The sequence below is a fragment of the Streptomyces sp. NPDC013157 genome (genome assembly GCF_042899865.1).
Lineage (GTDB): Bacteria > Actinomycetota > Actinomycetes > Streptomycetales > Streptomycetaceae > Streptomyces.
The window spans coordinates 1-56,799 of record NZ_JBIBAK010000003.1; the positions used below are offsets into that span (position 1 = coordinate 1).

A 56,799-nucleotide genomic window follows, 5' to 3' on the forward strand; every position below is an offset into this window, starting at 1 on the left:
CCTGACCGAAGCCGGTCACACGGATCTCTCCGGGTACGGCGGGGGCCGGGAACCGGAACTCGACATCTTCGTGGATCCGCCGCAGGCGGGATGACCGTTCGCGTGTGAGGGCGGACCGGGGAACCGGACCACGCGCCCCGCAGGACGCCGACGGACGTCTGCTCCGATGTGTCCACCGCGGTACATGGACGAACTCGGCGTAGACGTGACTTGTTGTGCGCCGGAGCTGGGCGCTGGCGCAGATCGTCCCGGCAGGCCACGAGCGCTGACGGAAGCCGCCCGATGAGCACGGCGAATCAGCCATACCCGACGAGGGCGAGGGTTGAGACGCTCTCTTCGTGCTGTGTGGGAGCAGCCATGCGGCAGGTGGACAGCGGCGGCGTCCGGCGACAGGGGCTCAGGGCTCGTGTGTACTCGTGGAGAGAGGTGCTGTCGTCGGCGACGGACCGAATGCGTGACACTCCCCCAGTACCACGCTGTGCGTATCCACGCCGTGGGCGTTGAGCCGGCTCCATCCGTGAGCCAAGCCGATCGCCTCCGGGGGCGGCTGGCGTTCGCGGTGTTGCCGACAGGTCCGGGTGGCGAGCTGGGCGCTCTCGTCCTCCATGTCCTGGTCGCGGCATACAGCGCGGACCACGGCCGCGCGGGCGCTGGAAGCGCCCGCGCGGCCGCGGTCTTCGTTGCGTGCCGGGAATCGTGCGCGGGGCGGGCAGGAGGGATCCGCCCCGTCGTCGTTCAGCGGCCGGTGACCTCGATGTAGGTGTCGCCGGTGACCGGGCGGTGGCCGTAAGTGCCGGTGATGCCGGCGCTGCCCTCGAGGCGGCCCTGCACCAGTTCCTGGTTATTGGCGTAGACCTTGACGTTCAGGTTGGCGTGCTCGCCCGGGATGGTGACCTTCCAGCGGGTGGGGTACTTCTTGCCGGAGTCCGGACTGGTCCAGAGGGTGGACTCGTCAGGCGTGACGGTTGCCTCGGCGTAGGTCTCGGTGCCGTCGGGCTTCTGGACGGTCACCCAGGTGTTCTCCTTCTCGCCCTTCGTCTTCCACAGGCTGATCTTGTCGCCGTTGGACAGGTTGATGTTCATCCAGGTCCACGAGGCATTGACCGTGGTGAAGTTGGGAAGGGGGCCCCACTGGCGGTCAAACCAGGCCTCTCCGCGGACCTTCACGGTGCGCCCCTTGAGCGTCAGCGTGCCGGAGGTGTACGTGCTCGGGAAGGCGTACTCGTAGTTCGGGTACTGCGTGTCGCCGAACATGGGGAAGTAGCCCGTGCCCCCGTTGTAGAGGACGTTGCCCTGGGGGCGGAGGATGACGTCGATGGTCCCCTCGGGGACCTTGGCGTGCAGCTTCTGCTCCTTGGTGTCGCCGGTCCAGGTGATGTTGTCGGTGTGAATGTTCAGGCCCGGCTTGTCGCCCGACAGGCCCGACCAAGCAGGCAGAGCGACGTTCGACTTGGTGTACCAGCCGGTGTCCTCGTCGGTGATCGACACAGCTGAGATGGCGCGTCCCTGCTTGGCGTCGCCGACGTTCAGATAGTGGGCCAGGAGTCCGTAGCGGTGGCCGCCGGCGACCACGTGCGCGGTCACGTACCAGGACTCGTTCTGCCTGTCAGGGGTGGGGGCGAGGTCGGCGGCGGGGTCGACGGCGACCGGAAGATTGGTCTGCTTCAGCCCCTGCCCGGGGGTGGTGCTGTGCGTCGCGGCCGGGCCGGCGGCGGTTGTCGCGGTGGCCGTTCCTCCCGAAGCGAGGGCGAGTGAGGCGACGAGCGCGGCGGCGACGGCGGTCGCCCCGACGGTGGTCTTGCGCATGATGACTCCTTGTGAGGATGTTCTATATGGGATGTAGGCAGCACATAAATGAACGAAACTGTTTCGTACTATCGCTGGATGCGATGAGAACCCGAACCGTTCGATTGGAAGGGAGTTGGTCCTGCTGCTGAGACTGGGTCCCTTGGCACAATCCGGCTGCTGCGCGGAAAGGCCGTGGCTCGCCCGGCTCCCGACGGCCAATGCCGTGCGGTGCCTGGGGGTTATGTGGTGGCGTCGGCCGGTGGAGTGAACGCGGGGAGGTCGGCCTGCGGGGTCAGCTCCACCGGGTGGGCCCGCTCGACGCGGTCACGCCGGGTGTACATGTCCCAGTAGTGCTCGGCGAGTTCGTCCGGGTGCACGACGGGGAACTCCATACCGGTGTCCGGCAGCTCCATACCGCCCTGGGCGGCTGCCTCGGCCGCCTCGCTACCGATGATCATGGCGGCGATGGTGAGGGTACCGGCGTAGACGCCGGTACCGGCGAGTTCGCCGTTGAGCGAGTACAGGTAGTTGCGGGCGGCAGCGGTTACCGGGGCCGAGCCGCTGATGTAGGGCATCGGCTGCACGGCCGTGTAGCCGGTGGTCATCAGGAGGGCACCGTCGCCGCGTTCGGTCATCTCCGGCAGTACGGCGCGGAACGCCTCCACCGGGGTCAGGAGGAGGACCCGGCAGATCTTTTCCAGAGTGGCCGAGTCAAGTTGGGTGGCCGGGGTGACGGCCTGGTCGGCGCCGATCGGCCCGTACTCGACGACGTCGATCCGGCCGAAATGGCCACGGATGGCGTTCACCAGGGCGGGGACCCGCGCGGGATCGGACAGGTCGGCGGGGAAGGCGGCGGCCTCGACGCCCTCGTCGGTGAGTTGTGCGACGAGGGCGTCAAGCCGTTCCTTGCGGCGGGCCACCAGGGCGACGCGGAAGCCTTCCCGGCCGAAGCGGCGGGCGACGGACAGGCCCAGGCCGCGACCGGCGCCGAAGACGGCGACTACTTTGGACATGGGACTTCACTCCTCAGTGTGAGTTGTGCCTGGGGCCCTGCCGGGCTCCGTCACAAGAAACGCTAGGCGTCTGCGAACCGTGAATCTTGGTACCCAGGGGAGCAATGATGCGGACGGGGTGGTACCGCGGTACCACCTGAAGGCGCCATGCCGACCGTGCGCCACCCTTCGTCGGGCTGCGCGATCGTGATTGCCCTTCGCAGTCCGCCACCGCCGCCGTGTGCTGCGTCCGACACTGGTGGACACAAGTGTCGCGGCGCGGTCGGCCCATGTCCGAGCACCTCGCTGTGCCCACCAGGCCAAGTGCGTTGTTCGAAGTGACCGGGGACGGCCCGTCGATGCGTGGTCCGGAGCGGCGCGTCGGTTCCCGCGAGGACCACCAGGACCTGGTTCACACACCAATTCGCGGCGCGCGCCACCGGTGGGCGTCGAGGAGAAGGGCCTGCGCGTACGGCGGCGGACCACGCGGCGGTGGTCGGCGACGCCTTACGGTCGCGGGCTTGCAGTTTGGCCAAAACGGCGCCGACGTATGTCTTCACTGTTGACTCCGAAGGCGCCAGGCCTTTCGGCGATCTCGCGTTGGCTTCGACAACCGATGATGCCAGGCACCCGGCGTAGCGCAGGAGTACACATGCCTGTTGTCGAGACCTGTCCCGTAAAGGATGTGACAACGCAACGGCTGGTTGCGGTTGTTGAGGTGTCAGTTGTTGGACGAGGACGAGGGCGGCACACGCCGCCCGCCAGGACTGGGACAAGGCAGCCAGAGTCCTGAAGCCCGTTCGCATCCAGCGAGGCCCCGTCGGGCAAAGGCCGTGCGCCTCTCTGCGACTCGGTGCAGGAGGTGGCCGAGACAGTTCCCTCCGTCGGTGTCCCCGAAGCCGGAGCGGCCGGAGAAGACCAGGAAGTCGCGGGCACGGTGGCGGGAGAAGCCACAGGTCACCAGGCCCGGCCGCGCCACTCCGCGTTCGCGCAGGGGATCGCTCAGCAGCGGAGGCATTTTGAGATGTCAGAACTTGCATAACAACAGGACGATAGGACTAGTTGACATCGCAGAACGTTCATCTGATATTTTTAATGCACTCACGGCGTTTCAATGATGAGCGTTCGGAGGACCCCTTGAGCTCGTCCACTCCCGTACCCGCCGGTGCGGGCTCCTTCCGCAATGCCGGATGGACTCCGCGGCTTGTCCTTTCCCTGATCTCCCTGCTCTGTCTCGTCGAGTCGTCGGCGTTCGCCAACATTGCCACCACCACCGCGGTCCCGCGGATCATCGGACACTTCAACACCACCCAGGGCGGCTGGCTGGTGACGGTCACTTCGCTGGCCGGAGCCGCCTCCTCCCCACTGTTCGGCAAGCTGGCGGACGTGCACGGCAAGCGCCGGGTGATCCTGATTACGTTGGCCCTTGGCGGCCTGGGCGAACTCATCGCAGCTGCCGCTCCCTCGTTCGGGGTGATGATCGTCGGCCACGTTCTGATCGGCGCGCTCACCGCCCTGCTGTTCCTGTGCTACTCGCTGATCCGGGATGTCTATCCGAAGAAGCTCGTTCCCTTCGCTGCGAGCGTGTCGGTGACGGGCCTGGGGCTGCTGCTGATCGGTGCGCCGTTCCTGATCGGCGCGCTGATCGATCACTACGGGTTCCGATCGGTATACGTGTTCAACCTCGCGTGGCTCGTCGCGATGGGGGCGGTCCTCGTGCTCACCACACCGGAGACGAAGGTGCGGCGGCCCGCCCGCATGGATCTACTCGGTGTGCTGCTGCTGTCCGGCGGTGTCACTTTGATCCTTCTGCCTGTGAGCAAGGGCGCGGCGTGGGGGTGGGGCTCGGCCCGGGTCATCGGTCTGCTGATCGGTGGGGTGGTCGTGCTGGGGGCATATGTTTTTGCCGCGCTTCGGACCCGGGAACCAGTACTGGACCTGCGGGTTCTTTCCCGCCGGACCGTTCTGTTCGGGGTGCTGGGTGGGGGTATGGGCAACGGTCTCGCCCCAGTCATCTCGACCCTGCTGGCGTTGCTGGCGATGACGCCGCGGCAACTCGGCGGCACTTACGGCCTCGGCTACTCGGCCAGCAAGTACGCCTTTGTGACGGCGCCGTTCGCTTTCGCCAGTGTGGTGGCCGGCGTCGTGGTCGGCCTGGTGGTTCGGCGAGTCGGACCCCGGCTGCTGATGTATCTGGGCCTCGCTCTGTTCTCCGTCGGCGCGCTGGTGCTGATGTCCGCGCACGACACGGTCGGGAAGCTCCTCGCCGCGTGCGCGATCGCGGGTCTGGGGAGCGGGCTGGCGGTCGGCGCCATGCCGAACCTGGTGATGGCGGGCACATCGGTGTCGGAGCAAGGTTCGATGTCGTCGGCCGGCGGGCTCAGCGCGGGTCTCGTCGGCGCCATCATGTCCACCTCGGTGTTCGCCATCATGACACCCACCGCGAAATCTCCGGCGCCGGGTGTGCTGATCTACGGTGACTCCGGTATCACGACCGCCTTGCTGACCGTCGCCGCTGTCGCCTTCGCTTCCCTGCTCATCGGTGTGATCTTCCTTCGCCCCCGCGATGGAGGTGTGCCAGAGAAGCAGGTGGTGGCACCAGTCGAGGATGCCGCGCTACCCGCGTGAGGCAACTGGCTCGCTTTCCAGTCGGCCACTTGCCCGGACCGGGCTGGAGGGCCGACTCGGGCAGGCTGAGAGCGGATGAACTCGGCGGGCCGGTGGGCTGCCACCGCGATACGGACCAGCATCTGTGTGCCGGCTGCGTGCCTGGCAGTGAGTCAGCCGTGTACTGGGGTGATCTCGCTGGTGACGACGGACGGCCAGCGGGTCAGGATTCTCAGGACGCGCGCGTGCAGGTCGCCGATGCAGTCACGGGCACAGGCGGCGGCGGCATCGCCGTCGCGGTGTTCGACGCACGTGACCAGCTCCGCGTCGATCGAGAGACCGGGCATCCAGGTGGCCTCGGCGGTGATGAGTGCCAGGACCCGGGTGATGTCGTTCTGCAGCCGTTCGTGGATCCTGATCAGGTAGTCGTTGTCGGTCGCCGCGGCAAGGCAGGCGAAGCCCGAGGCAGCTGCTTCGACCCGCCACATGGGCTGCTCGTCGGCTTCGTCGCTGGCGCGTACCGCCGTGGAGAACGCGGCGACGATCTGCCGACGCTGTTCGGCAGTGGCGTCCTGCACGCCCAGCCGAACGGCCTCGGGCCCTACGATCCGCCAGAGCGTGAACAGATCGTCCACGGACTTCAAGGTGAGCGGCGTGACCTGGTAGCCCTTGCGGGCCAACGTCCGGACGAGGCCCTCGTGGCTGAGGCGGGTGAGCGCGTCGCGGATCGGGGAGACGCCGAAGCCGGTCGTCTCGGCGAGCGAGCGTTCGGTGAGGCGCTGGCCTGGGGCGAACCGGCAGGAGACGATGTCGGCCCGTAGCTGTCGGTAGGCGGCGTCGCCAAGGGACAGGGGTTCGGACGAGGGCACTGACACGTTGGCCGCTCCCGCGATCGAGGAACTCGGTGATATACCAGCAAGCCGATGATACCGCTCACCGGTCGAACACCGGGCGGGTCCTCTGCCGATGCGGCATCCGACGACGTGGTGGTGCGGAGCGGCATGGCGTTCGGCGCCACAGTGCAAGCACTACGCAGTCGCCGGTCTTTGTCCGGTCACTCAGCAAGCGCACCACCGACGCGCGGGTTACGCGGCGACATGGCGGGGCGGCCGCGGGCCCGAGCGCGTCGCGACCGTCGGGCACCGAGTCCCCTGACCCGCCTGCGGCGAGGAGGGCATCGACGCGCTCGGCCGAAATGACGATCCAGGTCAGGACACGCCACATCTCGGTGATCCGGTACACGTTCGCGTCGGGTATTCGGTGTATGGGGGCCATGCCGACGCAACACGATGCACCATGCCACAAAGGCCTTGTGAAGTGTCAGCTTAGTCACGGGGGTGTTGCCGTGAACCGGCGCAGTTCACGGCGCGCCAGGGACATCTTGTGGACCTCGTCCGGTCCGTCGGCGATACGCAGCATGCGGGCCTGGGCGTAGAGCTCGGCCAGGGGAAAGTCCTGGCTCACGCCACCGCCGCCATGAGCCTGGATCGCATGGTCGATGACCCAGGTCGCCATCCGCGGTGCGGCCACCTTGATACCCGCGATCTCGACGGCCGCACCGCGGTTGCCCACGGTGTCCATCAGCCATGCCGTCTTCAGCACCAGCAGGCGGGTGGTCTCGATGCGTATGCGTGCTTCCGCCACCCAGTCCTGCAGGACACTCTGCTCGGCGAGTGGCTTGCCGAAGGGGGTGCGCTTGTGGGCCCGGGTGCACATCAGGTCGAAGGCGCGTTCGGCCATGCCGATCAGGCGCATGGCGTGGTGGATCCGGCCGGGGCCGAGGCGGGCCTGAGCGATCGCGAAACCGCCGTGCAGTTCGCCGAGGAGGTTCTCCCTGGGTACCCAGACATTGTCGTAGACGATTTCGGCGTGACCGCCGTGACCGCTGTCTGAGTATCCGAACACACTGGTGGATCGCAGGACGTTCACGCCGGGGGTGTCGAGCGGGACCACGACCATGCTGTGGGTGCGGTGGCGTTCTCCGCCCGGGTTCGAGCGGCCCATCACGATCGCCACCTTGCATGCGCGGCTCATCGCGCCGCTGGACCACCACTTGCGGCCGTTGATCCGGAAGCCTCCTGCATCCTCCGTGATACGGGTGTCGATGTTGTTCGCGTCCGAGCTGGCGACCAGGGGCTCCGTCATCGAGTAGACGGAGCGGATCTCACCGGCGAGCAAGGGCTCGAGCCACCGCTCCTGAACCGCCGGCGAGGCGAAATGCGCGAGGATCTCCATGTTACCGGTGTCGGGCGCGGAGCAGTTCAACGCTTCGGGCATGATCCACGGACTTCGACCGGTGATCTCGGCGACATGCGCGTATTCGAGGTTATTCAGGCCGGCGCCCCCATCTCCGGGAAGGAAGAGGTTCCACAGGTCACTGTCGAGGGCGGCCTTCTTGAGCTCCGCCATGACCGGCGGGGTCTCCCACGGCCCGATCTCGGTCTTCTGCTGCGCATAGACCGGTTCCGCGGGGATGACGAACTCGTCCAGGAACCGGGTGGCTCGTCGCTTGAGGTCCCGGATCTTCTCGGTCTCCGTGAAATCCATCGCTGTTCCGTCGTGTCCTTCCGAGCGTGCTCGTATCGGATGAGCTCTTCGGGCGTCACCGCCGCACCGGGCTGTTGGGCGGTCTCGCCGCGGGAGGTGGCCGGGGACTCCCTCCCCCGCCACCTCCCGGATCACCGGGTGGGTGCGCAGCGGATCCTCGACCTCTGTCCGTCCGCCGCTGACGACGTGGTCGTGCCAGTGAGGTCCTCGCCGCCGGTGTGCCATCGTCACGTGGCAGGCGGCTGGGCGCCTGTCCCCCGCGCGGGGCCCACATCGGCCGGGCCGTACACCGTGAAATCCCCGCTCTGGACGGGTCCCTGGAGACGGTGCGGAGTCCCCGTCGCGCGTCGGACGACTTCGGCTCCGTAGTCGTTGCCGTTCGGTGTTCGGACGACCGTATGGGTGTGGAACTTCTCGGGCTCCGTGTTCGCCAGGAACACGCCCGCGTGGTGGTCGAACTCCACGAGGATGACCGGGCTCTGTACGCGGTAGTAGAACGCGTCCTCGTCACCGCGTCCGCCGATCCAACAGAAGTAGGTCTCGTCGAGATGGCGGCGGACGTCCGCCATCCGTGCCTTCCTGGGCCCGTCGGGCTGGTAGTCGAGGAAAAGAGCCACCAGATCGATGAGCGCCGCCCGCTGGGACGGATCGAGCGCCACGCCGGGGAGCCCTTCGTAGGGAATGACCCGGTTGTCCTGGAAGGCGCCGGCCAGGTGAAGCTCGTCGGCAGGGTGCAGGCGCCCGGCGGGCAGGTTCGGGTCCCGCTTCTGATGAAACAGCACCGCCCGCTCGGCCTGGCCGGGCGTCAGGTTCCTGGCGAAAGCGAGTCCCGCGCGTTCCTGCTCGTCGAAGAGTGACAGTCCGTCGTGCTCACCGCTGTCGACGAGGTTCGGCTCAGCACCGAAGAAGACCGGCGTGAGCACCTGCCGGCCGCCGGCCATCAGGCAGTTGACGGCCAGGTGGTGCCCCCAGAGGTTCCAGCCCCACGGCTCGGTCACGGACGGGGTGCCGAAGATGTTGATGTTGTAGCTGTGCTCGTTGAGGATCCGGGGCAGATCGACGAGTTCGCCCAGGAATCCGTTGATCCTCATGGTGTCCCGGACCTTCCGGTAACCCGCTGGGCTCAGACACGCGGCGAGAAGCCGGAACACCTGGTCGCGAACCTTCTCGTCGATCTCCTCCAGCCGGATGCCGAAGCGGTTGAGACAGAACTCGGGGTTCAGCCAGGCCCGCCACACCCGGCTGTCGAGGGGATGCCGGACGCGGGTTTGTTCATCGGTGCCGAGCAGGCCCAGAAGCGCGAGGGCGGCGTCGACCGCCGCTCCGTTGTCCGCGCCCTCGTCCCCTTCGGTCTCGAAGAGGTCGAGCACGGGTCGACCGTCCGTGGTGACGCCCTTGAATTCCGTGTTCTCGAACAGCGCCGTCCAGGCCGAGACGACCTCGTCGGCCAACGCGTTCTGCCGCACGGCGTCGACGTAGGCGTAGGGATCGCACGACCGGAACGTGCTCAGGCGCGGATGGTCGAGCGGGAAGAGGTGGTCGCGGAAGTCACTGGACATGTCGCCTCCGAAAGTGGGGTGCGAGACAGCACCGGCTCGCGGAATCAGGGGCACCCGGCTCGCCCTCTTGGCGGCCCCGGAATTCAGATGCCTAACCCTGCCACAGGTCCTGTCGGCGGTCCACTGGTCCACCCTGCAGACCGAGGAGCAAAGGGCGCACCGACAGCGACAAAGAAGGTCGCCCGGCCCAGCGCATGATCACCGGCAGCTACCGTGTGGGCGCGGGTGGGGCCTCGGCAGAGCAGCGCGTGCTCCCGTGCGGCTTCGGCGGAGCGTCCATCGAGAGCCCGATGAACCGTACCTGGGCGATGCGCAGCCGCCGCCACAGCGGCGCGGCCCGCCGGACCACCCCGCACCGGGGCTTTCCGTGATCGCGGCCAACACCGCGTCGTCGACGAGGTTCAGCGGCGGCCGGTCGAGCACGACACCGCGGGGCACCGTCGCTGCCGTACTCGATGCGGACCGGTGATGTCATGACAGTCCCCTCAGAACCAAGTGTCATCGGCGTCCAGCGTCGTCGTGTCCAGGCGCGCGAGGACGTCGAAGTGCGGTGAGGTACGGGGTAGTTCGTAGCGGTAGAAGTAACGGCAGGCCTGCCGCTTGCCTTGCCGGAGGGCATCGTCGGCGTCGCCGGTGGCGAGGAACTGCTCCAGCCAGATCCAGGCCACGACGACATGCCCGGCGGCCTCCAGATACAGCGACGCGTTGGCCAGGCGAACGCCGGTGGGGACGTGCGCGGTGTGGATCGTCCGGGTCACCTCGACGAGCCGGGCGAGGGCACGATCGAGAGCGGCCCCGAGATCACGTGCCTCTCCGCCAACCGCACAGGCCCGCTCGATCGTGGCCCGGACGAGCGCTTCGAGCGCGGCAAGGCCGGCCCCGTCGTCCATGACCACCTTGCGGCCCAGCAGGTCCAGGGCCTGTATTCCGTGGGTCCCCTCGTGGATGGGGTTGAGCCGGTTGTCCCGGTAGTGCTGCTCCACGTCGTACTCGCGGGTGTAGCCGTAGCCACCGTGGATCTGGATCGCCAGGTCGTTCGCGCTCAGGCACCACTGGGAAGGCCAGCTCTTCGCGATCGGCGTGAGGATCTCCAGCAGCAGGCGGGCACGCGCCCGCTCCGTGTCGTCGGCCGCGCTGCGCTCCTCGTCGAGCAGTCTGCCGCAATAGAGGACGAGTCCCAGCGCCCCTTCCACGTAGGCCTTCTGCGCCAGCAGCATCCGCCGGACGTCGGCGTGCTCGATCAGGGGCACGGGCGGTGCGGTGGGGTCCTTCGCCCCCGCCGAACGCCCCTGGGTGCGCGTGCGGGCGTAGGCGAGAGACTTCAGATAGCCGGTGTATCCCAGCGCCGTCGCCCCCGCTCCGACGCCGGTCCGCGCCTCGTTCATCATGTGGAACATGGCGACGAGCCCCTGGTGCGGTGCGCCGACCAGGTGGCCGACGGCGCCCGGCTCCCCGCCGGGCCGGTACCCGCCCTCGCCGAAGTTCAGCAGCGTGTTCGTCGTGCCGCGGTATCCCATCTTGTGGTTCAGCCCGGCGAGGGCCACGTCGTTGCGCTCGCCGAGCGTGCCGTCGGCTTTCACCAGGTACTTGGGTACGAGGAGGAGTGAGAGGCCCTTCACCCCGGGCGGCCCACCCGGAATCCTCGCCAGGACCAGGTGGACGATGTTCTCGCCCAACTCGTGGTCGCCTCCGGAGATCCACATCTTGTTGCCGAAGATCCGGAAAGTGCCGTCGTCGCGGGGTTCGGCACGGCAGGTGAGGTCGGCGAGCGAGGATCCCGCCTGCGGCTCGGACAGACACATGGTGCCGTGATAGCGGCCCTCGATCATGGGGCGGACGTAGGTGGCGACCTGCTCGTCGGTGCCGTGGGCGAGCAGCAGGTTGGCGCCTGCGACCGTCAGCATGGCGTACGCCCACGTGCTGATGTTCGCCGCCTGGAACCAGAGAAAGCAGGCGGTCTGGACCACCTGCGGGAGTTGCAGACCCCCGACACGGGCATCCATGCCGCCGCCGAGGAGTCCGGCGTCCGCGACCGTTTCCAGGGCGGTCTTGACGTCGGGCTGCACCACCGCCCGACCGTCGACGATCTGCGGTTCCTGCTGGTCGTTCAGCCTGTTGTGCGGAGCGAAGCGTTCCTCGGCGATCTCCGCACAGAGGTCCAGCACGGCGTCGAACGTCTCCCGCGTGTGATCGGCATACCGCTCGCGCCGGGCGAGTGCTTCGACGTCGAGCCAGTCGTAGAGCACGAACTCCAGATCGCGGCGGGACAGCAGGAGTGAACGGGGGCCAGAGGATGGGACTGTCATGGAGCGCTCCCGAGGACAGGGCTGATGACAACGGAACTGCACCGCATGTGGGCCGCCGTCACCGAAGACAGGGGTGGTGGCTGACCGCGGTCCGAGCCGGGGGCTGAGGCATTGGTCGCCGGGTGGTTCAGTGGGATCCCGGCGGGATGACCGTGCCCGCTCGTCGCCGGACGCTTGAGGAGCACTGGATCACGGTGTCCCTGCCCGGTCCGCAGAACAGCGGATGACCGTGCGCCGCGTGGTCGGCCCGTGAGAGCCGGCCTTTACGGCACCGCTCGGCCACCACGTGGTCGACCTGCCCCTGCCGAGGTGCTTGGTAGCGGACTCGACGTTCGCGGAGAAAGAACGGCGGGCACGGGATCGTGCGGGTTCGTACGGACGGCCTCGCTCGCTTGCGGCGGTTGCATCATCGCCATCCTTCGATCGCTCCCAGTCGAGCACCGCTAACCGGGACCAAGACGGTCCGCAATGTGGACCGGTGGACCAGTGTGAACCCGGCAGGACGCTAATCCCCATCCCATGGATGGTCAAGGGTGAACCAGCGCAGCGACCTACCTGGTGAGCCGACTCACGACGGCTCTCATCACCAAGTCGCAGATCGAGTGCGTCATGAAACGTCGCGTCCGAAGGTGAGTCGGTGTCCGCTTCACCCCACAGGGCGGTGTTGACGGCGTGACAGGTCCGGCGGTTTCACATGCGGCGAACCTGGCTGCCAGCAGGCGACGTTCGCGGGACGACAAAGGCAACCCACACGACGACGTCTTCGGCTGTCAGTCCATGCGGATGATTCCCCGGCCCAGTGCGGCGGTGACGGCGCCGGTGCGGTCGCCGACGTCGAGCTTGGCGTAGATGTGCAGCAGATGGGTCTTCACCGTGGCCTCGGACAGGCGCAGAGCGCGGGCGATCTGCTTGTTGCTCTGCCCGCGGGCAACGGCGGACAGGACTTCGAGTTCCCTGCCGGACAGGCCGGCGCCACGGTCGCCTCGCATGTGGGCGAGGACCTTGGCGGCCACCGTGGGAGACAGTGCCGCCCCACCCCGGGCGGCGGTACGGACGGCCTCACACAGTTCGTGTCGTCCCGTGTCCTTGAGCAGGTAGCCGACCGCGCCGGCATCGACGGCGGCAGTGATGTCGGCATCCGTGTCATAGGTGGTCAGAACGAGTACCCGCACCTCGGGGTGGGCGGCGCGGAGGGCGGCGGTCGCGGCGGTGCCGTCCATGCCGGGCATCTGCAGGTCCATCAGCACGACGTCGGGTGCGAGTGCGGCGGTTTGCCGCAGTGCCTCGGCGCCGGTGCCGGCTTGGCCGACGACGGTGAGGTCCGGTTGGGTGGAGAGCATGGCGGCCAACCCGTCGCGCACCACGGGGTGGTCGTCGGCGAGGAGGACCCGGATGGCGGGACTGGTCGAAGTCCTCATGACGCAGGTGCCATCCGCTCGGCGCCGGACACGGCCGAGGGTTCGGGGGAGGGAGATTCGGTCGGGAGCGGCACCGTGACGGCGACGGTCGTACCCTCGCCCGGCGCGCTTTCCACCGCGAACGTGCCGTGCAGGGCGGCGATGCGCTCCCGCATGGTGGTCAGGCCCACGCCCACATGCCGGGCAGCAGGCGCGAACCCCGTGCCGTCGTCCTGGACGTCGATCGCCAGGACATCGCCGAGGTAGGAGAGCGTGACCGCCACGCTCACCGCGCGGGCGTGCCGCCGGGCGTTCGTCAGTGCCTCCTGCACGACACGCAGCAACTCGCCCTCGGTACTGGGCGGCAGGGCGACCGGTCGGCCGGTCACGACCGAGTAGGCCTCGGTGCCGGTCTCCTCCGCCAGCCGGGCGGTGAGCTCGCGCACGGCGTCCGCCAGGTGCGTGCGGTCCAGCGGCGCCGGGCGGAGGGCGTGCACGAGGCGGCGGCTCTCGGCGAGGTTGTCCCGGGCCGTCCGCATGGCCTGCTCGACGCGACGTGCCGCAGGGGAGTCGACCGGCAGATCATCGCGTGCGGCGTCGAGCAGCATGGCGATGGACGCGAACCCCTGGGTCAGCGTGTCGTGGACCTCCCGGGCCAGGCGCTGGCGTTCGGCCAGCGTGCCCGCCTGGCGTTCCGCCGCCGCTCGTTCGGCCTGGGTGGCGGTGAGCTCGTCCAGGATCCGCTGACGCTTGTGACTCTCATGGTCGAGGGTGGCGACGTAGCAGGTGACGGTGACCCCCACCGCGGTGCCGAGCACGCAGCCCGTGAGCGCCCGCACGTCGACTGAGCCGTCCGCGGCGAGGCTCTGCAACGACCATGCGGCGCCCAGTACCAGCACCCCTCCTGCCGACCACCAGGCCCGGCGCAGCCAGTACGGGCTCAGCACCGCCACGGCGACTGGGAGGAACGCGGAGTCCACCACGGCCATGGACGCCCACCCGAGCAGAGCCCCCACAAGGTAGGGCAGCGGTGGGCGGCCGGCGCCGCCGCGCAGCGCGATCCAGTACACGTACCAAAGGGCGAGTCCCACCGCCGGGCCGATCCGCGACAGCGCCGCGCCGGTGGCCATGTCCGCCCCGGCCAGCGCACCCGGCAGGGACAGGGCGAGCACGGTGGCGAAGAAGGCGTGCTGCCCCATGGCCTTCCACCGCTCCCAGTCCCACGCCTGATGCAGTGCCATGCCCCTCAGAGTAGGCGTAGCCGCGTAGCGCGTGGATCCGCCGGCCGGTGGGGGCGGGTCCACCGATCGGTCGACGGCGGGCGCGACGATCGGTCGATGTGCGGGACGGGCGCGGGCGGCGACGATCAGCCCCGCGGCCGACGGCCTGCTGCTCTCCCGCCCCTTGTGAGGAACCACCAGTGCACCTGGCCTTCATTCCCAGCCCCGCCATCGGCGAGGTCCACCTGGGTCCACTGCCGCTGCGCGGCTACTCGCGGATGCTGATTCTCGACATCGCCGCCGCGGTATGGCTGGGCGGCGCACGGCGCAGAGAAGTCCGTCGTGACGGACGTCGCTCTCTGGGCCGTCCCTTTCGGTGTTGTCGGCGCCCGCATCTACCACAGCACATGAACGCCGGCAGTAGCCCCGAGAACTGACCACGATCCCTCGCACGACAGGAGTTGCCATGTCCCGTGTCTCTGAGACGCTCCCCTCACGTCGGGGTCCGCTCGTGGTGGCGGGAGGCGTGTTCGTCGCCATCCTGCTGTCCTCTGCGGCGAACGCTTTGATCGCCGTGCTGGCGGGCGCGCTGGGAGCACCGGATGACTTCAACCCGCTCAAGCCCTCGTCATACGTCTTTCTGACCGTCCTGGGAGTGCTGGCGGGATCCGCCGGGTGGGCCCTCGTCCGCAGACTCTCCCGCGATCCCGAACTGGTGCTCCGCCGGCTCGTCCCCTCGGTCGTCGTGTTGTCCTTCGTTCCGGACCTCTTCGAGTTCGGCGAGGGCAAGGTGACCGGTGTGGTGGCGCTGCTCGTGATGCACGTCGCGGTGGCGGCGGTCGCGGTGCCGACGTACCGCAGGGTCATGCCACTGAGTTAGGTGCGCTGACCACGCGCCAGTCCCGCCTCCACCCGAAAGCGCACTCCCCTCCCTCGTCGCCCGGTCGTCCCTCATCTCGCCTGGAGCCCGTCATGCCCGCCCTGCTGGATCCCGTCCTCGACCTGCTGACGCTGCGCGGAACCGTCACGGCCACCGAACCGATCGCCGCCCGTATGCGTCGGCTCCGCATCGAGGGTGACACACTCGCCGGGCTGACGGTGCGGCCCGGACAGCAGGTGCGGGTGCTGGTGGGCAGTGGGCTGACCCGGCGTACGTATTCGGTGTGGCGCTACGAACCCGCCGGTGCCGTCGAGTTGTGCGTGCTGGACCATCCGGGCGCGGGGCCCGGCGCCAGGTGGGGGCGGACCGCCGAGGTGGGGGACCATGTTCGGCTGAGCAGGCCGGAGGGCTCCTTCGTGCTGCGCCCCGACGCCACGCACCATTTCTTCACCGGGGACGAGACCGCGGCTGTCGCCTTCGGGGCGATGCTGGCGTCGCTTCCCGCGGGCACGCGGGTCTCGGGCTGCGTGGAGACGGAGTCGCCGACGGACCGGCTGCCGCTTGTCCACGGTGACCGCCTCGACTGGCTGGTCAGGGGCGATACACCGCTGCTGGCCTCGGTACGGCGACTCGCTCCTCCGCCCGGCGGTGTCGCGTATGTCGCCGGGGAGGCACGGACCGTGCAGGCGGTGAAGCAGGCGCTCGTGCGGGAGGCAGGCTGGGACCGGCGGTCGGTCCTCACCAAGCCGTTCTGGGCTCCCGGCAAGCGCGGGCTGGAGTGACGAGATGGGCGAGGCCGGCCACCCACCGGCTCCCCGCTGCGCGGAGGTGCTCTCAGAATGTCGGGGTCTGTCCGGACCAGGCGGCGCGCAGGAGTCGGCCGAAGCCTTCCGTAGTCACCTCACGGGGATTGGCGTAGGGATTGGCCAGCGCCACCTCGATGATCCGGTCGATGCCGCTCTCGGCCCTGTCGAGTTCCCGCAGACACCGCGGCGCACCGAGCCGTCCGGCGAGGTCCCGCAGATACGCGGCCGCGGTGCGCAAGGCCGTCGACCTGATCGAGGCCCACCCCGAGACCCCCTTCACCGTCGGGGACCTGGCCCGGGCGGCAGGTGTCAGTGCCCGACGTCTCCAGGCCGGAGCGGGATCCACGGCGCTGGTGACCTTCATGATCGTGGCCGGCCTGGCAGGGGGATCGGTCAGCATGCCCGCGTCGGCGATGACCGGGAGGGGAGGAGCCGGCGACGACCGGTCCGCCGGGGGATTCGGTGGCGGTGGTGGCCTGGGTGATCTCATGGGCGGTGGTGACCTGGGCAGTCTCATGGGCGGTGACGGTACGGGGGCGCGGCCGGCGATGACGTACCACGTGAGCGCGGCATCGGCGGGCGTTGGCTCGGTGCTGTGGGTGGCCTTCGTACTCGGTGCGGGTTGCCTGATCAGCCGCCGGGTGCGGCTTCCGGTGGGCGGTGCGCTGGACGGGCTGCGCGCCGGCTGGGGCCCGAGCCTCTCGGCCGTCGTCCGCACTACCCTCGTCCTGGCGGCCGTTCCGCTGGTGGCCCTGGCGGTCGCCGGGGCGGTGGCCGATGGCCGGGCCGGCTCGGCAGTGGGTGCCGTCCTGCTGGTTTCGGTGTGCCGGATCACATGGGACGAACGCTGCCCTCGCAACGGAGTTCGCCGTGTTCGGCTCTGCGACCGCCGTGCTGACCTGGATGGCGCTGGGCATGGACGGCTGCTGCGTTTACCTCGGCGTGCCCGGTGTCAGTGGATTCCTCACCTGCGCCGCGCTGGGCGCGGTGTGCCCGCGCCCCTCGATCTGCTGCTACGTGGTCGGCGTGGCCGCTGCCGCCGCCGACGCGGTCTTCCTGGCCGCCCTGACTCCGGTGATCACCCCATGGGGGCCGCCGGCGGCACCTCGCTGCTTCCCTCCTCCAAGGCCGTCACCGAACGCTGGCACGAGCCAGGGCTTCTTCGGCGACCTCGTCGATGAGCGCCTCGCGGCCGCCGAAGAAGTTGCAGAGCGTGCCGTGGGTCATGCCGGCGCTGCGGGCCGGTGCGACACGTTCCGCGCGCCGGATGGCCGGGGCCAGGGGCAGGTACGGAGGTTCCGGGCCGGGTGGTACTGCGGTACCACCGCGTCCGCGTCATTGCTGCCCTGGGTATCACGATGCGCGGTTCCCGGACTTCTAGCGTTTCTGGTGACGAAGCCCGGTAGGGGCCCATAGCCAGATGCGAGGTAGTGACCATGATCGAAGCGCAGCAACTGACGAAGCGGTACGGCGAGAAGACGGCGGTCGACCGTCTGGATTTCGTTGTCAGGCCCGGCACCGTCACCGGGTTCCTCGGCCCGAACGGAGCCGGCAAGTCCACAACGATGCGCATGATCGTCGGACTGGACGCGCCGTCCGGCGGCAGTGTGACGGTCAACGGCAAGCGTTACGACCGGCACTCGGCGCCGTTGCACGAGATCGGCGCGCTGTTGGAGGCCAGGTCGATCCACCCGGGCCGGTCGGCGTTCGACCACCTGATGGTGCAGGCCCACACCCACGGGATTCCGCGCCGCCGGGTGGAGGAGGTCATCGAGCTGACCGGGCTGCAGGCGGTGGCGAAGAAGCGCGCCGGTGCATTCTCCCTCGGCATGGGCCAGCGCCTGGGCATCGCCGCGGCGCTGCTGGGCGATCCGGCCACCGTCATGCTGGACGAGCCGGTCAACGGGCTGGACCCCGACGGTGTGCTGTGGATTCGTAACCTGCTCACCCAGCTCGCCGAAGAGGGCCGTACCGTTTTCGTCTCCTCACACCTCATGAGCGAGATGGCATTGGTCGCCGATCACCTGATCATCGTCGGACGCGGACGTCTGCTGGCCGACACCACCGTGCGGGAGCTGGTGCGCAAACACGGCGGGGACGCGGTGACCGTGGCCTGCGATCAGCCGGCCCGTCTGCGGGAGGCCCTCTCCGGACCCGGTGTGGAGATCACCGGCGAGGTCGGATCCGAGCACCTCACCGTCACCGGTCTGTCCGCGCGGGACATCGGCCTCAGGGCCGCCGAGCACGACATCCCCCTGTTCGAGCTGAGCTCCAGGACCGTCTCCCTGGAGCAGGCGTTCATGGAACTGACCCACGACGCCGTCGAGTACCACGGCGCCTCCACCACCGACACCCCTGGGAGGGCGGCATGACCACGATGACCGAGACCCACAGCGCGACCGCGTCCTCGCCCGAGGCCACACAGCAGGCACGTCCCCCTTACAAGGTCACCGGACTTCGGGTGCTCCGCTCGGAGTGGGCCAAACTGTGGACTCTGCGCTCCACCTGGATCACCGTGGCCCTGGGCCTTGCGTTCCTGATCGCGTTCGGTGTCATAGCCGCCTATCAGTACTCACCCGGCGGCAACGCCAACGGCAACGGCCCGGACCTGGCCGACGCCGACGGGCTCAGCCTCACCTTGTTCGGCGTCACCTTCGCGCAGCTGGCCTTCGGGATTCTCGGTGTGCTGGTCACCGCCGGCGAGTACTCCACCGGCATGATCCGCTCCACGCTCGCCGCGGTCCCCCGTCGGCTGCCGGTGTTGTGGTCGAAGTCGGCGGTGTTCGGCCTGGTCACGTTCGCCCTCACCACCATCGTCGCCTTCGTGACCTTTCCGATCGCGAACCACCTGGTGTCCGGCACGCCGGCCGAACTGGCGCTGTCCGACTCCGGCGTCGTCCGCGGCTTGCTGGGCGGAGGCCTGTACCTGGGCCTGATCGCAGTGATCGGCACCGCGCTGGGCGCCCTGCTGCGCTCCGTCGCGGGCGGCATCGCCACCCTGGTCGGCATACTGATGCTGGTGCCCAACCTGACCTCGCTGCTGCCCAACTCGTGGCAGGACGACGTCAGCAAGTACCTGCCGAGCAACGCGGGTGAGTCGATGTACTCGCTGACCCACGACGCGGCGAGCCTCTCGCCCGGCGCCGGGCTCGTGGTCCTCCTCGGCTGGACCGCACTGGCGCTGGCGGGCGCCGCGTACCGTTTGGTGCGCACCGATGCCTGACGCAATCCTTCCGCTTGAGCGGTGCGTACCGGCCTGGTCGGTACGCACCGCTCGGGCGCTGTGAGCCACGATGGACAGGGGATGCCCATGAGCAGCGACAACACCACCCTGCCGGGGACGGCCTCTCACCCGTCCCCGGCAGGAGTCGAGGCCATGTGGGACCACCCGCTGGTCCGGCGGGCGTCCTGTGTAGGGCAGCGCGTGAGACGGATCGACCGGAGCCGTCCGTGGTTGGTGGACGCCGGTGTGGTCCTGGCCCTGATCGCCTTGCTGTGTCTGCCCGACCTGCTGTCCCCCAGCCGCCCGCTGGAATTCGACGTCGACTTCACCCGCCTGTCCTGGCCGGGGATGATCGCGCTTCAGGCGGGCCTGCTGCTGCCCCTGCTGTGGCGGCGCAGAAAGCCGGCCACCACGTTCGCGGTGGTCGCCGCGGTGTTCCTCGTCCAGTGCGCCCTGGGGGTCTGGCTGCGCGCCGGCATGGCCGTGCTGATCGCCGTATATCACCTCGCGCTACGCGGGAGGGCGCGCCATCTGCCCGTGGCCTGCGCCGTGCTGGCCGTCGCCCTGGGCCTGATCGCCCTGCGCATGCCGGGGGACGTGTCGATCGTGGACGGGCTGTTCTTCCTCAGCACCACTGTCGTCGCCGCGGTCGCGCTGGGTCTCGTCGTCCGGGTGCGGCGCGCCCAGCTGGCGGCCCTGCACGACCGCGCGGCCCGGCTGGAGATCGAACGCGACCAGCGCAGCCAACTGGCCACCGCCGCGGAACGCACCCGGGTCGCCCGCGAGATGCACGACATCGTCGGCCACAACCTCTCCGTCATCATCACCCTCGCGGACGGCGGCGCACGGGCGGCCGCCCTGACCCCCGAACGCGGCAAACAGGCACTGCTCATGATCGGAGACACCGGACGCCAGGCGCTGGGCGAACTGCGCCGCGTGCTCGGGATCCTGCGCGACCCCCACGCCAACGCCGACCCCGCGCAGCTCAGCCCGCAGCCCCGCCTCGCGGACATCAACGCCCTGTGCGCCCGTATCCGCGCCGCCGGGCCGCAGGTCGTCTACCGGACCAGCGGCGAGTTGGACAGCCTCGACCGTGGTGTCCAGCTGACCGTCTACCGTATCGTCCAAGAAGCACTCACCAACGCGCTCAAACACGCGGGCCGTGACACACGCATCGACCTGACGGTGACCGCCGGGGACAGGGATCTGCGCATCGGCGTCCACAACACCGGCCCGGACCCGACGGCCGCCGGGCCACAGCCACCCCGCGACCAGGGACAAGGTCTCACCGGTATGAGAGAGCGCGCCGCCCTTTACAACGGAACCGTCACCGCGGGGCCCGCTCCCGGTGGGGGCTGGGCGGTGCGGACCGTCCTCGACCTCACCCCGATCACCGGTCTCCCCCAGCCGTCCCACGCGGGTGGTGCGCAGTGACCACCGTGCTCATCGTGGATGACCAGCCGCTGCAGCGCTTCGGCTTCCGCATGCTTCTGGAGAGCTCTCCCGGCACCGAGGTCGTCGGTGAGGCGGAGCACGGCGGCGAGGCCGTCCGCATGGCAGCCGAACTCCGCCCCGACGTCATCCTCATGGACGTACGGATGCCCGGCATGGACGGCATCGAGGCCACCCGGCGCATCATCGCCTCCGGCGGCCGCTCCCGGGTACTCGTCCTGACCACCTTCGACCTGGACGAGTACGCTCACGCCGCCCTGCGCGCGGGCGCCAGCGGCTTCCTCCTCAAGGACGCCCACCCCGATGAACTCCTGGCCGGGATCCGGGCGGTCGCGGGCGGCGACGCCGTCATCGCCCCGGCCCTCACCCGCCGCCTGCTGGACACCTACGCCCATCAACTGCCGCAGACCTCATCCGGTCGCACGCCGGGCGACGACCCGCGAATCCGCTCACTGACCGAACGCGAGCGCGAGATCTTCACCGCCATCGGACAGGGCTGGACCAACGGCGAGATCGCCGAACGCATGGTGCTGTCGGAGTCCACCGTAAAGACATACGTCGGCCGGGTCCTGGCCAAACTGGAAGCCCGCGACCGCATCCAGGCCGTCATCCTCGCCTACGACCTGGGACTCACCCACCCGAACCCACCCGAGCGAGAGTCCGGGGAACTGTGACGCCCAACGCCTGACCCAGCCGACGCCGGTGCCGGGTGTGGACGCCCCCGCACCCGTTCAACGCCCGAAAGGACGCGCTGCGCAGCTCCCCGCCCCCGGCAGGCGTCGACCGGACGGACTCGAACCGGCACGGACGTTTCGCCTCCTGTAGTACCCCGGTACCACCGCGTCCGCGTCATTGCTCCCCTGGGTACCAAGATTCGCGGTCCCCGGACTCCTAGCGTCTTCTGCGTACGAAGCCCGGTGGGGCCCCGGAGACGCGGTAGTGACCATGATCGAAGCCGTCAATCGACGCAGCGGTACGGCGAGAAGACGGCGGTTGGCCGCCCGCGATTCGTCGGCCAGCCGACGCCGAGGTTCCGAAACACCTGGTACGGCGACACCGTCGTCGCCGAGAGCCACCTGCCGACCCCGCAGCCTCCCGCACAGCGCAGGGGGCGTCGCTGCCGGGCAGCGCATCGGCCCCTTCCCTTCGTCGGCACCCGCCGACTCACTCCTGAACGTGGAGCCCACATTGTCCACTCTCGCACGATGGTGCTACAGACACCGGATCATCGTCGTCGTGCTCTGGCTCGGCCTGCTCATCGGACTCGCCGCCGTGTCGCAGGGCACCGGCAGCAACTACAGCAACAGCTTCTCCCTCCCGAACACCGAGTCCACCCGTGCCCTCAACCTGCTGAAGTCGTCCTTCCCGGCGCAGGCTGGTGACACCGACACGGTGGTGTGGCATGTCGACTCCGGTTCCGTGCGCGACAGTGCAACGAAGGAGCGGCTGACCGGCACCCTGGACAAGATCTCCAAGCTGCCCGAAGTCAGCGGTGTCACCAGCCCCTACAGCCGGCAGGGTGCGGCCCAGATCAGCGAGGACGGCCGCACCGCCTACGCCCAGGTGAACTTCGCCAAGGTCCAGCAGGAACTCGACAAGGCGGACATCCAGCGGGTGATCGACACCGCCGAGGCGGCGCGGACCCAGGGCCTGAAGGTCGAACTGGGCGGCCAGGCGATCAAGAGCACCGAGCAGACACCGCCGGCCACCAGTGAACTCGTCGGCGTGGTGGCCGCCGCCGTGGTGCTCTTCCTCGCCTTCGGCTCGCTGTTCGCCATGCTCCTGCCGATCCTGACCGCGGTCGCCGGTGTCGGTACCGCCATCCTCACCACGGGTCTGCTCAGCCATGTGGTGACCATCGGTGAGATCGCCCCGACCCTGTCGGCCCTCATCGGCCTCGGCGTGGGTATCGACTACGCCCTGTTCATCGTCACCCGGCATCGCAAGGGCCTTCAGTCCGGGCTCGACGTCGAGGAGTCCCTGGCCAGGGCCGTGAACACCTCGGGCCGTGCCGTGCTGTTCGCCGGCGGTACCGTATGCATCGCCCTGCTCGGCATGTTCGTGCTGCAGACCAAGTTCCTCAATGGCATCGCCATCGCCTCGGCGATGACGGTGGCGCTGACCGTGTTGGCCGCGGTGACCCTGCTTCCGGCCCTGCTGGCGTTGTTCGGCAAGCGGGTCCTCGGCAGGCGGGCACGGCGCCAGCTGGCGGCGGGCGAACCACTGCCCGAGAACGCTGTGTCCGGCCCGTGGGCCCGCTGGGCCGCCGTGGTGCAACGGCGCCCCCGCGTGCTGTCCGCGATCGCGCTGGTCGTGATGGTCGTCCTGACCATTCCCGTGCTCTCCCTGCGCCTGGGGTCGTCCGACTCGGGCAACGACCCGGCGTCCAACACCACCCGCAAGGCCTACGACCTGCTGGCCGACGGGTTCGGCCCCGGCTTCAACGGGCCGCTGCAGCTGGTCGCCCAGGCCCCCACGGCCGCGGACAAGGCCGCCCTGACGAAACTGTCCGCCCAGCTGAAGGACGTCCACGGGGTCGCGAGCGTCGTCGCGGCGCCGATCCGGCCCGGTTCCACGGTGGGCATCGTCCAGGTCTTCCCCACCACCTCGCCCCAGGCCAAGGAGACCTCCGACCTGATCGATCACCTCCGTGACGATGTGGTCCCCGCAGCCGAGAAGGGCACGAGCCTCAAGGTCTACGTCGGTGGATCGACCGCGATATTCGACGACTTCGCAAGTGTGCTCTCCGGCAAGCTGCCGTTGTTCATCGCGGTGATCGTGGTCCTCGGGGGATTGCTGCTCCTGCTCGCCTTCCGCAGCCTGCTGATCCCGGTCACCGCTGCGGTGATGAACCTGCTGGCTGCCGGAGCCTCCTTCGGCGTCCTGGTCGCGGTGTTCCAATGGGGCTGGGGCTCCGACTCCCTGGGGCTCGGCCGGGCCGGCCCGGTGGAGGCCTTCCTTCCCGTGATGATGATCTCCATCCTGTTCGGTCTGTCCATGGACTACCAGGTGTTCCTGGTCAGCCGGATGCACGAGGAGTGGGTGCACACCAAGGACAACGCACGAGCGGTGCGGGTGGGTCAGGTGGAGACCGCGCGGGTCATCACGGCCGCCGCCGCCATCATGGTCTGTGTCTTCATCGCGTTCGTCTTCGGTGGCCAGCGTACGATCGCCGAGTTCGGCATCGGGCTGGCCTCCGCGGTCGCCCTGGACGCGTTCATCCTGCGCACCATCCTTGTCCCGGCCGCGATGCACCTGTTCGGCAACGCCAACTGGTGGCTGCCCGCCTGGCTGGACCGCAGGCTGCCCCACCTCTCCGTCGACCCGCCGGACGAACCCCTCCCGGCCCCCGCGGAGGACAGCGCGACTCCCGAACCCGAGCCGTCCGCCAGCTCCTGACAACCGTCCTGCGGGGCGAGACGGAACAGGCACCTGTGTGGGGCGTCCACAGAGGCCGTGTGCCGGGACGCCCCACCAGACTTCGCCTGCGGAGCACCCCGCGGAGCGGTCGGGACATCTCCCGCCTCCTCGGCGGGCGCTCCGGCGTCGAAGCCATCGCGAGTCAACGCGAGGCCGCGGCGTCCCCGGTGTCCGCGGCGGCGGCCCTGGCCCGATGTGCCCGGATCTCCTCGTGGTGGTCAGCCGCCCAGCCGAACAACTGCTTGACGATCTCGTGCAGGCCGCGGCTGAGGGGGGTGAGCGCGTACTCCACGCGCGGTGGCACCTCCGCGTAGGCGGTGCGTGTCACCAGCCCGTCCTCCTGGAGCTGACGCAGGGTGAGACTGAGCATGCGCTGTGAGATGCCCGGAACGTTTCGCTGCAGGTCGGTGTAGCGCAGGGGGCCGTCCTCCAGGCCGACGATGATCAGCAGGCTCCATTTGTCGCCGACGCGATCCAGTACCTGCCGGATGTACTCCATGTGCTCAGCGGGGACCGTGCAGGACTCACGGCCTGCGACGGTGCCTGATCCGACTGTGTTTTCCATGGCGCACATTCCTCTCCGGCACGCACATCCATGTGCGTTTTGTAAGGCCCACGATACTGACCCATCATGGCGTTACGCACAGACAGTCGGAACCGGCGTTCGTGCGGGCAGAGATCCGGGCCGAGGTGCCCCAACCGGGCGCCGTGGCCGTCGGCCTTACCGATCTCCCGCCTGCGGTTTCCGCACCCGTCCCCCGGTGTGCCTGGTCGCACCGAGTCCACGCCCCTGCCGATCGACACCGAAACGGCATGGGTGTCTGCCCTCTCCACCAAGGTGACAGCATGACCGACCTGCTCGTTCTCGGCGGCAGTGGCCGCACCGGACGCCATGTGCTCACTCAGGCCGTCGCACGCGGCCACCGTGTCCGCGCGCTGGTGCGCCGACCCGACGCGATCCAGGCCCCGTACGGCGTCGAACTGATCCAGGGCACACCGTCGAACATCGACGACCTCCGCAAGGCCGCCCAGGGCAGCGAGGCGGTGATCAGCGCGCTCAACAACTCCCGCGCCTCCGACAACCCCTGGGCCAAGCCAGTCAGCCCGCCCATGTTCATGACCGACGCCACCCGCAACACCCTCGCGGTGATGAGCGAGCTGAACCTCCGCCGCATCGTCCTCACCTCCACACAGAACTCCGGGGACGGCCGGGCCGCGCTCAATCCGGTCTTCAAGGCCCTCGTCAAGCTCTCCAACCTCAAGGCCAGCTTCGACGATCACGACGGCGTGGACGAGGTCGTGCGCGCCTCCGACACCGACTGGACCCTCGTCCGGGCCGTCCTCCTCGCCGACGGGCCCGTCGTGACTCCGGTGCGGGCCGCCGAGGCCGGGACCGACAAGCCGGGCACGCGGATCAACCGCGCCGACCTCGCCGGCTTCCTCCTGGACACCATCGAGCAGGGCACATGGATCCACAAGGCGCCGCTCGTCTGGAACACGCGGGGCTGAGCACCCCGCCGTCCACCGGCCGCGGCACCCTCACGAACGCGATCAGACCGAGACGGCCGACCTGTTCGTGGCTGCGGTGGTGGAGATCCACTGGTCAATTTACGCCCGAAGCTGCCCAGTTGCCCGTTCGGGGCTGTCAGGTGGGCGGTGCTCAGGCTCTGGGCGGCAAGCATCCGGAGTCGTGATCGGGAATCGAACCCGGGAGACATCATGCGAAACGGTGGGGCGCTGACGCGCCGAATGGTCGGCGGTCTCAACACCGGGGTGGTGAAACTCCGTTCCTCACGGAGGTGGGGACGGTTCGTTTCCCGCCATCTCACGGTCGTGACGTACAAAGGACGCCGGTCGGGACGATCGTTCAGCACGCCGGTGGCCTACCGGCGCAGCGCAGAGGTGATCACGATCACCGTCGCGTTCCCGGACGCCAAGAACTGGTGGCGCAACTTCACGGGGGACGGTGGCCCGATATCGCTCGAGCTGGACGGGGCGAACCGAGAAGGCCATGCCGTCGCCGGACGAGACGCCAAGGGGCGCGTGCTTGTCACCGTACGGCTGAACGACTGAGTGCCGGAGCAAGGCACGACGACCAGGTCGGAGCGCCCCGTCGCGTCGCGACGGCGTCACTCATATGCAGGTTGCCCCACTTCCAACAAGTCGCTGCGCTGGTGCCTGCTGCCGGCGCCTACCCTCTGGGGGTCCTCGTGAATGTGCTGCTGTGGGTTTTCCAGTGCTACCTTGCCGTCTCCTTTGTCGCATTCGGAACGATGAAGATCGTGCGCGACAGACAGAAGCTCGCCCTAACCGCCTTCGGCTGGGTCGAAGAGTTCTCCGACAACTCCGTGAAGCTCATTGGGCTGTTCGACGTGCTGGTAGGCCTCGGTCTGACTCTCCCGGGAGTCACCGGCATCGCGCCCGAACTGGTTGCCTGGGCCGCTCTCGGCGGTGTCGTACTGGCCGGAGGCGGGTCCATTGTCCACCTCCGTCGCTCCGAAAGCGACAAGGCTGCCGTCAACCTCCACTTCATCGCGTTGCTGATCGTGGTCGCGTGGGGTCGGTTCGGGCCGTACCAGTTCTGAACCACGGGTCACGCCAAGGATCCAGCTCACTTCGGCACCGAACGGTGCCTCTGCTCGCTCTCGTACGCGGTCAGAGAACTCTTCTCCGAGAGGACACGCATGAGCATCGGATCGAGAACCACAACCGGACCAGGCGGCGGATCAGCTCGTCAGCGGATGCTGACACATCAAGAAGGTCCCCTGCTCGGCCCGACCCTCGGTCCATTTACGAAGAGGCGATTCTGGATGTGGCCGACGGCGCGTCCCACGGCGTCGGCCACGTCCCGCACCCGTGCGGTCGGCATGCGACTGATCGGTGCCGCGACACCGACGCTGCCGATGGGCTGCCCGAACAGGTCGCGGACGGGCATGCCCACCCCGGCCACGCCGGGCGTGATCTGGTTCTCGATGTGGGAGAAACCCTGGCGTCGCGTCTGGGCGACAAGCTCGTCGAGAGTCTGCGGGGTGATGCCCCAGTCGAGTTCCACCGGTCCCAGGACATCGCTCAGCACGTCGTCACGTTCCGGTTGCTCGATGGCCGCGAGGATGGCCAGACCGGCAGCACCCACACCGAGCGGACGGCGGCTGCCGATGCGCAGGGTGACGAGCCCTGCTTCCGCACGCGACCTCGCGTATCTGGCGGGTTTCGGCAACCAGCACGTCACCGAAGCCGTCCCGGGGGCTCTCCCGCAGGGCCGCAACAGCCCGCAGAAGGCACCGCTGGGACTCTACGCCGAGCAGCTGAGCGGCACCTCGTTCACCGCGCCACGCCAGGACAACCTGCGTACGTGGGTCTACCGCATCCGACCGTCCGCGAAGCACTCCCCGTTCCGGCAGGTCGATGCCGGCGGCCTGACCGCGAGCCCGATCGCGAACGCCGCTCCCTCCCCCAACCGCCTGCGGTGGGACCCCTACGAATTCCCCGCCGAGCCGAAGACGTTCGTCGAGTCGCTGTTCACCATCGGCGGCAACGGCGATGTACGCGCGCAGTCGGGTGTCGCCATCCACATGTACGCCGCGGCCAGGTCGATGGACCGCGAGTACTTCGTCAACAGCGACGGCGAAATGCTGATCGTCCCGCAGTAGGGCGGTCTGCGGGTGGCCACGGAACTCGGCGTCCTCGCGGTCTCCCCCGGCGAGATCCTCGTCCTCCCCCGCGGCCTCCGCTTCAAGGTGGAGCTGCCCGACGGCGTGGCCCGCGGATACGTCCTGGAGAACTACGGGCAGATCTTCAGGCTGCCCGAACTCGGCCCGATCGGTGCCAACGGTCTGGCCAACCACCGACTCCCCGTCATTCCGACCGCAGCCGCCCTCGCCCTGCCGACCCTTCAGGAGGGCTACGACGCGGTCTGGAACGGCATCGAGCGCCATTTCACGGGCTGACACCGCCGTACGCGACACATCTGCCGGTCCGCCATGGCGGGCCGGCAGCCGTTTCAAGACCAGATGCTTGACACCCTTGAGGGACATTGAAATATTTGTTTTCAGCCCTATAAACATATTTCAAGGGCTTCCTCCAGCTTCCAGCGTCGAAAGTTGGTCCCCATGACATCCGCATCGGCACAGTACGGCTCCGCCTTCACAGAAGGCGTCGCCCGAACCGACGGCCACACCATCCGATACTTCCGCGCCGGTGACGGCGACAGTCTCGTCGTTCTCCACAGCGCGGCCGGCCTGCGCTTCTCCCCCCTGCTGGACCGCCTCGCCGAGGAGTTCGACGTCATCCTGTTCGCGCTGCCCGGTTGGGGCGCCGAGCCCGACGACGGCCGCGATCAAACAGTCCCGGAACTGGCCAACACCCTTTACGAGGCGACCCAGGACCTCGGGCTCAAGACCTTCCACCTGCTCGGAACCACGCTGGGCGGCGACGTGGCCCTGCACATCGCCCTCGACCACCCGGAACGAGTGACCTCGCTGGTCCTCGAGGCGCCCGGCACCTTCCACGAGGGCGCCGACCCCGCACCGGGGAACATCACGCCCGAGGAAGCCCTGCGCAAGGTCCGTATCCACCCCGAGCGGCGACCGGTCTTCGAACCACCCCACCCCGACGCCCAGGTCAGGATGTTCGAACTGATCTCCAGGCTTCAGGAAACGGACCCCGACTACCAGCAGAACATCACCGAACGTCTGCCCGGATGCTCCGTTCGCACCCTCGTGGTGTTCGGCGACCAGGACGGCTTCATACCGCCCCAGAACGGACGCACCTTCGCCCGTCTCATGCCCGACTGCAGCTTCGTCCTCCTGCACGACGCCGCACACGACGTGCAGGGTGACCGCGGGGAGGATCTGGGCGCCCTCGTCGCCGACTTCCTCACTCACGGACCGGAATTCCGGCTTCCTCCGGACTCCGCCCTCGTGGCCCCCTGACGGGGGCCAGAGCCGTATTCGAGGAGTGTCCAGTGCGCGGCTGTCCAGTGCGGGCGGTGGTTCCCGTGGACAGCGGCGCGCCCGGCAGACGCCTGCCGCCTGACCCCCAACGCCACCGACGCAGCCTCGGGGCCAGGCAATGTGTCGTCGCCCTGTCGGTCCGGATCCACCGCCACACCCTCGGTCGCTGTGATGACGAAAGGACGCTCCGGTGATCAGCCCACTCCACGATCGGCCTTCGAAGATGGTGGCCGTCCACCTCAACTACCGCAGCCGAGCTGATCAGCGCGGCAGGACTCCCGCATTTCCGTCGTACTTCCTCAAGGCGCCATCGACCCTGGCGCCCTCCGATTCCGTGCTAGGCGTGCCCGCCGACTGTGAACTCCTGGCTTTCGAGGGAGAGATCGCCCTCGTCATCGGAGCCGAAGCGCATCGCATCAGCCGTGCCAACGCATGGCAACACGTCAGCGGGGTGACGGCGGCGAACGATTTCGGTCTGTACGACCTGCGCTATGCCGACCCCGGGTCAAACGTCCATTCCAAGGGGCTCGACGGATGCACCCCGATCGGCCCGGCAGTCCTGGACGCGGCACAACTCGACCCTTCGAGTCTCCATCTCCAGACCTATGTCAACGGTCGGCTGCGGCAGGACGCGCGCGTCGAGGACGACATGCTGTTCGACTTCGCCTACGTCATCGCGGACCTGTCACGGTTCATGACCCTCCAGCCGGGTGACGTGATCCTGACCGGCACGCCGGCCGGCTCCTCCGTCGTACAACCCGGGGACGTCGTCGAAGTCGAAGTAACCGGTACGCAGGTGAATGGACTTCGAACGTCGACCGGTCGCCTGCGCACGTCCATCACCAAGGACGCCTACCGCGTCGGGTCGTTGCTGCCGGCTCCGCAGGCCGACATCGCCGCGAGGGCGGCGGCGTACGGGCACTCCGCCCCGGAGGCCACGGGCGCCACCCCGCACGGGTAGCCGTCCCCCGACCGCCGGATCGACGCCATGTCGGCCCGAGACATACCAACCCAGAGAAGCCAAGGAGCCCCCCCAGGTGACCGCGCCATACGAGGCCCCCAACACCATCAAACAGATGCTGTTCACTACGTGGGCGCTCCTGAACTCGCTGGCACCCGAGCAGCGTGCGATGGCCTGCTACCCCATGTCCGATCCCCGACGGCTCGACTGGGACTTCATCCCGAAGCCCGACCGGACCGGGATCACGATGGCGGCGCTGCACGGGCACCAACGCACCCTCGCACAGCACCTGCTGGCTTCAGGCCTGAGCACACGGGGCTACAGCCAAGCGCTGCAGATCATGGCCATGGAGAACATGCTGCGCGAGAAGGAGGTCCTTGAGCGCGGCCTTGGCGTCATCGCCGGTGACTTCCGCGATCCCGACAACTACTCCTTCTCGTTCTTCGGCCGCCCGGGCTTCGAGGACACATGGGGCTGGCGAGTCATCGGTCATCACCTCTCCTTGAGCTACACCATCATCGATCAGCGCTATCTGACGGTCACACCGTGCAACATGGGTGCGCAGCCGGTTCCATCGGGCCTCTTCCACCCGCTCAGGGGCGACGAGGAGCTCGCCTTCGAGCTGCTCCACGGCATGTCGGACACACACCTAAAAGCGGCGGTGATCCACGACGTGGCTCCCGCCGACTACGTCACCCGGCAGGTGCCCCGCATTGGCCGCGTCGAGTTGCCCGACCACGTCGACCTCGGAATCCCGGGGTACCGCATCTCGGACGCGGACCGGGAGGCGCTCAAGTTCGAGGCCGACCGGCCGCGCGGGGTGGCCGCCTGCGACTTGGACAGCCGGGGGTCCGCGTTGATCAGGCACCTCATCCGGACGTACGTCGGACGTGTCCCCGACGAGCTGGCCGACACCTATCTGCGCGCGCTCGACGGCACGAACGACGACAAGATCTTCTTCTGCTGGGCGGGCGGTACCAGGCACGGAACGTCGCACTACTACCGGATCCAGACCGACCAGTTGCTCATCGAGTTCGACAACGCGATCGACAGCGGCAACCACATCCACTCGGTCTGGCGGGACTATCGCAACGACCTGGGCCACACCTTGCTGATCGACCACTACGAACAGTCGCAGAACAGCGATCACCATCTCTCCCGCCGGACTCGGTCCACCGTGCCGGCAGAGGGATGACATGCTGAGGAACGTCGGCACCTGCCCAGCCGACGGTGCCCCTTGTACGTTGCGGACCCACCGGCGAGGATCAACCGATGCCTTCCACCGATGCAGAACGGCCTCGCCTGTCGAAGTCGCAGTTGGTCTATGGCGCGCTGCGCGAACGCATCATGGACGGCACGTACAGCCCGGGCTATCGCCTGGTCCTCGAACAACTGGCTCGTGAGTTCTCCGTCAGCGCCGTCCCGGTACGCGAGGCGGTGCGGCTCCTGGAGGCCGAGGGGTACGTCACCTTCGAGCGGAACGTCGGCGCCCGGGTCGCGATCGACGAGACGCAGTACGAGACGGCGGCGGAAGCACTGGCGATCGTCGACGGTGCCGCGGTCGGGCTCAGCGGTCCGCTCCTCACCGAGGACGACCTCGCGGCGGCCCGCGAGGTGAACGAGAAGATGCGCCGGAGCCGCGAATCCTTCGACCCGGTCGGCTTCGGCAGACTGAACGGCGAGTTCCACGCCATCCTCCGCAGCCGGTGCCCGAACACCGACCTGCTCAACATGATCGACAAGCAGCTGCAACTCCTCGATCGGCTCAGGAGGTCCACCTTCGACTTCGTACCGGCACGCTCGCTCCAGTCGGTCGAGGAGCACGAGGAGTTGCTGTCGCTCATCGAGCGGGGTGCGGAACCGGACCGGGTCGAGCGCTACGCGCGACAGCACAGGCTGAACACCCTGCAGGCGTTCATCGAGCAGCGCAGGCAGGACGCGGAGTGATGGCGCGCCCTACGCGCGGGCGGCGAGTGCCAGGAGACGCCGTGCCCGTTCCAGGACCGGCCTGTCGACCATCTGGCCGTCGACAGTGGTGACGGAGTCGCCGGCGTGGACTACGGCGCGGGCCCACCGAAGTTCCTCTGCTGTGGGCGCGAACCCGTCGTTCACGTAAGGGAGTTGGTACGGGTGCACGCACAGCTTGCCTGTGAAGCCCAGGCCTCGGGCGTGGGCGATGTCCGAGCCGAGGGCCTCCCTGTCCCGTACAGCCGTGGTGACGCCGTCGATCGGTGGACTGACGCCTGCGGCGGCCGAGGAGAGGACCAGGCTGGAGCGTGCGTAGGTCAGTGCCGCGTGGTCGTCGTGGGCGACGCCGAGCTGGGCGGCGAGGTCGACGTTGCCGAAGGCCGCCCGGACGACACCGGGTGTCGCGCACAGCTCGTAGGCCCGCCCGATGCCGCGGGCCGTCTCGATGAGCGGTACGAGGGCGCACCGTCCGGCCGTACGCGCGGCGAGTTCCATGAGCACCGTCGGATCCTCGGCCTTGGGCACCATCACCGGGCAGCCGTGGTCGGCGGCCACGGCGAGGTCGCTCTCGGACCAGGGGGTGCCGGTCGGGTTGATCCGTACGACTGCCCGGTTGCCGAGGGCGAGCCAGGCGACGGCGTTGTCCCGGGCGCGGTCCTTGTCCTCGGGGGCGACGGCGTCCTCCAGATCGATGATGACCAGGTCGGCACCGGAGGAAGCCGCCTTGTCGAAGCGGTCCGGCCGGTGTCCCGGGACGAACAGCAGGCTGGTCGCGGTGGCGATCAGGTCGTGGGGCTCGGTCATGCGAAGGTCACCTCTGCTGTGGCGTGCCGGTCTTCCCGGTGCGTGGCGACATGCAGCTCCGCGCCGGCACCCGCGGGAGTGCCGCAGGCGATGAGGTGCTCGCCGGCGAACACCGGCCGCCGGAGCCGATAGGACAGCGATCGCACGGGCCGGTCGGGGGCCTGGCGTCGGGGCAGCTCGAGCATGAACAGGGCGAGCAGGGGGCCGTGGACGACGACTCCGGGGTAGCCCTCCTCGTCCCGGCAGTACGGGGCGTCGTAGTGGATGCGATGGGCGTTCGCGGTCAGGGCGCTGAACCGGAAGAGCAGGGCCGGGTCCGTGCGCAGCGGAAGTTGCCACGGGCTGTCGGGGCGCGGGGAGGCGGATTCGTCGAGGACCGCCGGGTGCTGTCCCCTCGTGCGCCCGGACCGGTAGACGATGTCCTGTTCCTCCACCAGGCAGACGCGGCCGTGCTGGCGGAACTCACGGCGTTCGGTGACGACCAGCATCTCTCCGGTGCGGCCCTGCTTGACCGTCACCGCGCCGAGGCTGCCGATGCGCTCGGCCGGCTCACCCAGGCGCAGCGGCCGGACGATATCGCAACGGCCGCCCGCCCACATGCGCTGCCGCTTCGGGACAGGCGGCAGGAAGCGGCCATGGAGGGGGTGACCGTCGGCACCGAGATCCCGCCCTGCGGGCCAGTTGAGGAAGTACAGCCAGTGCCACAGCGGGGGCAGCGGATCCCCGGCTTTCGCGACCGGGCCGGGCAGGTCCAGGACCGTCGAGAGGGCGGTCACCGGCCCGGAGGGCAGGGGGTCTTCGTCGGTGACCGGCCTGGGGGCCCAGGACTCCACGTACGCGTCGAGTGGGGGCGGAGCAGGCTGCATCGTCCTTCTGTCCTTGTGTGCTGTGGGCGGGTGGGATCTGGGGCAGATGAGCGGCGCCGCCTTCGTGGGGATGGGGCGGACGGCTCGTGCGGCTTCTCTCAGCGCAGGACGAACGGATTGCCGGTGGGAGCAGCGGTGTTGATCCAGACGGCCTTGTCCGCCAGGTAGGGGGTGAGGGCGGCGATGCCGTTCTCGCGGCCGATGCCGGAGTCCTTGAAGCCGCCGAAGGGAGCCAGGTAGCTGACCGCGCGGTAGGTGTTGACCCAGACGGTGCCGGACTGGATGCGGTCGGCCATGCGGAAGGCGCGGCCGATGTCGCGCGTCCACACACCTGCGCCGAGGCCGTAGCGGCTGTCGTTGGCGATCTCCACCGCCTCCTCCTCGTCCTTGAAGGGGATCACGCACAGGACGGGGCCGAAGACCTCCTCCTGCGCGATGCGCATGCTGTTGCTCACGCCGGTGAAGACGGTGGGTTCGACGAACCAGCCGCCGCGGTCGGCGGCCTTGCCACCGAGGACGAGTCGGGCGCCCTGCTGCCGGGCGATGTCGATGTAGTCGAGGACCTTGGCGTACTGGGCGGGGGTGGTGACGGGGCCGACCTGCGTGTCCTCGTCCATGGGATCGCCCATGCGCGCGGTCCGCGCCAACTCCACGAGCTTTGCGACGACTTCGTCGTGCACGTTCTCCTGCACCAGTAACCGGGAGCCGGCGATGCAGGTCTGTCCGGTGGCGGCGAAGATGCCGGAGACGGCGCCGTTGACCGCGGCATCGAGGTCGGCGTCGGCGAAGACGATGTTGGGGGACTTGCCGCCGAGTTCGAGACTGACGTGCTTGAAGTCGCGGGCGGCGGCCTCGTTGATCCGACGGCCCGTGGCGTCCGAGCCGGTGAAGCTGATCTTGCGGACCAGGGGATGCTCGACGAGTGCCGTGCCGACGTCGTGGCCGAAACCGGTGACGACGTTGAACACGCCCGACGGCAGCCCCACTTCATGGAAGAGCCGGGCCAGTTCGAGGGTGGAGGCGGAGGTGAACTCCGACGGCTTCACTACCACCGTGCAGCCCGCGGCGAGGGCCGGAGCGATCTTCCAGGCCAACAGCAGGAGCGGGGAGTTCCAGGGCGTGATGACGGCGACGACCCCGACGGGCTCCTTTTTCGTGAAGGCGAAGTAGCCCTTCTTGTCCAACGGCGGAACGGTTCCCTCGATCTTGTCGGCGAGCCCGCCGTAGTAGTGGAACCACTGTGGAACATAGGCGACTTGCCCGTGCATCTCCGTGAACAGCTTGCCGTTGTCGCGGACTTCGAGTTCGGCCAGGTGCCGGGCGTTCGCGGCGACGGCGTCGCCGAGCCGGCGCACCAGGGCACCGCGGGCACTGGCGGTCAGTTCGGCCCAGGGGCCGGTGCGCAGCGCGCGATGAGCGGCGCGGACCGCGTCGTCGACGTCCTGGGGCGTGGCCTTGGCGATCTCGGCCCACGGTGTGCCCTGGTAGGGGTTGTCGGTGGGAAACCATTCACCGCCGGCGGCCTCGCGGCTCTCCCCGTCGATGAACAACTGATAACGCTGCATGGAAGGGGGATCCCGTCAGCTGGAAGGTGGCCGGGCCGAGAGCGGCGCGGAAGCGTTCGTGCCGGCCGCGCTCACGTCGTGGATGGTGGGCTCGCGCTGTCATTTCACGAGACTTGCATCATGAGTGCTGATGGAGGAGGTTGAACAATAGAAAGACGTGATGCCCGTATGCGCATCGTGCATGCCGGCCCAGCGCACCAACACCTCGCCGCGCGCGGTGCCCGAGAGCGGGTTATTCGCGCTCGGCGGGGGTGTCGTCCCCCTGGACCTGGGCGGAGGGCCATCTGCCCTGAGCGACCGCGGAGTTGATCTGGCGGACCAGTTCCCGTGCGACGACCTCGACGGCGGGCGGGGTGCGCCCGGACCGCGGCCTGCCGAGGACGACGGAGCGCCACACCTCAGGGTGGCTCAGCGGCGCGGCGCTCAGCGCGCCCCGCGCGACATCCTCGGCGATGCCCACCCCCGGCAGGACGGTCCAGCCGTGCCCCGCCTGGACGAGCCGCTTCTGCACCCGCAGGGAGTTGGTCTGCACGGCGATGTCCATGGCGGCTCCGGAGCGCGCAGCGGCCGCGTCGATCAGCCGACGCAGCGCGTGCCCCGAGGCGGGCATGACGAGCCGGTGCTCGGCCGCCTCCGAAAACGGCACCGGACGGTCGGCCCGTAGGCCGGCCGACGGTGGAGCGGCCACCCACAGCCGCTCCCGTACCAGCGGATGCGCGCTGAGGTAGGGCGTGCTGTCCAGGTTGTAGAGCAGGGTCAGGTCCAGGTCGCCGTCATCGAGCCACTGCTGCAGATGCCCGGAGTAGGCCGTCGACAAGCGAAGTTCGATGCCGGGGTGGTCACGGGCGACCGCCGTCACCAGCGGCTCGGCCAGCAGGTCACTGGTGCTCTCCAGCAGCCCCACGGTGACGACGCCGGTCACCACACCCGGGGTCGGCTGCACCTCGGCGCGGGCCCGCTCCAGCTCGTTCAGGGCACGCTGGGCCCGGTCGACCATGATCGCCCCGGCTTCGGTGGGCCGCATGCCCGTCCTCGTCCGTTCGAAGAGGGAGATGCCCAGCTCCTGCTCCAGGGTGCGGATCTGCCGGGTGACCGCGGGCTGCACCAGGTGCAGCAGCTCGGCGGCGCGCGTGACGCTGCCCACTTCGGCGACCGTGACGATCGCCTTCAGCTGCTTGAGGTCCACGACGCGGATCCTTCCGGTGTCATCCGAAGCGCGCATGTCGCTATGCCGTATTGCTATTTCACCTACGCCGTCATGAGTGTTCATGATGGCATTCCGGCGCGGGAACCACACCCTCCTGGAGGACACCTCATGACCGAGCTCCCCACAGCGCTGCCCCTCTCCGGCATCACCGTCGTCAGCGTCGAACAGGCGGTGGCCGCTCCCTTCGCCACCCGCCAGCTGGCGGACCTCGGCGCGCGGGTGATCAAGGTGGAGCGGCCCGGCGGGGGCGACTTCGCCCGCCGGTACGACACCACCGTGCACGGCGAGTCCAGCTACTTCGTGTGGCTGAACCGGTCCAAGGAGTCGGTGACGCTGGACCTCAAGACGGACGCCGGCCGCGCGATCCTGGAGCGACTGCTCGCCGACGCGGATGTGTTCGTGCAGAACCTGGCCCCGGGCGCAGCAGCCAGGATGGGCCTGGGCGCCGAGACCCTCGCCGACCGCTTCCCCTCCCTCATCCCGTGCTCGATCTCCGGTTACGGCTCCACCGGACCGTGGGCCGACCGCAAGGCGTACGACCTGTTGGTGCAGTGCCAGACCGGTCTGGCCTCCCTCACCGGCAACGAGCACGGTTCGGCACGGGTCGGTGTGTCGATCGCCGACATCGCGGCGGGCATGTACGCCTACTCGGGCATCCTCACCGCCCTGTTCACCCGGGCCACCACGGGTGTCGCCCGTGCCGTGGAGGTCTCGCTGCTCGAGGCGCTGGCCGAGTGGATGAGCCAACCCGCCTACTACACCCGCTACGGCGGCACCCAGCCCCCACGCCTGGGCACCCAGCACGCCACCATCGCCCCCTACGGCGCCTACACCGCCGCCGACGGCAGGGACGTGCTGTTCTCCGTTCAGAACGAGCGCGAATGGGCTGCCCTGTGCGAACGGTTCCTGGGCCGGCCCGGGCTCGTCACGGATCCCCGCTTCGCCACGGGCTCGGCGCGGGTGGCCCACAGGGAGCAATTGAACGTGATCGTCGCGAAGCGCTTCGGCGAGTTGGACAGCGACGAGGTGACGAAGCTGCTGGACGCGGCGGGCATCGCCAACGCCGGCGTGAACGAGATGACCGACTTCCTGGCGCACCCGGTGCTCAGCGGCAGGGATCGCTGGCGGGAGGTACGGCTTCCCGGCGGAGCTGCGGTGTCCGCACTGCTGCCGCCCGTGGGTCTGGCCGGAACGGCCCCACGCATGGACGCCGTCCCCGCCGCCGGGCAACACACCGACACCATCCTGGCCGGCCTGGGATACAGCCCTGCCGAAATCGACGGCCTGAAGGCCGGGCACGTCGTCTGAACCGCTCTTCACCGCCGACACTTCAGCAAGGAGCACTGCCGCATGGGCACTCTGGACCTCCTGCCCGAGGACGAACAGTTCATCGTCCGTACCGTGCACGACTTCGTCGAGAAGGACGTGAAACCCGCAGTCCAGGAGCTGGAACATGCCAACGCCTACCCCGACGCCCTCATCGAGCGGATGAAGTCCCTCGGAGTCTTCGGCCTCGCCGTCCCCGAGGAGTACGGCGGCACCCCGGTCTCCACCTCCTGTTACGTCCTGATCACCGAAGAGCTGGCCCGTGGCTGGATGAGCCTGGCCGGGGCGATGGGCGGCCACACCGTGGTCGCCAAGCTGCTGTTGCACTTCGGCACCGAGGAGCAGAAGCGCCGATACCTGCCGAAGATGGCCACCGGCGAGATCCGCGCGACGATGGCGCTGACCGAACCAGGCGGCGGCTCGGACCTTCAGGCCCTGCGCACCGTCGCCCGCCACGACGCCGACGGCGGATACGCGGTCAACGGGGCGAAGACATGGATCACCAACGCCCGACGCTCCGGGCTCATCGCCCTGCTGTGCAAGACGGACCCGGACGCCACTCCGGCGCACAGGGGCATCTCGGTCCTGCTCGTGGAGCACGGACCGGGCCTGACCGTCTCCCGTGACCTGCCCAAGCTCGGCTACAAGGGCGTGGAGAGCTGCGAGCTGTCCTTCGAGGACTACCGGGCGCCGGCGGACGCACTGCTCGGTGGCGTGGAGGGCAAGGGCTTCGCACAGATGATGAAGGGCCTGGAGACCGGGCGCCTCCAGGTCGCCTCCCGCGCGCTCGGGGTGGGCCGTGCGGCGCTGGAGGACGCCCTGGCCTACGCCCAGGAACGCGAGTCGTTCGGCAAGCCGATCTGGAAGCACCAGTCCATCGGCAACTACCTGGCCGACATGGCGACTTCGCTGACCGCGGCGCGGCAACTCACCTTGCATGCGGCACGAGAGGCTGACGCCGGCCGCCGCGTGGACATGGAGGCGGGCATGGCCAAGCTCTTCGCCTCCGAGACCGCGATGCAGATCGCGCTCAACGCCATGCGCGTGCACGGCGGTTACGGCTACTCCACCGAGTTCGACGTCGAACGGTACTTTCGCGACGCCCCGTTGATGATCGTCGGCGAGGGCACGAACGAGATCCAGCGCAACGTCATCGCGAGCCAGCTCGTCAAGCGCGGAGGGCTGGATGCGTGAGGACCGTCACGGGAAGTCGCATGCGAGCCTCCGCACTTCAAGTACGAAATCATATATGATTTCAGTTAACGATTAATGGGAGGGTGCATGCTCGAACATGCGCGCATCGAGGAGATCGTCGACGAGTTGGCCAAGGCGCGTCACCATCGCACGGTGGTGCCTCTGCTGACGGCCCGCAACCCCGGAATGACGGTCGAGGACGCCTACGCCGTGCAGGAGCTGTGGTCGCGGCGGCGTGAAGAAGAAGGCCATATCGTTGTCGGACACAAGATCGGGCTCACCTCCCGGGTGATGCAGGAGGCGACCGGGATCACCGAGCCGGACTACGGTGTCGTCTTCGACGACATGGTTCTTGAGAGCGGCGCCGACCTCTCGCACGACGAATTCTCCAACGTGCGCGTCGAAGTCGAACTGGCCTTCGTGCTGAGTCGGCCCCTCACGGGACCGCGCTGCACGGTCTTCGACGTTCTCGCCGCAACGCAGTACGTCGTACCGGCGATAGAGATCCTCAACTCCCGCGTCGAGCTCGCGGGACGGACCATCGTCGACACGATCAGCGACAACGCGGCCATGGGAGCCATGGTGGTCGGTGGCCGTCCCGTGCCCGTCGACGACCTCGACCTGCGGCGCGTCGGCGCGCTCCTCTACCGCAACCAGACCATCGAGGAGACCGGCCTCGCCGCCGGCGTGCTCAACCACCCCGCCAACGGAGTCGCGTGGCTGGCGAACAAGCTGTTCCAGCACGGCACGACGCTCAGCGCCGGCCACATCGTCCTCTCCGGATCATTTACCCGTCCGCTCTGGGTCGAGCGTGGTGACACGATCCATGCCGACTACGGCAACCTCGGGGCGGTCACATGCCGATTCCTCTAGCCCCGTCATTCGGCTCGGTGCTCGCCGAGGCGGACCGGACACTGATCGGGATGTGGGTCTGCAGCGGCAGTCCCCTTGTCACCGAGCTCTGCGCCGGCAGCGGCCTCGACTGGCTGCTCATCGACACAGAGCACAGCCCCAGCGACCTCATGACGCTGCTCGGCCAACTGCAGGCGACGAACGCCTACCCGGTCACCGCGGTGGTACGGCCCCCCAGCGCCGACCCGGTCACGATCAAGCAGTATCTCGACCTCGGCGTGCAGAACTTGCTGATCCCGATGATCGATGACGGTGCACAGGCCAGGGAAGTGGCACGAGCCGCCACCTACCCACCGGAGGGGATCCGCGGGGTCGGCAGTGCGCTGGCCCGCGGATCTCGCTGGAACCGGGTCCCGAACTACCTGGACCGGGCCCGGGAGACGCTCTCGGTGTACGTGCAGGTCGAGTCCGACTCCGCCGTGAAGAACGTCGCGGACATCGCCACCACACCCGGCATCGACGGCATCTTCGTCGGCCCCTCCGATCTGGCCGCGTCCATGGGGTTGTTGGGCCGACAGGATCACCCTGATGTCGTGCACGCCGTCACCACCTGCATCACGGCCGCGAGGCGTGCCGGAAGGAAGGTCGGGGTGAACGCGTTCGCTCCCGCCCTCGCCCGGCGCTACATCGACGCGGGTGCCGACTTCATCCTGGTCGGCGCCGACGTGGACCTGCTGGCGCGGGGCAGTGAGCGGTTGATGTCCGCCTACACGGGAGGAGGCCCGTCGTGAGCGCGACTTTGGACGCCGACGTGCGGGAAAAGTTGCGGCAGACTGCTGTTGCCACGATCAGCGCGGAGCTGCGTCGACGGGGCTACCCGGACATGTCGGTCGACGGCGTTCACTCCCGTGTGCCGGGCAGCAAGCTCGTCGGCCCCGCTCGAACGCTTCGCTTCGTCGCCTACCGACCCGACCTCTCCGATGAGCACGGGTCCGGTTACAACGCCCAGAAGCAAGCCTTCGATGGTCTCCGGGCCGGTGATGTACTGGTGATCGAGGCGCGTCAGGATCCCACCACGGGGACGTTCGGTGATGTTCTCGCCCTTCGCGCCAAGGTGCTCGGCGCTGCCGGAATCGTCAGCGACGGAGGTGTCCGGGACTCGGCCGCCGTCGCCGACATCGGCATTCCGACCTTCACCCGGTCGGTTCACCCCGCGGTCCTCGGCCGCCGCCACGTGCCCTGGGAGAAGGACACCACCATCACGTGCGGAGGAGTGGCGGTCCAGCCCGGGGACATCGTGGTCGGAAACGACGACGGTGTCGTCGTCATTCCGGCGCACCTCGTCAAGGAGGTGGCCGACGCCGCGGCCGAGCAGGAGAAACAAGACGCCTGGGTGGCAGAGCGGATCGCGGAAGGGAACCCGATCGAGGGACTTTTCCCTCCTGCCGGCCACTGGAAAGACGAGTTCGACAAGTGGCGCGAGAGTCACTGACGATCCACGGGAAAAAGAGGCTTGAAGGAGCCGGCTCGTGAGCGAAAACCCAGATCCTTGCACCCTGACCGCAATGAGTAAAGCCAGCCTGTTCGACTCGCGCGGAGCTTCGCCTATAATACGGCTATGACGGAGGGGAAGAGTCGGCAGAGCAAGTCACAGCCGATGAGCGACAAGGCCTTTGAGACACTCCTTGACGCCATCGTGAGCTGCGAACTGGCTCCGGGTACGTGGATCAAGGCGTCCGAGCTCTCGGAGTCGCTTGGCCTGGGCCGGACTCCGATGATGCAGGCGCTGCAGCGTTTGGAGGCGGCTGGGTTCGCCCGCCCGGTGAAGCGCAAGGGCTGGCAGGTCACGCCGATCACGCTGCAGAGCGTCCACGACATTCTCGAAGCCTTCCAGTTGACCGCCCCGGGGCTGGTGGTGTTGAGCGTCCGCAACGCCACCGATGAGCAGATCGCCAGGCTGGGTGAATTGGTGATGGCGTGGGCACCGGGCCCTCGCCCGTCCGAAGTCATACCTGACCTGAGGGCAGCTCCGATCCGTTACCTCGTCCAGATTTGCGGCAATCCGATGATGGCGGGAATGGCGCTTCCCTTGGCGACGCATGTGGAACGGGTTCTTAATTTCGGATTGTCGCAGGAAGATCTGAGTCATCCCAATTACATCCACTGGCGCAACGCGCTCAATGACGCTATGGCGAACCGCGATGAGAAACGTGCCCGGGAGGCGGTCGTCAATGTGATCCAGAACGGCATAACGGGGATTATCGGGATTCTTCAGGGCGCACAGTCCATCCGGTCGGTTCCCCTGGAGATCGAACGCGCCTCCTGATCAGATCGAGATCCCGCCGTCGACGGGCAGTACGACGCCGGTGACATACCCCGCTTCGCGGGAGGCGAGGAAGCCCACCGCGGCGCACATCTCGGAGGCCTCGCCGAACCTGCCCATGGGGATGCCCGATGCCAGTTCGGCCTTCTTCTCGTCCGGGACGGAGGCGACCATCCGGGTCTCCGCATTGGGAGAGATCGCGTTCACCGTGACCCCGAACCGGGCCAGCTCCTTGGCCGCGGTCTTGGTGAACCCGATGATGCCCGCCTTGGCGGTGGCGTAGTTCGCCTGACCGGTGTTGCCGTGCAGCCCGGTGTAGGAGGTGACGTTGACCACGCGGCCGTAGCCCCGGGCTCGGAAGTGCGGAACGCAGGCACGGGTCAGCCGGAAGGTGCCGCCGGCGTGGATGGCCAGGACGCTCTCCCAGTCGTCGTCCGTGAGCTTCCACAGGACCTTGTCGCGCAGGATTCCGGCGTTGTTGACGATGACATCGATCCGGCCGGTCTCGGCGATGATCCGCTCCACGGCCTTGTCGATGTCCTCGGTGCTGCTGACGTCACCGGGAACGGCCCGTGCTCCGACCTCGGCCGCGGCCTTGCGGACCTCCTCGCCGTCGTAGTCGACGAGGAAGACGTCGGCACTGGAGTCGGCGAAGAACCGGCCGAGTTCGAGACCGATGCCTCGCGCACCGCCGGTCACGATCACGGTCTGGCCGGTGAAGTCGAAGGACAGGTTCATCGCGAGTTCTCTCCAGACAGGGGCTTCATGAGGTTCATAAGGTTCATGCGTGTCAGAGAAGTTCGAGGAGCGTCGCGTTCGCCTGGCCGCCGCCCTCGCACATCGTCTGCAGGCCGTACCGGATGTTCTCGGCGCGCATGTGGTGGATCATGGTGGTCATCAGCCGGGCACCCGAGCCGCCCAGGGGGTGGCCGAGTGCGATGGCACCACCACGGGGGTTCACTCGGGCCATGTCCACGTCGAACTCCGCCGCCCAGGCCAGCACCACCGAGGCGAAGGCCTCGTTGACCTCGAAGACGCCGATCTCGTCGAGGCTGACTCCCGACTTGGCCAGCACCTTGTGTGTCGCCGGGATCGGGCCGGTCAGCATCGGCATCGGAGCGGAGCCGGTGACGACCGCCGTGTGGACGCGGGCGAGGGGCGTCAGGCCCATGGCCGCCGCCCCGTCGCTCGTCATCATCAGCAGCGCGGCCGCTCCGTCCGAGATCTGCGACGAGTTGGCGGCGGTGATCCGGCCGTCCTCGCGGAAGGCCGGGCGGAGCGTGCTCAGCTTGTCGACGGTTCCGCCGCGTCGTATGCCCTCGTCCGTCGTGACCATCGTGTCGGCCGCCACGACGGGTTCGATCTCCGCGGTGAACAGCCCGGCATCCGTGGCGATGGCCGCGCGCTCGTGTGAGCTGAGCGCGAACTCGTCGAGCTGGGTCCGTGACAGACCCCACGCGTCGGCGATCATCTCCGCGCCGATCCCCTGGTTCGGGAACTCGGGGCCGTAGCGCTTGATATAACGCTCACCTATCGGATTGCCGGTGGCGGCCGCAGATCCCATGGGGACCCGCGACATGTTCTCCACTCCCCCGACGACGACCACGTTGTAGTAACCGGCCATGAGGCCTGCGGCACCGAAGTGCACGGCCTGCTGGGACGAGCCACACTGACGGTCGACCGTGGTCCCGGGGACGGACTCGGGCCAGCCCGCCGACAGAACCGCGGTGCGGGCGATGTCGAAGGTCTGCTCCCCGACCTGGCTGACACATCCCCACACCACGTCGTCGATGAGCGCCGGGTGAATTCCGGTGCGTTCGACGAGAGCCTCGAGCACGTGGGCGGACAGGTCGGCCGGGTGGACGGTCGACAGTGCGCCGCCGCGCTTGCCCACGGGGGTGCGCACGGCGGCGACGATGACGGCGTCGTTCATGATCTGCTCATTCCCTCGGGATTCACCGCAGCTCGCGCCGCAGGATCTTGCCGGCCGGACTCCTGGGCAACTCGTCCACGATCTCGATGACACGCGGGTACTTGTACGCCGCCAGCCGTTCCTTGCAGAACACGGTGAGGGCCTCCGGACTGGTCGTCCGTCCGGGTGTGAAGGACACGAACGCCTTGACCGTCTGCCCCCGGTATTCGTGGGCGACGCCGATCACCGCGGCCTCGCGCACGGCGGGGTGGCTGAGGAGGACGTCCTCCACCTCTCTGGGCCACACCTTGTAGCCGGAAGCGATGATCATGTCGCTCTTCCGCCCGACCAGGTAGAACCAGCCGTCTTCGTCCATCATGCCTATGTCGCCGGTGTGGAGCTCACCGTCGACGATCTTTTCCGCCGTGTCTGCCGGCTTGTTCCAGTAGCCGGGGGTGACCTGCGGACCGGAGACGACGAGTTCGCCTGTCTCGCCCGGGAGCAGTGGCGTTCCGTTGTCGTCGATGACACGCACGGACGTGTTGAAGACGGGGAGGCCGACCGACAGGGCGCCCGTCCCAGGGTCGACGGGCGCCGCCACACCCAGCGGTACGGCGTGCGTCGGCGAGGTTGTCTCGGTCATCCCGTAGCAGTTGTGGATGTTCATCCCGGTGCGGGCCAGGATCCTGTCGCGCAGTGGGGGCGCGATCGGGGCGCCGCCGGAGTAGACCGCCCGCAGCGACGCGAAGTCGTCCTTCGTGGTCCCGGGGAGCCCGGAGAGATGGTTGAAGGCGGTGATGGCGCCGACGGTGAATGTCGGCCGGTGCTCGCGGATCGCGTCCAGGACGACCCTGCCCTCGAAACGGTGGGCGAGTACGAGTTTCGAGCCGACCACCAGGGAGACGCAGACGTGCCCGACGAGCCCGGTGATGTGGAACAGCGGAGCGATACCGAGGACGACGTCGCCCTGGCTCAGCTTCATCCACTCGCGGTAGGTGTGGGTGTTGAAGGCCAGGTTGCCGTGAGTGTTGATCGCCCCCTTGGGCACTCCGGTCGTGCCGGAGGTGTAGGTCAGGACCGCCGCCTTCTCGGCGTTCACGCTGACCGGTGCCGGCCGGAGGCCACGATGCCGGGAGAACACGTCCGTCAGCCGCACGGCCCCGGGGGCCGCGGATCGCTCACCCACGGGAAGGACTCGCTCGTCGTCACGCTCCTGGTCGTCGCGTGCGGATGCCACGAAGACCTGCCGGACCTGGGTCTGCCCGCTGTCGAGTACGTCCCGGGCGACGGACAAGTACAGGTCGTCGAGGCTCAGCAGGGCCGTCGCGCCCGAGTCCCTGAGCAGGTAGGACAGCTCGCGCGCCGTGTTCATGGGGTTGACGAGAGCGGCGATACCACCGGCCTTCCACGCGGCGAGGAGGCCGACCACGAACACGGGGTTGTTCTGGGTGTGGATCGCGAGCCGGTCGCCGGCAGCGAAGCCGCCTTCCGTCAGGGCGACCGCCAGGGCGTCCGAGCGTTCGTCGAGGGTGCGGAAGGACAGGGCACCGTCGAAATAGGCGATCGCGGTTCTTTCGGGGAACTTGGTGGCAGTGGTCGCGAACAGTTCGAGCATCGACTCGGACTCGGGGTTGATCCTCTGCGGAAGATCAGCGGGATACGTGGTCAGCCAGGGCTGCCTGTTCACCGCCGATCCTCCGGCGCTGCTACGACTTCGTTCCGGAGCACCCCGACGCCCGACACCTCGATCTCGGTCACGTCTCCGGGAACCAGAAGACGCGGAGGCTTCGCGACGAGTCCGACCCCGCCCGGGGTTCCCGTGGCGATCACGTCGCCGGGAGCCAGGGAGGTGAACCCGGTGACGTACCCCAGAATCGCCGTGAAATCGAAGACGAGTTGATCCAGTGTGGCGTCCTGCCGCAGCTCGCCGTTGACCCGGGTGGTGAGCCGTACCGATCCGAGGTCGTCGAACTCGTCCAGCGTGACCAGGTACGGACCGAAGGAACCGACGCCGCGGAAGTTCTTGCCGGGCAGCCACTGGCTGTTGTGCAACTGCCAGTCCCGTACGCTCAGGTCGTTGTAGCACGACAGTCCCGCGATCGCCGCCCGGGCGTCGGCGTCCGTTTCGATCACCGACACATGACGGCCGATGACGATCGCGACCTCCCCTTCGTAGTCCAGCTGCCTCGTGTTCGGCGGATGGACGACGGGGCGTTCGTGACCGACCTGAGTGTCGGCGAACCGGCTGAAGATGGTCGGGTGCTCCGGTTTCTCGGAGTGCCCCGTCTCCTCTCGGTGGTCGACGTAGTTGACCCCCACACAAAGGATCTTCGCCGGGTCCGGGACCGGCGGGAGGTATTCGATCTCGGCCAGCGAGTGGGTGGCCTCGCGACCGGCGCTGAGCCGCTCGAGACGGCCCGTGAGATCGCGTTCCAGAAGTTGCCGGATCGAGGTGGCCTCTCCGCCGAGCGTCTCGGCGCCGTCGATGACGCCGTCGGACGACAGGACGCCGAATGACACCCTGTCGCCGATGCGATACGTGAGCAGCTTCATCGGTGCTTCTCCTCATAAAGTCTTGTCTCGGAAGCGAATGCGACGAGGTACCGGTCGGCTGTCCGGTCGGTCGGCACCGCGTTGGACGCGGCGGCCGAGTCGTGCAGTGATCGGGCGTTCTTGCCATGCGCGCGGACGTGATCCGCATCAGGCATCCGCCCGACACGATGTTCTTCGACTGGGGAGCGCATCCCGGCCACATCGAGTCCGACGACTTCTCCGCTCTCCTCGAACTCTCGGCCGCGACCAACGCGCCGGGCGTCCGGCGAGATGCTCGGCGGTCAGGCCGCGGTCGGCTCTATGGCACCCGTATAGCGGCGGCGGTGGAACACCAGCGGTACCTCCCCCGGTGTCGCATCGAGGTCGGCGACCTCACCGATGACGATGAAATGGTCCCCCGCCTCGTGCAGAGTCGTGATCCTGCAATCGATCCACGCCGCCACTCCCTCCAGCACCGGCGAGCCGGTCACCGGCGCCGGACGCCAGGACAGGCCGGCGAACTTGTCGGCGCCACTGGTGGCGAACGCCTGGGAAACGTGCTGCTGGTTCACCGTCAGCACGTTCGCGCAGAAGGCGCCGGCCTGTCGTATCCGGAAGAAACTGGTCGATGTCACCGCGGGCAGAAATCCGACCAGCGGTGGATCCATCGACACCGAAAGGAAAGTGCCGACGGCCAGCCCCACCGGCTCGCCGCGATCCAAGGCGGTCACCACTACAACGCTGGTGGGCACCGCCGACAGGACGTCACGGAAACGGGTGGCTTCCAGGGGCGCCGCGCCCCTGCCTGAGCGGCTCTGCGCAGCCGGCGATGGTATCGGTGTCATCCTTGCTGTCCTTTTCAGGTCAGGTGTGCGCCGTGTCGTCCCTGAAAGAGCGCGGTCGGCAGCACCTCAGCGGCGAACAGCGTCATGTGCAGTGCCCCGGCTCGATGCCGGACGGCTCGGGCTTCCAGCCGAGTAGTTTCGCCGCCCTGTAGCGGCCTACGGCGTCGGCGAGGCTCATGCGACGCGAGCTCGGCCCGCCCGCATGCGACGGCGAGCCCGAGGAGGGGGCTCGCCCTCATGGTTCCTCGGGGTGGTGTGACCATGCGGTACCACCTCCTCTGGTACGCGTGCCCTGCCGGACCGGCAGGGCTCAGAGCCGCATGGGAACGGTCCGACGACCCCGACGCGTCCAGTCGAACGTAACATAGACATGTCTAACTTGAGAATAAACATTTCTATTGACAGTTGAGATCTGTCATGTTGCGATCTGAAACAGCTCAGCGGTCCACCGGATGCCCGTGGGCCCGCCTGTTGGAGGACATCATGATCGAATTCGATCCAGCCCGTGCCGCCGTGATCAACGTCCACTGGCAGTACGACATGGTGGCGCCCGAGGGCGCTTTCGGAGCGTTCTTCGCCGAGGGCGTGCAGCGGCGCGGTGTGGTCGCCAAGGCCGGCCTGCTCTCCAGGGCGGCCAGGTCCGCGGGAACCACCGTCATCTACCTGCGGGAGGCATTCCGGCCCGGCTACCACGATCTGATCGTCAACTGTCCCCTCCATGCCCTGGTGGAACAGAACAAGGCCCTCGTTGACGGAACCCACGGTGCCGAACTCATCGAGGACATTGCGCCTGAGCCCGGCGATGTGGTCATCACCCACACCACCGTCAGCGGCTTCCACGCCACCGAACTCGACCACGTACTGCGCGGGAAGGGCATCGACACCGTCCTCTTCACCGGCGTCGCCACCAACTACTCCGTCGAGAACACGGCCCGCGATGCGGTCAACCACGGCTACCGCAGCCTCATCGTGTCCGACGCGTGCTCGACGAGCAGCGACGAGGCACACCAAGCCACCCTGAACACCTTCACGCTGCTGGGCGATGTCGTCACCACCGAGGATGTCGTAGCCGCCTTCTCCCGATAGGACCCGCACATCAGGCGAACGACACGACGGAGGAGTAGGCAGATGTCACCCACCACACCGCGGACGCGCATGCAGTACGTCCGACCTTTCGACCCGGACAAGGCCTTCGACACGGGGTTCCCCGGCTATCGCGCCCAGTTCCTCTCCCACCTGGAGAGCGCGATCCTGATCAACAGCCACATCGAGGAAGGCGGTTGCGGCCCCGGCCTGCACTACCACCACGTCGACCAGCTGTACTACCTGGTCGAAGGAAACATGAACATCCAACTGGGCCACGAGGTCCAGCACATCGGCGCGGGCACCCTGGTGTTCATCCCGGCCGGGCTGGCACACCGCAACTGGAACGACGGTCCGGGTGCCGAGACCCACTTCGAGATGCTGATCCCCGCTCCCGCGCCGATGGCCCAGTTGGCGTACATGGTGGACACTCCCGAGGACGTACCGGTCGCCCACCGCACCGACCAGCGCGGTTACACCCGTCGCGTCGATCCCGAAGCCCTGACGGAGCCGTTGCCGGGTCTCAAGCTGCTCCCTCTGGCAGGTCCCGCGACCGGCGCCCAGCACGCGGTCGTCAACTACTTTGAAGTCGCTCCGGGCGGAGCCGGGCCAGGCACCCACATCCACGCCTTCGACCAGTACTTCCTGGTGCTGGAGGGGGAACTGACCGTCGAGGTCGCTCTGGAGAAGCATGTCGTCGGCCCCCGCACGCTGGTGGTGCTGCCCGCCGGTGTCCCTCACCGGCAGTACAACGCCGGCACCGTGACCGAGAAGCACCTGGCGCTCCTCACACCCGCACCCGAGCCGGGCAAGCCCTGGGACAGCGGTGTGGACTTCTGCGCCAACGGTGACGACGTCACCGGTCCGCAGTCCGTGTTCGAGCGGGTCGAGGTGGGACAACCATGAGCGGTCTCCATGGTGGTTACCAACCGCGCCCGGAGCGCCTGGCGCTGAAGCGGGGCGCGGTCGACTTCTCCGACGACTCCGGTGTGGCGGCGATCATGAAGCTCGTCGGGGACGCGGAGCTGCCGCCGGTGGCGGAAACCGCCGCCGAGCCCTTCGTCGGGATCACGACCGACGGACAACCCCTCACCGACCTCTTCACCCTTGCCGACGAGGGTGCTCCGACCGAACAGGCGGCGCACAGGGCGCGGCACTATCTGGATCAGCTCACGCCTGAGCAGCAGACCCGTGGCGCGCTGCCGGTCGACGCCACCGAATGGCGACTGTGGTCCAACGCGTTTCTGACGTTCCCCGAACACGGCTTGCTGCTCCAGGAGCTGCCCCTCCCCACACGTGAGGCGGCACTGTCGGTGATCGAAGCCACCCTCACCCCTGCGGGTTATGAGCGCATGCGCGCGGCGATGCGTCTCAACGCCGAGCTGGGCGAACTGGTCGGCATCTACCCGGACACGCTCACCGAGTACTGTTACCGGTTCACACTGTTCGGCGAGCCGTCACGCGACCAGCCGTGGGGCTGGCAACTCGCGGGCCACCACATCGACTTGCACGCGCTCTTCATCGGCGGCCAGCTGGTCCTCACACCGGCCTTCCTCGGTGTGGAGTTCGGCGGTGACACCGTGTTCGCCGACCACCGCCTTCTCGCCCGGGAGTTCATGGACTCCCTGAACGCGTCGCAGCGTGACCGTGCGCTGCTGTACGGCTCGGTGCTGTCCTCCGAGCTACCCCCCGAACTCGCCGGCATCGTCGACGGCCGTCATCGCACCGCAGCGGGCCGCGACAACCGTGTGCTGCCCTACGTCGGACTGGCGGGCGACCAGCTGACGGCGGGCCAGCGTGAGCTGCTGATGTCGCTCACCGACCCCTATCTGGACAACCTGCCCCCACAGCCTCGCACGCACCGCCGGAACCAGATCGAGCGCTTCCTCGACGACACCCATCTGGGGTGGATCGGGAGTTGGGACGAGGGCGCGCCCTTCTACTACCGGGTGCACAGTCCGGTCGTGCTGATCGAGTACGACAACCACGCCGGCATCTTCCTCGACAACGACGAGCCGGAGACGTTCCACGTGCACACCATCGTGCGCACTCCCAACGGCGGCGACTACGGCAAGGACCTGCTGCGCCAGCACTACGAGCACCAGCACCCGCACACGTGACGCTGCACAACTCGTACCGGATAGGAGACCGCCATGGACGTCGGTTTCATGCCCGTCATTCGTCGGCATCCCGAGGAGCTGCGCAGCCTGCAGCAGATCTACCAGGACCACATCGACGACGCGGTCTACGCCGAGCAGCTCGGATTCACCCACGTCTGGTTCGGCGAACATCACTTCTCGTTGGATCAGGCGGCCTGCAGCCCGTTCCCGGTGCTGACAGCGATCGCAGGCCGCACGAGCCGGATCCGCATCGGCACCTACCTGACCGTGCTGCCCTTCCAGCATCCGCTCCTGGTGGCGGAGGAAGCCGCCACGCTCGACATCCTCTCCGGGGGCCGATTCGAACTTACCGTCGGCGCCGGGTCGTTCAACGAGGAGTTCCGCTCCTTCAACGTCGACGCCGCCGAACGTCAAGGCCGCCTCTACGAAGGACTGGACGTCATCCTCAAGTGCTTCACCGAGGACGAGTTCAGCCATCAGGGCAAGTACTTCACTTTCCCCGCCGTGCGGATGACCACCAAGCCGCTCCAGGAGAAGCTGCCGGTCTGGGTCGCCGCCAGCGGTCCCGTCGGAGTGAAGCGTGTCGCGCGCCGAGGACTGAACGTCGCCGGTGCTTCCGCGTTCGGTCCGCAGATCGTGGAACTGTTCGACAGCGAGCTGCGCGCGCATGGGCGCAACCCCGCCGACCACGGGTCAGGGCTCCTGGCCATGGTGCACATCGCCGAGGACGAGGACCAGGCCTGGGCCGAGGCAGCCCGCGGGATCCATCACTGGCTCAGCTGGCTCGCCGGCCACGAATGGGTGGGGATGGAACTCACCAGTGGAAAACCGGATGTGCCCGAACCCGCGAAGCTGCGGGAGTGGGCCGCCAACCCACTGATCCCGTACCACGTCGGCACTCCGGACCAGGTCGCCGAATCGCTGCTCAAGAGGGTCAGTTCGGCTCGACACACGAACCTCGCCCTGTCCTTCCGTCAGGCGTTCATGGACACGGTCGCGGTCCGCCGCTCCATGGACCTGTTCGCCGAACACATCATGCCCGGACTCAGGGCCTGGCAGCACCCCACGAACACCACCTCCGAGTAAATGATCAATGAATACAGGGAGACTTACCATGCGTGCTGCAGTAGTGAACGGTTTCGGCGGACCCGAGGTCGTGGAGATCGCGGACACCGAAGTGCCCGAACCGAATGCGCGGGAAGTGCGGATCAAGGTGGCCGCGGCCGCGCTGAACCCGTGTGACATCGCGGCACGATCCGGTGTCTATGGTGGCGAGGGGCAGCAGATAGGGCTCGGCTGGGACGTCGCCGGGACGATCGACGCGGTCGGCGAGGAGAGCGACTGGAACGTCGGCGACAAGGTCGTGGCGTCCTCTTCGGCCTGGTCAAGCAGCTGGGCACCCATGCCGAATACGTCGTCGTACCTGCGGACGCCGTCGCCAAGGCGCCCTCGACGGTGGACTCGGCGCACGCCGCCACTCTGCCGCTGAACACGCTGACCGCGCTCCAGGCCCTGGACCTCCTGGAGTTGACGCCGGGGCAGTCGCTCCTGGTGACCGGCGCCGCGGGTGCGGTCGGCGGATACGCCGTGCAGCTCGCCGCCCGCCGCGGGATCGTGGTGACGGGGCAGGCGCGCGAAGGCGACGCGGAATTCGTACGGTCGCTGGGGGCAGCGCACGTCACGAGCGGGGAGCCGAAGAGCTTCGACGCGGTCCTCGACGCGGCGATCCTCGGTGATAAGGCCCTCGCGTGGGTTCGGGACGGCGGCGCCTTCGTCGGCCTCCTGCCGCACCTGCTGCCGTCGGCGCAGCGTGGCGTGAGGATCAGTGGTGTCGAGGTGAACGCCGACGGGGCGAGCCTGGCCGAGCTGGTCCGGCTCGCCGACGAAGGGGTGTTGACCCCTCGGGTGGCCGGGACCTACGCCCTCGACGACGCGGCCAAGGCACATGCCCGGTTCGCGGAGGGCGGGGTTCGGGGGCGGCTGGTGCTGCTCCCCTGACAGGCACTGGCTGCCGCCGGTTGCACCAACCACTCTGAACAGCTTTCGGGGCGCCGTCATCGGCTTCGGGGCGCGGCGCCGACTGCTGAAGCCGTCACAGGCCGCATTACAGGCATATCGCCCGGAAATAGAGATTGTTCGATGTGACAGCAACCATCCCCAACGCCAATTCCGATGGCATCACCGAATACCTGCCGAAGCTGATGGCTTCCGAATTCCCCTGTTCCCGGGCTCTCGTCCCGGCAACGCCGTTCTCACGGATCGAGGCTCCCATGACCCCCACTCCTGATCTGCCCAATGCGACCGGCACCGACTCGGCCGCCGGCCGCGACCGGCTGCTCGCCGCCCTGGATGCGATCGCCGACGAACTCCAGCTCGAAGGCCCGGCCTGCGACGAAGCAGGCAAACTCACGGATCGCACGATGGAGTTGCTGCGAGACAGCGGCCTGGGCTGGACATATGTCGCCAGGGACCTGGGCGGCTTGGACCTGTCTGCCGGAGACTCAGCCCTGGTCTTCGAACGCTTCGCCTACATCGACGGGGCCATCGGCTGGACAGGAGGAATCTTCGCGGGCCTCGGCCTGTTCCTGGCGCTCTTCGAGAAGTCCGTCGCGAAATCCCTCCTGGCCGACGGGGTACCGAACTGTTCCGCGACCGCCTACCCAAACGGACGCGCCGTCCGGGTCGAGGGCGGCTACCGGATCACCGCGTCCTACTCCTACTGCAGCGGCCTTCCGAACGCGGACTATGTGCTCTGCAACTCCCTGGTCTTCGACGGCGATCAGCCCGTCCCCGGCCCTCCGCTCATGTTTCTCGTGCCGGCCTCGGAGGTCACCCTCAAGGGCAACTGGGACACGATCGGGCTCCGCGGCACCGGCTCCGTCGACTTCAGCGTGACCGACTGCTTCGTTCCGGAACACCACGCCGTCTCACTGTTCCCACCGCCCGGAGCGCCTGGCACCTCAACCGCCGGCTTGCAGGCAGTCGTTCACCTCGGGCGCCAGGCGTGGGCGTCCGGAATCACCCGTCGACTCCTCGATGAGATCGCCTCCCACGCGACCAGTGAGCCCAGGCCCGGAGCGACCCGGCTCGCGGACAACCCGGTCTTCCGCACCGAGTATGCGGACTTCGAACTGGCCTACCGCTCGGCTCGCGCACTCGGGGCCGAAGTCTTTGCCGAGGTCGACGCCACGCTGGCACGTGGGGAGACCCTCAGCCGCCGGCTGAACACTCTGCTCGCCGGCGCCAGTGTGCACATGCACGACGTCAGCCGCGATCTCGCCCTCTGGGCGTTCAACAAGGGCGGAGGCACCGCACTGCGCGCCGGAAAGCTACAGCGCGTCATCCGTGATGCCATATCCGGTGGTCAGCACGCGGTGGCCAGCCGCAGCCTGCTGCCGGACATCGGTCATGAACTCCTGGGCGCGCCGCCGGAGCTGCAGTGGATCCAGACGAAACTTGGTGTGCCGCCCGGTATGTGACCGCGCGTGCGACCCTTCTGACGAAGCGGCGGCCTGCACAAGTGAGCGCTGTCAGAGTGGCCCCTGATCAGATGACGGGCAGCGGGCCCGCGACGCACGGGCTCCTGTGCCGCTGAGAGAGATGTTCGACTTCTCAACCAGCCGGTGCGGGAGCTGCTCGTATCGTGTGTCAACCGATCCGTGCGAGAGCTCTCTGTTTGCCATCGGTACACGTGAGGGCATTGACGACGTGCTCGCGTGTCCGACGGCCATGTTCCATTCACACGACGGCGACGGCAAAGGGCCCCGTGGTGCAACGGCACCCTCCCCGGTTGAGTGGTTGCCGGTCCCTGCGCCTGAACGAGGCGGACATGGGGCGTCACCACAAGATCGGCGAAGGTTACCTCGGAACAGAGGCGTTGCAGATCGTCGCCGCCAGCGGCCAGAGGCCAGGCAGTTGTTTCGGCGCCCACTCCATGTATCGATGTTCATGCTGGCCGCCACGGCGCCGGTGCGGCCGTCGGACCATCTGCTCCAGGTGGCAAAGTGCGCCCTGCGGATACCCGTTCGCCTTCAGTTCGGATTCGGGATGGCTCCGGCTTCCTGGCCCACGTCGGCGACGCAGGTGATGCCGAAGAGGTCGTACCGCGACACGTCGCGGGCTGCGGCCAAAGCATCCGGGCCTCGTCGAAGACAGCCAGTCGCGCCAGCCAGCGGACCCCAGGATGCGGGCGACAAGAGATTCCGCCCGAGCGGGTCAGCAAGGACTTCCGCGTACATCAGAATCCGAGATGTGTCCAACAGGGCAAGTCTGGGCCGCATTTGACACCCGAAATGCCCGAATACGCGACGTGGGCGGCAGACAGAAACGACGATGCCTGCAGCGCAGATTCGACCCGGATTCGGCCCCGAGGGTTTATTTAGCCAGTAAACATGACATCTGACCTGCGGAAATGCCGAGCGGCAGACGAGTCGGGCTGTACGCCGGGTTCTGCCCGAGACGGGTCCCCAATGCCAGGCAACGCCGGGATGTTGCGAATCACGGTCACGTCAGCGGACGAGGCGGCCGCCCATGTCGGACATGGTCCCGAGCTGACACACTTCCGCCCTCGCCCTGAACCAAGATCCGGACCATATACGGGCCAGCGACCACCATCCAACCTCAGCATCCCGCATCGGTGCTGGTCAGAGACACACAGACGATGTACCACCAGCAGACCAAGAACCTTCTTGTTTCGTGCAGTCCACAGAAGCTCGGGTTCTTCTAGGACTCAAATCGGTTGCCTGGAGGCGTTCCTGCCCTCCAGGCAACCCTGCAAGCCAGCAGCGGGCGAGCAAGATGCCCACCGCCCACGACACGGTGCTCGCCCGCTACAAGGCGACCTGGACCCAGATCGCCGGCATGTTCCGGAAAGAGCCCGGCCGGCTGACCTTCGAGAGCATCAACGAGCCGACGTTCGAGGGCACCGACGCCTCCCTCAAGGCCAGGCTGCTCAACGAGCCGAACACGTCCTTCCACGACATCGTGCGCAAGTCCGGCGGCAACAACACCGTCATCGAGAACAGCGTGCCGAAGAGCGTGACACCGACCGAGACCATGATCGCCCGGCTGACCTGGCCACCGCTGAGCAGTTCCGTGTAGTTGACGAAGGTGATGCCCTGGGGGATCACGACGAGGCCGCCGACCCGGTCGTTCACCGGTTTCGGGGAGAGGCTGGTGACGATCACGATCCACAGCGGACCGAGCACCCCAGGCAGCAGGGAACCAGGAAGCCGCTCTTGGCAGTGAGTCCTGCCTTGTTCGGAGGCTCCTCCGGCTCGGACAAGCACCGAGTGATCGAAGCGCTTCGAAAGGCGTGTCACTGGGCCTCAAGGACATCCCATGTGTCTGACTCCGAGTAGTGCCAGTCACAGCCCAGGAAGTCCAGGCCCGTGTCGTCGAGGAACCAGTAGCGGACCCGGCTGTCGCCGGCGTCGTTGCGCGCCTTGACCACCTGCTGTACATGGCCGGCGTACTGGCCGGCTCCCACCGCCACGATGGTCGCGTCGGCTCCATGGCGTGTGCGCAGCTTCTGGATGAAGTCGCCGTAGGCCATGCGGTAGGCGGCCGCGAGGCTGCCGGGCGTCCGTGGCTCACCGGGGTTGACGGCGGTCGAGAAGTCGTTGGTGCCGAGGTTGACCACCACGACCCGAGGGCGCCAGGTGCCCGGGTTCTGCCACACGTCGCCAAACACGTTCAGCAGCGCACGGTCGTCGTAGGTCCGGTACGCGACGTCCGTCCGGCCTCCGTATCGGCACCGTCCGCGGTCGAGGCGTTGTCCACCTCGACGGCCCTGCCACTGCCCCGGTCGACCAGCACGTACCACGCGTTCGTCTCCACAGTGGCCGCCTGCGCCGTCCCGGCGGTACAACGCCCTTCACGGGATGCCTCCTCCCCTGGGTGGCCGGCGCCGGGTCAAGGGCCAGAGCCGTCCTCCACCTTCTCGAAGAAGAACTCGTGCTTGAGGAAGGAGACGTCGTACTCGTGGCCGGGCTGGGGCGGCAGTAGTTGGGATGCCTGGAACAGGCGCCACCCGTCGTGCAGCGCGGCAAGCCCGGTGGCATAGGGCGGCTCGTCGCTGTCGCCGGTCGTCG

Annotated in this window: 50 protein-coding genes and 4 pseudogenes (1 of these 54 only partly in view); 31 read left to right on the forward strand and 23 right to left on the reverse strand. The window is 68.2% G+C overall.

Annotated elements, in window-relative coordinates:
* Positions 1-735: 735 nt before the first annotated feature.
* Both ACFY6U_RS10105 and ACFY6U_RS10110 read right to left on the reverse strand, forming a co-directional pair.
* Positions 736-1,806 (reverse strand): lipocalin-like domain-containing protein, encoded by a 1,071-nt coding sequence (locus ACFY6U_RS10105; protein WP_390036585.1) that lies wholly within the window; start codon positions 1,804-1,806, stop codon positions 736-738.
* 221 nt (positions 1,807-2,027) lie between these two features.
* Positions 2,028-2,801 carry an SDR family NAD(P)-dependent oxidoreductase gene (locus tag ACFY6U_RS10110; protein WP_390036587.1) on the reverse strand — a complete coding sequence of 258 codons (774 nt, stop codon included), beginning with the start codon at positions 2,799-2,801 and terminating at the stop codon, positions 2,028-2,030.
* Between the two features lie 1,116 nt (positions 2,802-3,917).
* On the opposite strand from ACFY6U_RS10110, the gene ACFY6U_RS10115 reads away from it, so the two are divergent.
* Positions 3,918-5,408: an MFS transporter gene (locus ACFY6U_RS10115; RefSeq protein ID WP_390036589.1), complete on the forward strand. Its 1,491-nt coding sequence runs from the start codon at positions 3,918-3,920 to the stop codon at positions 5,406-5,408.
* A 152-nt stretch (positions 5,409-5,560) separates the two neighbouring features.
* On the opposite strand, the gene ACFY6U_RS10120 is transcribed toward ACFY6U_RS10115, so the two are convergent.
* The 6 genes from ACFY6U_RS10120 to ACFY6U_RS10145 all read right to left on the reverse strand — a co-directional run bounded on the left by ACFY6U_RS10120 (position 5,561) and on the right by ACFY6U_RS10145 (position 14,437).
* Entirely contained in the window at positions 5,561-6,262 is a 702-nt protein-coding gene (locus ACFY6U_RS10120; RefSeq protein WP_390036591.1) for a GntR family transcriptional regulator, read from the reverse strand.
* A 454-nt stretch (positions 6,263-6,716) separates the two neighbouring features.
* A complete protein-coding gene (locus tag ACFY6U_RS10125) occupies positions 6,717-7,934 on the reverse strand; it encodes an acyl-CoA dehydrogenase family protein (RefSeq protein ID WP_390036593.1) in 1,218 nt (405 codons plus the stop codon).
* A 227-nt stretch (positions 7,935-8,161) separates the two neighbouring features.
* Entirely contained in the window at positions 8,162-9,493 is a 1,332-nt protein-coding gene (locus tag ACFY6U_RS10130) for a DUF3500 domain-containing protein (RefSeq protein WP_390036595.1), read from the reverse strand.
* A gap of 485 nt (positions 9,494-9,978) precedes the next feature.
* Entirely contained in the window at positions 9,979-11,799 is a 1,821-nt protein-coding gene (locus ACFY6U_RS10135) for an acyl-CoA dehydrogenase (protein WP_390036597.1), read from the reverse strand.
* Between the two features lie 770 nt (positions 11,800-12,569).
* Positions 12,570-13,217 (reverse strand): response regulator, encoded by a 648-nt coding sequence (locus ACFY6U_RS10140; RefSeq protein ID WP_390036599.1) that lies wholly within the window; start codon positions 13,215-13,217, stop codon positions 12,570-12,572.
* Positions 13,214-14,437, reverse strand: coding sequence for a sensor histidine kinase (locus ACFY6U_RS10145; protein WP_390036601.1), 1,224 nt, complete (start codon positions 14,435-14,437; stop codon positions 13,214-13,216). The genes ACFY6U_RS10140 and ACFY6U_RS10145 overlap by 4 nt, the downstream gene beginning before the upstream one ends.
* A gap of 445 nt (positions 14,438-14,882) precedes the next feature.
* On the opposite strand from ACFY6U_RS10145, the gene ACFY6U_RS10150 reads away from it, so the two are divergent.
* Both ACFY6U_RS10150 and ACFY6U_RS10155 read left to right on the forward strand, forming a co-directional pair.
* Positions 14,883-15,296, forward strand: a complete 414-nt coding sequence (locus ACFY6U_RS10150) for a DUF6069 family protein (protein WP_390036603.1) — start codon at positions 14,883-14,885, stop codon at positions 15,294-15,296.
* A gap of 92 nt (positions 15,297-15,388) precedes the next feature.
* On the forward strand, positions 15,389-16,078 hold the full coding sequence (locus tag ACFY6U_RS10155; RefSeq protein WP_390036605.1) for a siderophore-interacting protein: 690 nt from the start codon (positions 15,389-15,391) through the stop codon (positions 16,076-16,078).
* A 52-nt stretch (positions 16,079-16,130) separates the two neighbouring features.
* Here ACFY6U_RS10155 and ACFY6U_RS10160 read toward each other — a convergent pair whose 3' ends face one another.
* On the reverse strand, positions 16,131-16,340 hold the full coding sequence (locus tag ACFY6U_RS10160; RefSeq protein WP_390037672.1) for a hypothetical protein: 210 nt from the start codon (positions 16,338-16,340) through the stop codon (positions 16,131-16,133).
* On the opposite strand from ACFY6U_RS10160, the pseudogene ACFY6U_RS10165 reads away from it, so the two are divergent.
* The 7 genes and pseudogenes from ACFY6U_RS10165 to ACFY6U_RS10195 form a co-directional block, all read left to right on the forward strand.
* A pseudogene (locus ACFY6U_RS10165) lies at positions 16,249-16,905 on the forward strand (hypothetical protein); the annotation flags it as partial. The gene ACFY6U_RS10160 and the pseudogene ACFY6U_RS10165 sit on opposite strands and share 92 nt — an antisense overlap.
* A gap of 100 nt (positions 16,906-17,005) precedes the next feature.
* Complete coding sequence (locus ACFY6U_RS10170; protein ID WP_390037596.1) at positions 17,006-17,518, forward strand: hypothetical protein; 513 nt, start codon at positions 17,006-17,008, stop codon at positions 17,516-17,518.
* A 20-nt stretch (positions 17,519-17,538) separates the two neighbouring features.
* Entirely contained in the window at positions 17,539-18,474 is a 936-nt protein-coding gene (locus ACFY6U_RS10175; RefSeq protein WP_390036607.1) for an ABC transporter ATP-binding protein, read from the forward strand.
* Positions 18,471-19,325, forward strand: coding sequence for an ABC transporter permease (locus ACFY6U_RS10180; RefSeq protein ID WP_390036609.1), 855 nt, complete (start codon positions 18,471-18,473; stop codon positions 19,323-19,325). The genes ACFY6U_RS10175 and ACFY6U_RS10180 overlap by 4 nt, the downstream gene beginning before the upstream one ends.
* Positions 19,326-19,412: 87 nt before the next feature.
* On the forward strand, positions 19,413-20,759 hold the full coding sequence (locus tag ACFY6U_RS10185; RefSeq protein WP_390036611.1) for a sensor histidine kinase: 1,347 nt from the start codon (positions 19,413-19,415) through the stop codon (positions 20,757-20,759).
* A complete protein-coding gene (locus ACFY6U_RS10190; RefSeq protein ID WP_390036613.1) occupies positions 20,756-21,451 on the forward strand; it encodes a response regulator in 696 nt (231 codons plus the stop codon). The genes ACFY6U_RS10185 and ACFY6U_RS10190 overlap by 4 nt, the downstream gene beginning before the upstream one ends.
* Positions 21,452-21,965: 514 nt before the next feature.
* Positions 21,966-24,176, forward strand: coding sequence for an MMPL family transporter (locus tag ACFY6U_RS10195; RefSeq protein WP_390036615.1), 2,211 nt, complete (start codon positions 21,966-21,968; stop codon positions 24,174-24,176).
* Between the two features lie 163 nt (positions 24,177-24,339).
* Here the strand turns inward: ACFY6U_RS10195 and ACFY6U_RS10200 are convergent, their stop codons facing one another.
* Positions 24,340-24,762: a winged helix-turn-helix transcriptional regulator gene (locus tag ACFY6U_RS10200; RefSeq protein WP_390036617.1), complete on the reverse strand. Its 423-nt coding sequence runs from the start codon at positions 24,760-24,762 to the stop codon at positions 24,340-24,342.
* A 281-nt stretch (positions 24,763-25,043) separates the two neighbouring features.
* On the opposite strand from ACFY6U_RS10200, the gene ACFY6U_RS10205 reads away from it, so the two are divergent.
* The 3 genes from ACFY6U_RS10205 (at position 25,044) to ACFY6U_RS10215 (ending at position 26,782) form a co-directional block, all read left to right on the forward strand.
* Complete coding sequence (locus ACFY6U_RS10205) at positions 25,044-25,706, forward strand: NAD(P)-dependent oxidoreductase (RefSeq protein WP_390036619.1); 663 nt, start codon at positions 25,044-25,046, stop codon at positions 25,704-25,706.
* 324 nt (positions 25,707-26,030) lie between these two features.
* Positions 26,031-26,270, forward strand: coding sequence for a hypothetical protein (locus ACFY6U_RS10210; protein WP_390036620.1), 240 nt, complete (start codon positions 26,031-26,033; stop codon positions 26,268-26,270).
* A 137-nt stretch (positions 26,271-26,407) separates the two neighbouring features.
* On the forward strand, positions 26,408-26,782 hold the full coding sequence (locus ACFY6U_RS10215; RefSeq protein ID WP_390036622.1) for a DoxX family protein: 375 nt from the start codon (positions 26,408-26,410) through the stop codon (positions 26,780-26,782).
* Between the two features lie 167 nt (positions 26,783-26,949).
* Here the strand turns inward: ACFY6U_RS10215 and ACFY6U_RS10220 are convergent, their stop codons facing one another.
* On the reverse strand, positions 26,950-27,330 hold the full coding sequence (locus ACFY6U_RS10220; protein WP_390036624.1) for an IclR family transcriptional regulator C-terminal domain-containing protein: 381 nt from the start codon (positions 27,328-27,330) through the stop codon (positions 26,950-26,952).
* 22 nt (positions 27,331-27,352) lie between these two features.
* Here ACFY6U_RS10220 and ACFY6U_RS10225 point away from each other — a divergent pair.
* From ACFY6U_RS10225 to ACFY6U_RS10245, 5 genes and pseudogenes are all read left to right on the forward strand, one after another.
* A pseudogene (locus ACFY6U_RS10225) lies at positions 27,353-28,069 on the forward strand (homogentisate 1,2-dioxygenase); the annotation flags it as partial.
* A 237-nt stretch (positions 28,070-28,306) separates the two neighbouring features.
* The gene (locus ACFY6U_RS10230) at positions 28,307-29,128 is read left to right on the forward strand and encodes an alpha/beta fold hydrolase (protein WP_390036626.1); all 822 of its coding nucleotides are present in this window, start codon (positions 28,307-28,309) and stop codon (positions 29,126-29,128) included.
* A gap of 211 nt (positions 29,129-29,339) precedes the next feature.
* Positions 29,340-30,110, forward strand: a complete 771-nt coding sequence (locus ACFY6U_RS10235) for a fumarylacetoacetate hydrolase family protein (RefSeq protein WP_390036628.1) — start codon at positions 29,340-29,342, stop codon at positions 30,108-30,110.
* 76 nt (positions 30,111-30,186) lie between these two features.
* Positions 30,187-31,305 (forward strand): DUF3500 domain-containing protein, encoded by a 1,119-nt coding sequence (locus ACFY6U_RS10240; protein ID WP_390036630.1) that lies wholly within the window; start codon positions 30,187-30,189, stop codon positions 31,303-31,305.
* A gap of 77 nt (positions 31,306-31,382) precedes the next feature.
* Complete coding sequence (locus tag ACFY6U_RS10245; RefSeq protein ID WP_390036632.1) at positions 31,383-32,057, forward strand: GntR family transcriptional regulator; 675 nt, start codon at positions 31,383-31,385, stop codon at positions 32,055-32,057.
* A 9-nt stretch (positions 32,058-32,066) separates the two neighbouring features.
* On the opposite strand, the gene ACFY6U_RS10250 is transcribed toward ACFY6U_RS10245, so the two are convergent.
* The 4 genes from ACFY6U_RS10250 to ACFY6U_RS10265 form a co-directional block, all read right to left on the reverse strand.
* Positions 32,067-32,882 (reverse strand): HpcH/HpaI aldolase/citrate lyase family protein, encoded by an 816-nt coding sequence (locus ACFY6U_RS10250; protein ID WP_390036634.1) that lies wholly within the window; start codon positions 32,880-32,882, stop codon positions 32,067-32,069.
* Positions 32,879-33,748, reverse strand: coding sequence for a hypothetical protein (locus tag ACFY6U_RS10255; protein WP_390036636.1), 870 nt, complete (start codon positions 33,746-33,748; stop codon positions 32,879-32,881). Before ACFY6U_RS10255 ends, ACFY6U_RS10250 begins: the two co-directional genes overlap by 4 nt.
* 98 nt (positions 33,749-33,846) lie before the next feature.
* The gene (locus tag ACFY6U_RS10260) at positions 33,847-35,313 is read right to left on the reverse strand and encodes an aldehyde dehydrogenase (protein ID WP_390036638.1); all 1,467 of its coding nucleotides are present in this window, start codon (positions 35,311-35,313) and stop codon (positions 33,847-33,849) included.
* Positions 35,314-35,545: 232 nt separating this feature from the next.
* Entirely contained in the window at positions 35,546-36,499 is a 954-nt protein-coding gene (locus ACFY6U_RS10265) for a LysR family transcriptional regulator (RefSeq protein WP_390036640.1), read from the reverse strand.
* A gap of 129 nt (positions 36,500-36,628) precedes the next feature.
* Between ACFY6U_RS10265 and ACFY6U_RS10270 the strand changes: the two genes are divergently transcribed.
* The 6 genes from ACFY6U_RS10270 (at position 36,629) to ACFY6U_RS10295 (ending at position 42,218) form a co-directional block, all read left to right on the forward strand.
* Entirely contained in the window at positions 36,629-37,828 is a 1,200-nt protein-coding gene (locus ACFY6U_RS10270) for a CaiB/BaiF CoA transferase family protein (RefSeq protein WP_390036642.1), read from the forward strand.
* Between the two features lie 42 nt (positions 37,829-37,870).
* Complete coding sequence (locus tag ACFY6U_RS10275) at positions 37,871-39,040, forward strand: acyl-CoA dehydrogenase family protein (RefSeq protein WP_390036644.1); 1,170 nt, start codon at positions 37,871-37,873, stop codon at positions 39,038-39,040.
* An 87-nt stretch (positions 39,041-39,127) separates the two neighbouring features.
* Entirely contained in the window at positions 39,128-39,913 is a 786-nt protein-coding gene (hpaH, locus tag ACFY6U_RS10280; RefSeq protein WP_390036646.1) for a 2-oxo-hept-4-ene-1,7-dioate hydratase, read from the forward strand.
* Complete coding sequence (locus ACFY6U_RS10285; protein ID WP_390036648.1) at positions 39,898-40,683, forward strand: HpcH/HpaI aldolase/citrate lyase family protein; 786 nt, start codon at positions 39,898-39,900, stop codon at positions 40,681-40,683. The genes hpaH and ACFY6U_RS10285 overlap by 16 nt, the downstream gene beginning before the upstream one ends.
* Positions 40,680-41,384 (forward strand): hypothetical protein, encoded by a 705-nt coding sequence (locus tag ACFY6U_RS10290; protein ID WP_390036650.1) that lies wholly within the window; start codon positions 40,680-40,682, stop codon positions 41,382-41,384. Before ACFY6U_RS10285 ends, ACFY6U_RS10290 begins: the two co-directional genes overlap by 4 nt.
* Positions 41,385-41,549: 165 nt before the next feature.
* Positions 41,550-42,218 carry a GntR family transcriptional regulator gene (locus ACFY6U_RS10295; RefSeq protein WP_390036652.1) on the forward strand — a complete coding sequence of 223 codons (669 nt, stop codon included), beginning with the start codon at positions 41,550-41,552 and terminating at the stop codon, positions 42,216-42,218.
* Here the strand turns inward: ACFY6U_RS10295 and ACFY6U_RS10300 are convergent, their stop codons facing one another.
* The 5 genes from ACFY6U_RS10300 to ACFY6U_RS10320 all read right to left on the reverse strand — a co-directional run bounded on the left by ACFY6U_RS10300 (position 42,219) and on the right by ACFY6U_RS10320 (position 47,504).
* Positions 42,219-42,953, reverse strand: coding sequence for an SDR family NAD(P)-dependent oxidoreductase (locus ACFY6U_RS10300; protein ID WP_390036654.1), 735 nt, complete (start codon positions 42,951-42,953; stop codon positions 42,219-42,221).
* 52 nt (positions 42,954-43,005) lie between these two features.
* Complete coding sequence (locus tag ACFY6U_RS10305) at positions 43,006-44,148, reverse strand: thiolase family protein (protein WP_390036656.1); 1,143 nt, start codon at positions 44,146-44,148, stop codon at positions 43,006-43,008.
* A gap of 22 nt (positions 44,149-44,170) precedes the next feature.
* Positions 44,171-45,814 carry a class I adenylate-forming enzyme family protein gene (locus tag ACFY6U_RS10310; RefSeq protein ID WP_390036658.1) on the reverse strand — a complete coding sequence of 548 codons (1,644 nt, stop codon included), beginning with the start codon at positions 45,812-45,814 and terminating at the stop codon, positions 44,171-44,173.
* A complete protein-coding gene (locus ACFY6U_RS10315; protein ID WP_390036660.1) occupies positions 45,811-46,680 on the reverse strand; it encodes a fumarylacetoacetate hydrolase family protein in 870 nt (289 codons plus the stop codon). Before ACFY6U_RS10315 ends, ACFY6U_RS10310 begins: the two co-directional genes overlap by 4 nt.
* A gap of 281 nt (positions 46,681-46,961) precedes the next feature.
* Positions 46,962-47,504: a flavin reductase family protein gene (locus tag ACFY6U_RS10320; protein WP_390036662.1), complete on the reverse strand. Its 543-nt coding sequence runs from the start codon at positions 47,502-47,504 to the stop codon at positions 46,962-46,964.
* A gap of 483 nt (positions 47,505-47,987) precedes the next feature.
* Here ACFY6U_RS10320 and ACFY6U_RS10325 point away from each other — a divergent pair, with 483 nt between their 5' ends.
* The 7 genes and pseudogenes from ACFY6U_RS10325 (at position 47,988) to ACFY6U_RS10355 (ending at position 55,807) form a co-directional block, all read left to right on the forward strand.
* Entirely contained in the window at positions 47,988-48,590 is a 603-nt protein-coding gene (locus ACFY6U_RS10325; protein ID WP_390036664.1) for a cysteine hydrolase family protein, read from the forward strand.
* Positions 48,591-48,632: 42 nt separating this feature from the next.
* Positions 48,633-49,493, forward strand: a complete 861-nt coding sequence (locus ACFY6U_RS10330) for a cupin domain-containing protein (protein WP_390036666.1) — start codon at positions 48,633-48,635, stop codon at positions 49,491-49,493.
* The gene (locus ACFY6U_RS10335) at positions 49,490-50,707 is read left to right on the forward strand and encodes a DUF3500 domain-containing protein (protein WP_390036668.1); all 1,218 of its coding nucleotides are present in this window, start codon (positions 49,490-49,492) and stop codon (positions 50,705-50,707) included. The genes ACFY6U_RS10330 and ACFY6U_RS10335 overlap by 4 nt, the downstream gene beginning before the upstream one ends.
* Before the next feature lie 33 nt (positions 50,708-50,740).
* Positions 50,741-51,793: an LLM class flavin-dependent oxidoreductase gene (locus ACFY6U_RS10340; protein WP_390036670.1), complete on the forward strand. Its 1,053-nt coding sequence runs from the start codon at positions 50,741-50,743 to the stop codon at positions 51,791-51,793.
* Between the two features lie 28 nt (positions 51,794-51,821).
* Positions 51,822-52,705 (forward strand): annotated as a pseudogene (locus ACFY6U_RS10345) (NADP-dependent oxidoreductase).
* 143 nt (positions 52,706-52,848) lie between these two features.
* Complete coding sequence (locus ACFY6U_RS10350; protein ID WP_390036672.1) at positions 52,849-54,186, forward strand: hypothetical protein; 1,338 nt, start codon at positions 52,849-52,851, stop codon at positions 54,184-54,186.
* Positions 54,187-55,504: 1,318 nt separating this feature from the next.
* A complete protein-coding gene (locus ACFY6U_RS10355; protein WP_390036674.1) occupies positions 55,505-55,807 on the forward strand; it encodes a cellulase family glycosylhydrolase in 303 nt (100 codons plus the stop codon).
* On the opposite strand, the pseudogene ACFY6U_RS10360 reads toward ACFY6U_RS10355, so the two are convergent.
* From ACFY6U_RS10360 to ACFY6U_RS10370, 3 genes and pseudogenes are all read right to left on the reverse strand, one after another.
* Positions 55,714-56,003 (reverse strand): annotated as a pseudogene (locus tag ACFY6U_RS10360) (carbohydrate ABC transporter permease); the annotation flags it as partial. The gene ACFY6U_RS10355 and the pseudogene ACFY6U_RS10360 sit on opposite strands and share 94 nt — an antisense overlap.
* Positions 56,004-56,024: 21 nt before the next feature.
* On the reverse strand, positions 56,025-56,399 hold the full coding sequence (locus ACFY6U_RS10365) for a hypothetical protein (protein WP_390036676.1): 375 nt from the start codon (positions 56,397-56,399) through the stop codon (positions 56,025-56,027).
* A gap of 221 nt (positions 56,400-56,620) precedes the next feature.
* Positions 56,621-56,799 carry the 3' portion of a hypothetical protein gene (locus ACFY6U_RS10370; protein ID WP_351485970.1) on the reverse strand. Its footprint extends 97 nt past the window's final position, so the window shows 179 of its 276 coding nt (coding positions 98-276); its start codon lies off the right edge, out of view; its stop codon occupies positions 56,621-56,623.

Bases quoted from the DNA above. Each gene is read 5' to 3' on its own strand.
- ACFY6U_RS10135 (WP_390036597.1), bottom strand. From the start codon at position 11,799: ATGACAGTCCCATCCTCTGGCCCCCGTTCACTCCTGCTGTCCCGCCGC.
- ACFY6U_RS10170 (WP_390037596.1), top strand. From the start codon at position 17,006: ATGGCGCTGGGCATGGACGGCTGCTGCGTTTACCTCGGCGTGCCCGGT.
- ACFY6U_RS10285 (WP_390036648.1), top strand. From the start codon at position 39,898: ATGCCGATTCCTCTAGCCCCGTCATTCGGCTCGGTGCTCGCCGAGGCG.
- ACFY6U_RS10340 (WP_390036670.1), top strand. From the start codon at position 50,741: ATGGACGTCGGTTTCATGCCCGTCATTCGTCGGCATCCCGAGGAGCTG.
- ACFY6U_RS10185 (WP_390036611.1), top strand. From the start codon at position 19,413: ATGAGCAGCGACAACACCACCCTGCCGGGGACGGCCTCTCACCCGTCC.
- ACFY6U_RS10355 (WP_390036674.1), top strand. From the start codon at position 55,505: ATGCCCACCGCCCACGACACGGTGCTCGCCCGCTACAAGGCGACCTGG.
- ACFY6U_RS10140 (WP_390036599.1), bottom strand. From the start codon at position 13,217: ATGAGGACTTCGACCAGTCCCGCCATCCGGGTCCTCCTCGCCGACGAC.
- ACFY6U_RS10150 (WP_390036603.1), top strand. From the start codon at position 14,883: ATGTCCCGTGTCTCTGAGACGCTCCCCTCACGTCGGGGTCCGCTCGTG.
- ACFY6U_RS10200 (WP_390036617.1), bottom strand. From the start codon at position 24,762: ATGGAAAACACAGTCGGATCAGGCACCGTCGCAGGCCGTGAGTCCTGC.
- hpaH (WP_390036646.1), top strand. From the start codon at position 39,128: ATGCTCGAACATGCGCGCATCGAGGAGATCGTCGACGAGTTGGCCAAG.
- ACFY6U_RS10315 (WP_390036660.1), bottom strand. From the start codon at position 46,680: ATGAAGCTGCTCACGTATCGCATCGGCGACAGGGTGTCATTCGGCGTC.
- ACFY6U_RS10145 (WP_390036601.1), bottom strand. From the start codon at position 14,437: ATGGCACTGCATCAGGCGTGGGACTGGGAGCGGTGGAAGGCCATGGGG.
- ACFY6U_RS10325 (WP_390036664.1), top strand. From the start codon at position 47,988: ATGATCGAATTCGATCCAGCCCGTGCCGCCGTGATCAACGTCCACTGG.
- ACFY6U_RS10275 (WP_390036644.1), top strand. From the start codon at position 37,871: ATGGGCACTCTGGACCTCCTGCCCGAGGACGAACAGTTCATCGTCCGT.
- ACFY6U_RS10130 (WP_390036595.1), bottom strand. From the start codon at position 9,493: ATGTCCAGTGACTTCCGCGACCACCTCTTCCCGCTCGACCATCCGCGC.
- ACFY6U_RS10105 (WP_390036585.1), bottom strand. From the start codon at position 1,806: ATGCGCAAGACCACCGTCGGGGCGACCGCCGTCGCCGCCGCGCTCGTC.
- ACFY6U_RS10260 (WP_390036638.1), bottom strand. From the start codon at position 35,313: ATGCAGCGTTATCAGTTGTTCATCGACGGGGAGAGCCGCGAGGCCGCC.
- ACFY6U_RS10110 (WP_390036587.1), bottom strand. From the start codon at position 2,801: ATGTCCAAAGTAGTCGCCGTCTTCGGCGCCGGTCGCGGCCTGGGCCTG.
- ACFY6U_RS10230 (WP_390036626.1), top strand. From the start codon at position 28,307: ATGACATCCGCATCGGCACAGTACGGCTCCGCCTTCACAGAAGGCGTC.
- ACFY6U_RS10305 (WP_390036656.1), bottom strand. From the start codon at position 44,148: ATGAACGACGCCGTCATCGTCGCCGCCGTGCGCACCCCCGTGGGCAAG.
- ACFY6U_RS10300 (WP_390036654.1), bottom strand. From the start codon at position 42,953: ATGAACCTGTCCTTCGACTTCACCGGCCAGACCGTGATCGTGACCGGC.
- ACFY6U_RS10335 (WP_390036668.1), top strand. From the start codon at position 49,490: ATGAGCGGTCTCCATGGTGGTTACCAACCGCGCCCGGAGCGCCTGGCG.
- ACFY6U_RS10330 (WP_390036666.1), top strand. From the start codon at position 48,633: ATGTCACCCACCACACCGCGGACGCGCATGCAGTACGTCCGACCTTTC.
- ACFY6U_RS10155 (WP_390036605.1), top strand. From the start codon at position 15,389: ATGCCCGCCCTGCTGGATCCCGTCCTCGACCTGCTGACGCTGCGCGGA.
- ACFY6U_RS10295 (WP_390036652.1), top strand. From the start codon at position 41,550: ATGAGCGACAAGGCCTTTGAGACACTCCTTGACGCCATCGTGAGCTGC.
- ACFY6U_RS10180 (WP_390036609.1), top strand. From the start codon at position 18,471: ATGACCACGATGACCGAGACCCACAGCGCGACCGCGTCCTCGCCCGAG.
- ACFY6U_RS10245 (WP_390036632.1), top strand. From the start codon at position 31,383: ATGCCTTCCACCGATGCAGAACGGCCTCGCCTGTCGAAGTCGCAGTTG.
- ACFY6U_RS10205 (WP_390036619.1), top strand. From the start codon at position 25,044: ATGACCGACCTGCTCGTTCTCGGCGGCAGTGGCCGCACCGGACGCCAT.
- ACFY6U_RS10255 (WP_390036636.1), bottom strand. From the start codon at position 33,748: ATGCAGCCTGCTCCGCCCCCACTCGACGCGTACGTGGAGTCCTGGGCC.
- ACFY6U_RS10125 (WP_390036593.1), bottom strand. From the start codon at position 7,934: ATGGATTTCACGGAGACCGAGAAGATCCGGGACCTCAAGCGACGAGCC.
- ACFY6U_RS10250 (WP_390036634.1), bottom strand. From the start codon at position 32,882: ATGACCGAGCCCCACGACCTGATCGCCACCGCGACCAGCCTGCTGTTC.
- ACFY6U_RS10175 (WP_390036607.1), top strand. From the start codon at position 17,539: ATGATCGAAGCGCAGCAACTGACGAAGCGGTACGGCGAGAAGACGGCG.
- ACFY6U_RS10270 (WP_390036642.1), top strand. From the start codon at position 36,629: ATGACCGAGCTCCCCACAGCGCTGCCCCTCTCCGGCATCACCGTCGTC.
- ACFY6U_RS10320 (WP_390036662.1), bottom strand. From the start codon at position 47,504: ATGACACCGATACCATCGCCGGCTGCGCAGAGCCGCTCAGGCAGGGGC.